We start from the raw sequence: 57,671 nt of genomic DNA, 5'->3' as shown, positions 1-57,671 counted from the left end.
AGTCTCCCATACTAATCTGTGAACAGATCCAAATCCTTCTTCAATTTATTGCGCACACGCACAAGTTTTAATAATGGTATAGAAAATAACACGACTACAAGAATATTAGTGATATTCATTGATAATTTAATCCAGTCTATTGCCTGTGCTGAAAAAATCCCACTCAGACCAATTAGTCCTATAGCCAAATTAAGAAGGATAAGCGATAGTAGCAGCGAAATTCTTTGGGACAGCTTATTCATTTTATTTTTCTTATCAGAGTAAAGTTCAAAAGGTCCATCATTTGCTGGTTTCCTAAAGAAGACGAGATTGCCAGAACGATCTACCCGTTCAATTCCTGAGGACCTCAGAAAATCTAAGTATTCGTCTTCATATGAGGCACCATTTCGCTCCATTTCATCATGCCGATAAATATAACTACCTGGTTCTCCACGTTCGAACGTAAAACGTATCCAAGCGAACTTTTTTAAATGCCAACCTTGGCTTGCCATATCGTTAACCCATTTCTCAATCTCATACGGGTTAACGGCCAATCGATATTTATCCATTTGTTCCATCCTCCTTCGTTATACGGACGCCATTGTCAAAAAGTTCCCTTAATCTCAAAATTTCGTATTCAACCACTCTTTTTCCACTCTCTGTAATGATGTATTCCTTTTTTCGTCCATCACCATCTAGCGCCTCAATCCATCCTCGCTCGAGTAAAGTTTTGATAGCTCCATAAATCGTCCCCGCTCCAAGCCGAACACGACCATCACTCATTTCCTCTACTAGTTGCATGATGCCGTAACCATGTCTTGTGTCAAATAAAGCTAATAAAATATAATAAACGCCTTCTGTTAATGGCGGATGTTCTTGAGTCATACAAATCCCCCTTTTTATATCGTCTAACAATATATCGCCATACGATATACTAAAAATATATCAGCCAACGATATAGTTGTCAATGTTATTTTTTCCATAAAAAGTTATTAAAACTTTTCATACTAGCAGTGTAGCACCATGTTGTTGTTTTGATTCACCTTGAGTGATTTTTGGTTTCATCTGAGATTTCCCTGGCTACTCGAGAGGTTCTTATTCTTCTCTTGGTTATTCGAGCATTTCCTCTTATCATCCAAACATTACTGATTTCCATTGTCTGTTAATATTTTTATTGCACATGGAATTTCTCTATGCTAGCATGTAAGTAATTACTTGCACGAAAGGAAGAATTCTATTGTCTACAAAAGGTACCGCAGAACGAATCATAGATGCAGCTTTACAACTCGTTAGTGAGAAGGGCTATACTGCTGCAACAACTAAAGCAATTGCTGAATTAGCTGGGGTCAATGAAGTAACAATTTTTCGCCATTTTGGCAACAAGCGCGGCATTTTGAAAGCCATTATTGAGCAATTTTCCTATTTCCCTCTTCTACAGCAAGAGATTAATAAAAATGTTACATGGGAATTGGAAACGGATTTACTAAATTTCTCTGTAAAGCATTTCAACTTTTTAATGTCTATTAAAGACTTTGTAATGATTGGTTTTAAGGAAGCGATGCAGTTTCCGGAAATTAATGAAGAGATTGCTAATATCCCTCTTCATATTAAAAATGAGCTAATTCATTATTTTCAGGAAATGTATGAAAGAGGAAAAATTAGAGAGATTGATTTTGAAGCAGCAGCGTTATCTCTTATCGCTATTAATTTTGGTCATTTCATGTCACGGGCACGCTTAGGAACAATTGTTTCTAATATGCCTACTGAAGAATTGTTAAAAACGAGCATTTCAATTTTTTCTAGGGGATTGACTCCCTAGAAAAAATTTTTCCTTACAATGCAAGTAAGTACTTACTTTATAGGAGGTCTTTTATGAAAGGGTTACAAGCTTTATTTAAAATTCGAGAAACTTATATTGGCATTGTCATTACAATTGCATTCCAGGTGATTTTCTTTTCCGTATGGATGACTGCCTATGATGGTGTAAATGACAGAACAGAAAATTTAAAGATCGGACTAATTAGCGAAGATACTGAGATGGGGCAACAAGTAGCAAATGAACTAAAAGGAAAACTACCTTTTACAATAGAAAATTACTCCTCTCTAGACAGAGCTGAGCAAGAATTAAATCAACGTAATATCCATATGATTATTCATATTCCAAGCAACTTTACGAGTCAATTACAAGCAGGTAAAGAGGCTGAAATTATTTACTCTATCAATCAAGCAAATGCAAGCATCGCAAAAAATATGATGGATGGAGTAGCAAAACAAGCAACAGAGGAAATTAACCATAATATTTATCCTTTACAGCAAGGCAAAACCATTGAGGCATTTTCTCAAAAGTTCTCACAGCTTCCAATGGAGCCAAATACAGCACAACAAATTAACGAAGCCGTTGCTACAACAATTATGAGTGTAAAGGATCATGCGATAGATTCTACTATTATTAAAACAAATAATGTTGAAGAGTTTGCTGCGAATTTTGTGCCATTGATGGTTATTATTTCGTCATTCGTTGGTGCAATGGTAATGATTATGCAGCATCAGCAGGCTGCACAACTTGTGCAAGATACAATTTCGAAGTGGCGATTGTTCCTAGCAAGACAGCTTATTAATATTGGTGTCGCCTTTGCCCTTCCGCTATTAACGATTGGCTTAATGCATCTATTTAATATTTCAAGTCAAGTAAATTTTTTAACAGTATACCTTTTTCAAGCATTAATGTTCTGGGCTTTCCTCTGCCTAGCACAAGCCTTTATCATCATTTTTGGTAACTTGGGTATGATTTTTAATATTTGTGCTCTTTCTATGCAGCTTGTTACTTCAGGTGCTCTTGTTCCACAAGCGATGCTATCTGATTTTTACAATAAACTAGCGTCACTTCTCCCAGCTACTTATGGAGCTGACGGCTATTTCATCATTATTTTTGGTGGAAGTACTGATAATTTAATGAGTGATTGTAGCTCGTTAGGAATTATCATAGCTGTAACACTGGGCATTTCTGCGACGGTCGTTGCTTTAAAAAAATCAAAAGTAAAGAGTGAAAGCGAGCAAATTTCCCCTGCCACGGCTCAATAATATTGTCAAAAAAAGCGATGTACTAATGATGAGTTGGTACATCGCTTTTGTAGTAAAATCATAAAACAGTGAAGATACCTTCGCTAAGATGCGGCACTTTAAATAAAGGTGATTTCCGTTCTAGGCTATCGCTTTCCCGTGGGTGAGAGTCGAGCCACCTCCTCCTCTTATATTGTTGCATAGTAAACATTTGTCCTGACGCTATTACTAACTTTCGGTTATATCATTCGACGCCTTTGGGATTAGCGTCACAGATGAGACCCTGCAGCGAAGCGTCAGCAACACAGCGTCCAGTCGGAACGGAAATCACCCCCTCGCTTTGCCGAGGAGTCCTTTAATACTATTTACCAATTCGCAAAATAGCCGCAAGTTGTTTATTCAAGGTACTTACGCTATCCACAAAATCTTGACGATACCATTGAATGATTAGGCCAATGATTGCGTTTGCTTGATAAGCACTATAATACTCAATGGATATCTCATCATGTACTTTATTATGAAGTGTGATATCTCTTTTTAGCAGAGCGAAAATTCCATCAAATAACATGTAATAGTATGTCAGTGGCACATTTTTAGAAAAAACAATACGATAGAACATTTTAAAGCGCTCAATATGATGAAAAATACGAATAGTATTTGGATCTATTTGGTTTTTATCCAATGTTGTTACTGCACGGTACGGTTCCTCATAGGAATTATTTAAATCCTCCATAATTTCCTGAAAGTATTCCTCAAATAGCCCTTCCTTTTGCTCATAGTGCAAGTAGAAGGTACCTCTATTCACCTTTGCCACCCGACAAATTTCTGCGATTGTAATGTTTTCTAAAGGTTTCTCGCTTAATAAAGTTAGTAAAGCATTATGTAATGCTTGCTTCGTTTTGACAACTCTTAAATCGTTAGCGCTCAAATTTTTTCCCCCTTACTAAACAGATTTTTCTAAATGTGTTGATTACTGAACAGTTCTTAGTATTTTGCGCATTGAAATCGCTTACAAAATTATTATATTATTTTAATGAACACATGTTCAATATTTAACATATTATATCCTCGAAATCACTGGGACAAACTCTGGTGAATAAACATAAATTATAGGAGGTTTTTGTGATGAGATTAGAAGGTAAAGTAGCCATCGTAACAGGTGCAGCGTCTGGTATGGGTAAAGCAATTGCAGAAGGCTATGCAAAAGAAGGAGCAAAGGTCGTAGTTTCTGACTTAAATTTAGAAGGTGCACAAGCTGTTGTTGAAGGTATCGAAGCAGCTGGTGGCTCAGCGATCGCTATTCAAACAAATGTTGCATCAACAGAAGACTTACAGCGCTTATTTGATGAAACAAAAAATGCTTATGGTAAATTAGATATTTTAGTGAATAATGCTGGTATTATGGATGGCATGGAGCCAGTAGGTGAAGTGTCTGATGAACGATGGGACAAAGTATTTGCGGTAAATACAACTGCTGTTATGCGTTCAATGCGTATGGCGACAGAGATTTTCCTTGCTCAAGGACATGGTGTCTTTATTAACAACATATCTGCTGGCGGCCTATATGGCGCTCGTGCTGGGGCTGCCTACACTGCTTCTAAGCATGCTGTTGTTGGTCTCACTAAAAACACAGCATTTATGTATGCAGATAAAAATATTCGCTGTAATGGTATCGCTCCAGGTGCAGTGATCACAAACATTGCTTCTTCCATGACAAATGTGAGTCAAACAGGTGCAGCTCGCCAATCACTAGGTTTGTCCATTAACCCACGAGCTGGACAACCTGAAGAAATCGCTCAGCTTGCTATATTCCTTGGTTCAGATGAAGCAAGCTTTGTCAACGGACAAGTAATTGCTGTTGATGGTGGTTGGACAGCTTACTAATTTCGTTTTTAGCACATCTGAAAGAAAATTGTGATCTCAAAAAGTTAGTCAAGTTTATTTCATTAGTTGGTATGTTTAAATGAGTTCGATATTGTATCGAACTCATTTTGTATTTGGTCTTTATCCGTTTCGAATTATAGTATTCAACTATATTTTAAGTTCTCGTTTGAAATGCTCTATATTTTCTAATTCCTTCAGGTAAATAAACACGTATTTCATAAATGCTGAAGAAATTCAACATAACAAAGTATTATTCTTTCATATTTAACATTTCATAAATTGTAGATGATTACAAAATGATACTTGTTTCTAGCTATTAAAAAATAGAACAGCCTTCTTTCATAATTAGTACGATTGTTCCAGAATTGTGTGTTTTAAAGTTCTTCCTTTTTAATGGCGTTCCTACTAATTTCTTCAGGAATAACTAATTTTTTTACATTATTTACATCCGAATAAACGGTATCAGAATTTAAAATCACATTCGAATTTCCAATTTCTTCATATAAATTTATATTCGCAATAATATTAGATGATTTCAATAAAAAGTCTTTATTGAATATTAGTGTATATTTGACTTCATTAATCTTTGTCTTTAGGTGCTTTGTTTCCAATTCCCTTTTCATAGTATTTTCAACATAATCTGTTACAAATGCTAGACTCTTTTTATCTGATGAATCGGTCACTTTGGCAATCAATATGTACTCATCTTCTCTGTACTGAAGTTGAAATATGTCTTCAAATTCCAGCATTCTCTTAATATCGCCTAAAAAATATCCATCTCTTACTAGTTCTTGCTTTTCATCCATATCTAATACAGATATCTTGTACCAGCGTTCGTTATTATTAACATTGTAAAATTCGCTATCAATATCAATATAAGCCTCAGTCACATCTTCAGGATCAACGTAATTATAATAAATAAGAAGAGGCTCCTTCTGAACTACCATATCCATTGTGTGAGTTTGTTCTAATTGTTCATTTTTAAATCCTATAGTTTTAGCTCCGATAGTTGCTTCTGTCTTCATTTTATAGCTTGTAATGGTTTGTTCAAGTACATTGTTAATTACTGTCGCTTTTGAAATACCTTCCGAAACTTCCCCAATCGAATCCTTGGATTCTTCTTTGCTACAGGCTATCAAAAGAAGCACTAGGACTAACATGAAAGATTGCAATAATTTTTTCTTCATAATATCTCTCCTCAAAATTCACTACAATTATAATAACATCCTTATATGGTTAATTTAACCAATTAAATTATATTGTTACCGAAAAAATCATTATCAGTGTTAAAGTTATCAACTATAATTGCTTAAAATGCCTCAATATTTACAAATGGAGCTAAATTGGAGAAAACTGCATTATTACAAGCTTTACGTCAGTACGTGAATAAATCTCAAAACAAAAAGAGGCTGGGACAAATGTGTTTCAGCCAACAAAAATACCGAACTATCCAATGAAACTCTCATGAAGTGTTTCGGAATAGTTCGGTTTTTCTATTTATCGTGTTTTGTTAATTTAGAGATTATTCGGCTTTATGAAGGAACCATTTAGTTATGTCCCAGCCCCTTTTTAATTTTTTAGGCTTTCCTTGCTGGGAATAAGTATCCTATAAAAGCACCAATTAACGCTGGTAATATCCATCCTAAGCCCATGTCGTAAAAAGGTAAAAAGTTCGAATAAGCTTTTGCAATCGCATCAAAAAAACCTAGTTTCGCTGCAGGAATGTTACCCACTAACGCTTTATAACCATCAATGATACTAATAAAAATTGTAAAGATCATTACAATCGCATAGACCGTTTGCTTAATTTTAAATAGTGATGAACATAATGCAAGGACAATTAAGACAATTGCTAACGGATATAAGAACATTAGCACTGGAATGGCAAACTTAATAATATTCGTTAATCCGAAGTTGGCAATTGTAAATGACACAACGCACAATAAGAAAACAAACCATTTATAGCTTATTTTCGGGAACACTTCGTGGAAAAACTCACTACAAGATGTGATTAAGCCAATACTTGTCTTTAAACAAGCAAGGACAATAATAACTGCCAATAAAATAGCCCCGTATGATCCAAAATAGTGATCTGCCACTGCAGCAAATATTAAGCCACCGTTATCAAATGTACCAACAGCATCAATACTCGATGCACCCATATACGTTATTAAACCATATATTAACGTCATTAATGCCATGGCAAAAATACCAGATTTCCACGTGGCTTTAGCAATTTCCTTTCTATCTGATATTCCTGCGCTTTTAATTGCGTTAATAACGACAATACCAAATGCTAATGAGGCTAATGCATCCATTGTGTTATAGCCTTCTTTAAAGCCTGTCATAAATGCTGAATCAATATAATCCCCGATTGGCTGCTGGAAATGTCCCATCGGTTTTACAATACTAATAATAATTAAAATAAATAACACAATCAAAAATGCTGGTGTTAAATATTTTCCGATATAATCCATAATTTTCGCTGGGTTCAATGAGAAATAAAAAACGATGGCAAAAAATACGAAGCTAAATAAAGCAAGTAAAAGTGTTGTATGCTCGGCTTGTATATAAGGTTCAAAGCCAACAACAAACGGAACTGTCGCTGTACGTGGAATCGCAAAAAAAGGACCGATCGTTAAATAGAGGGCTAATGAAAAGATGACACCGAATAATGGGTGAACACGGCTCGCTAAGTCACGCAAACCGTTACTACCTGATAAACCAATAGCTAAAATACCTAGAAACGGTAAACCGATAGCTGTTACTAAAAATCCAATTAGGCCAAACCAAAAGTTGGTCCCTGCTAATTGTCCAAGCTGTATTGGAAAAATAAGATTCCCTGCTCCAAAATACAGTCCGAAAAGCATTGTACCAATGACTGCATATGTTGAAAAAGGTATTTTCTGTTGCATTTTGATGTACTCCTTAGATGTATTTAACTTCTTTCTGCAATTATTTTCTGTAGAGAAAGCAAAGTCAGCTACAAGTGTTTTGGTAGCGAAAGTGAAACGTCAGTTACAAATGTCTTTTGTACCGAAAGCGTAGCGCCAGGTACAGGCGAAATTAATCTATTGCGATAATTTAAATCGAAGTGATTTCTTTCTACAATTCCACTATGGTATCAGGCATTTATTTTAAAAACAATAGTTTTTTCTTTTATAATCGTTAATTGTACAGTTCTTAGCTTTAAGTAGACAAAACTAAAAGAGCTGTCTGTTGACAGCTCCTTAGTTTGCGACAGACCACTCTACATGATCTAAAAACTTAAATACGTCCTCATACACTTTATCGCGCTCTTTATCTAATGTAATAATATGGCCAGAATTTTCATACCAAATAATCTCTTTATCATCAGTTTCCACAGTATTTAAAATGAATGGCGCACTTTCTTGATAAAGCTCATCATCTAATGAACCTTGTAATACTAATGTAGGTGCTTTGATTGTAGATAAGTCATCACGTGTTTCTGTTGTTAAACGTGTCACACCATCTAATGAATCCTTAGGTGTAATACGTAATTCATGTAATTCTGAAATAATTTGATCTTTTGATTTATTTTCAAAATGTTTATATAAACGAGCGTAATGATATAAACGTGTAAATAAGCCTTTTGAGTTATCGCGTGTTATTGGTGCACACATGGCAACACATGCTTTCACAGGAAACGTCTCTGCTACTTTTAACGAAAATACGCCGCCAAGTGAAATTCCTACTACCGCGATTTCTTCATGACCATTACTTTTTAGGAAGTTATAACCTTCCACAACATCGTTCCACCAGTCTTCTGGTCTTGTTTCAAGTAATGCTTCTGGTTCTACACCATGCCCACTATAAATCGGTGCATGAACTGTATAACCACGTTTTGATAAAAATTCACCTAGCTTTTTCACATCTTTTGTGCTACCTGTGAATCCATGCAGTAATAGTACGGCTTTTTTGCCTCCCTCAATTGTTAGAGGTTGTGGCTTTGATAAATTCATTTTATAATATCCCCTTCACGGAAACTTGTAATTGTGTAATTTATGTGTCTATCTTAACACCCTTTATTCATAATGTACAATTTATAGTTTTTATCATATTAATGTCTTTTGTGCATTAATGATGTGAGGTTAATGGCTGTTATATCACACTTTCTGCTACTTTTATTTTTCATTCCTCATTTTACGTGCTTTCATTTTTAAAAAAATTTTTCATCCCGCATTAACAGTCAGTAATTTATCTGTACGGAAAGTGAAGTGACAGGTACAAGAGTACTACCTAAAATTCAGCGAAGTAAAGAGATGAACTGCCCGTAATATCCGATTGATGAAGACTAATAATCAGCGGGAAAATCCCCACTGATTAAAGTTTCATTTGATGTGCCTATACTTCCTACTCTTTTACCGTTATAATGCAGTTAACTCAAAATAACGGGAATTGAGGTGAAAAAATGGAGTGGCAGCAATTAGAATATTTTGTAGCAGTAGCAAAGCTTGAGCATATGACTCGTGCAGCTGAAGCATTAGCAATTTCTCAACCAGCATTAAGTCGTTCGATTTCAAAGCTTGAAGAGGAATTAGGAGTACCCTTGTTCGACCGACAAGGACGTTCGATTATGCTCAACCGATATGGCGAGCTTTTTTTGTATCGTGTCCAACGCATGCGTAAGGAATATGAAAAAGCAGTTCTAGAATTACAGGAGCTCAATAATCCAGAGCTAGGAGATGTATCACTCGGCTTTTTACATACACTTGGGACTAGCATCGTACCTGACCTGATTCGCGCTTTCCGTCAGAACCATCCGCATATACGCTTTCACTTTACACAAAATTACTCACATTCCCAATTGAAGCAATTACTCGCGGGAGAGTTAGACCTTTGTTTACTTGCATCGATCGACACGGAGCCCCCTGTTTGCTGGAAGGAGCTGTGGCGTGATGAGCTTTATATTATGGTGCCGATTGACCATCCCTTCGCTAACCGGACAAGCATTAAAATGAAGGAACTTGAACATGAGAATTTTGTACTGATGAAAAAGGGTTACGCATTGCGCCGTACAGCTGATAAATTATTAAATGCTGCAGGTATCAAACCGAAGATTACTTTTGAAGGTGATGAGGTATCAACCGTAGCTGGTTTTGTAGGTGCTGGCCTCGGCGTGTCGTTACTGCCTGTTGACGAAGACTTGAATCCAAATAAATTAGCTAAAATTCGTGTAGAGGATATGGTTTGTGAACGGATAATAGGTATGGCTTGGATTGAAAATCGATATCTTCCACCTTCAGCACGGCAATTTCAACAATTTGTATTCGATTTTTACGATAAAAATAATTGACAGCCCTATCATTCATTAATAAACGAGCTAAAGCAAAAAAGCGAGTAACAATTTCAGTTCTGCGTATTTGTTACTCGCTTATCTTTAAATATTCAAATGGTTATGCATTTTTACCTGTATATTTACTCTTATGGTATTGTGATAAAACTAATACTAGGCTAGTCACAAGGACGATAAGTAATGCAATAAATTGCGAAGTTGAAAATATACCTACTTGTCCCCTAATTACATCACCTCTGTAAAACTCAATTACAAATCTACCTGCACTATAAAGAAGCAAATACACACAAGAAACTAATCCAGGTTTTTTAGTCTTTCTCGCTAAATAGAAGCAAAAGAATACATAATGTAAAACTAAACACACTCTCCATAATTTGTGTAGGTATTAATTTAATATCATTCGGTGCAATTTCTGAGTTATGAAAAGTAATTCCAAACGGACTATGTGTTTCTTCTCCATAGCAGCAGCCAGCAAGTAGACAGCCAATCCTTCCAAATCCCTGAGCTAGTGCAATTGAGGGGACAAAAAGATCAAGGTGTTGCAAAAATTTAATATTATGTAGTTTACAATAAATGAAACCGGCCAAAATCCCGCCAATAATTCCACCGTAAACAACAAATCCTTCACCGATATTCCAAATAATGCTAGGATTCTTGATGATATTTGGGAATTGAGTAATCCAATACAAAAGCTTTGCCCCAGTAAAACCACCTATCAATCCCCACACTGTCAAAGAATAAACATCTGACTACTCCCACAGCTAAAGCAGTGGGCTTCCTGAAGCTCAATTCTGTGATAATTCAAACTGACGGTTTTTAGCACGATAAACAATGAGTTGGTATGCAAGGAATATGCCCAGTGCAATCAATAATCCATACCCATATATGGTTATCGGTCCTACTTTGAGAAGTTCATTATACATACTCTTCCTCCTTAAACTTAATTTATTTCATATTGTTGGTGATTTTCATTACACCTATTATATCCACAAAGTAAATTTTCTCTAAATAAAAACCAAAATTATCATTTATTTTTTAGCAATAAGGGGTCTATACAATATTCGATTCATAATGCTATCTCTCGCAGCAAGCATAATTATTGGTGTTTCCTTCAGTTTGCCAAGCTTTCTTTCAGTCCCTATTTAAGAGCTCAAAACATGAGTACTTTCTCATTTTATGAGGTACACTACAAGACAATTTTCTTCAACTCAAAAAACCACCTTCTTCATACGAAAGGTGGTTACTGCAAAGCATTTTATTATTACTTTCCTACATATTTTACTTGATACGAATACATATCTGTTGTATTTCCATCGATCTCAAAAAGTCCCTGCTTTGCAAGGGTCATCAAGCGTTTTTCCACAAATTCTTCACTTATATAGTCATCAATTGCACCAATTGTTTCACCGATGATACGCATCGGTATAAGCCATTCTTCATTTAGTTCGGCATGTGCTCTTTCCGCACTTTCCATAATGATAGGATCCAATGCGTCTTCCGCTACATGTACAATTCCATCTTGCCAAATTCGTAGTGTACTAGGGTTTTGTTTTAGCTCTTCCCATTCCTTTGCAAGTTCCTGACACTCATCAATAGAAAACCGCTTAGCCTCAGAACGGAGCTTCATTAGCAAGTCTGACGCAAGTTCACCTGATTGACGAATCTTCATGTTTGGCTGTACACGCTTTAAGCCCTCTGTAGCATCAATTCCATATACCATACTACATTTATTGATCAACTCGCTCATAACAAGTCGCAACCCAATCTCTTCATGAGTACTTTGGCTGTACCAAACCCAGACATCAACATCGCACGGTAAACCTGCAATTTTTTTCTTCCATGCTTGTTGAAGATCCTCGTACAATTCACGTTCTTCATTGTCCCTAAAGATATGAGCTGCTAGCCAGTTTTTTCGTTCTTCTGCGCTGCTTAGTGGACCAATCGAGAAAATCTCATTGACACTAAGCACTGATTCATCTCGTTGTAAATGATGCTGTCGTATCGCGTGTTTTATCGAACCCTGTGTAGATAAGCTAAACGTTATATGTAAAATTGCCATGAAAATCCCCCATTTTACTGTTTACTCAGCGCTATTTGTATCCCAATAAAAGTGAAAAGTATGCCTTGAATCATATTTAATCGTTTAGCAATTGCAGGCTTACCAATAATTACTTTTCTAACTTTACCGGCAAAAATGCTAAATAATGAAAATAGTATAAGCGCTTGTACTAAAAATACAATACCCAAAATTAACATCTGTAAACCTACATGACCATTAGAAGGATTTACAAACTGTGGCAATAGTGCTAAGAAAAATAAAGAAACTTTTGGATTTAAAATATTCATTAAAATACCTTTTCGATATAACGTCATATAGGCTTGTTCATTTTGCTGTTCCAGCGTGAATGGATCACCTTTCGCGCGAAACGATTGCCAAGCTAAATACAATAAATACGCTGCTCCTGCAAACTTAACAATAGAAAAAATAACTGTTGATTGATAAATAATAGCTGAGATTCCTAGAACAGCCGCTCCTATATGAACGAGCAAGCCTGTACAGAGACCAAGTGATGTCGCTATACCCGCCTTTTTATCCTGTGTAATGCTTTGCGCAAGAACAAATAAATTATCTGGTCCTGGCATTAATGTTAAAATAATTGCTGCCCCTAAAAACGCCAATAACATTGAAAACGTCAATACTACCCCTTCTTTCCATATTTTTAATAGGCTCATCAACATAACATACGTTTTTACAAAATGTCACACCCAACTTTCGGTAATGAACAATTACTTTTAGAAAAGAACCATTATAATATGATTTTATTTCCATTATACTACATGGTGATTTGCTTTTTCTAAATTTTTACAAAAAATCTCTAAGCGATTATGCTCGTTTAAGCAACACTTTTCTTCTTTAATACATTATAATAAATATTATCATAACGTAAAAGTCGTATTGTTTTGGAGAAAGAGGTGTTTGTCGATGGCAGTAAGTGATATTGTAAAGCAATATGAAGACGAGCAAGGAAATGTCTATTATAAAATGAAAACACATGATATCGAAGTACAAGCTGCACAAAATTCAGGGTTAGCACCAGTTATTACTTATTTTATGGGTGAAAAAGAGATTACTGATGATATTCGAAGTTTACGTTTTAGCCCTCGCCCTCCCTCAAGCTATATTCAAGATTACGATGAATTTCAAACCATGCTTTATGCTAAAGAACAACGTGCCATCAACGAACTATATGAACAAATGAGTATAAAACCAAAAAATATGTCTTCAGGAAAACAAATATTATGGAGCTTTTTCGTAATTGTTATAGCGATGCTCCCACTATTAGTCGCAATCTGGTGGTACAATTAAAAAAGTTGTGTTTTCCTCTCAACGTACCCTCGATTGTTCAGTATTACCTACTAATTTATTCGAAACTTTTTATTAACATTCCTAATCAGCTTGACAGACTTGCTAAAGTAGTGCATTCTTTATTCAATTACTTTTTGAGGAATGAGACATCATTCAAAAAGATATTCAATTATTAAAATAACAGCGGCGAAGACTAGTACCTAGAAACTGCTTGATCAGAGAGCGATGCCCATCGGCTGTAAGGCATTGTACAAGAAAGACTAAAGAACCTACTTCGTAAAACGTCCTAGCTAAACTAGGCGCAGTCTCAAGCGTTATGAGGTAAAGTGGAATGTCAATGACGTTCAATGTAGGTGGTACCACGGAAAGCGGCCTTTTCGTCCTAATTTATTAGGATGAAAAGGCTTTTTATTTTTAATTTTTAGCGAATCTTAGCAGCTGCTAAAGTTTAAATCATAATGCAAATGTAATGGCGAATTGGAGGTATTGCAATGGAAAGAAAAAGAATCGTCGTCAAAATTGGGAGTAGCTCCTTAACAAATGCAAAAGGTGAAATTGATAAAATACGTTTAATGGACCATGTTCAAGCGATAGCTGAATTAAAAAAAGACGGTCATGAAGTATTGCTTGTTTCATCAGGTGCAGTTGCAGCAGGCTTTAAACAGCTAGGGTACCCTTCCCGACCCGTTACAGTAAAAGGTAAACAAGCTGCAGCGGCAGTTGGGCAAAGTTTACTTATTCAAACCTACAATGCTTTATTTAGTATTTATGATATTGTACCTGCTCAAATTTTATTAACACGTACTGATTTTTCAAAAAAGGAGCGCTATAAAAATGCCTATGCCACTTTTGAAGAATTAATAGAGCGCTCTATACTGCCAATCGTTAACGAAAACGATACGGTATCTGTTAGCGAATTAACCTTTGGAGATAACGACATGTTATCGGCTCTTGTAAGTGGTCTCGTTCATGCCGATCAGCTCATTATCTTAACAGATATCAATGGCTTGTATAACGCCAATCCAAATAAAAACCCAGAGGCCAAACGCATTGATCGATTAACAGAGGTATCTGATGAAATGCTAGGTTTTGCAGATGGTGCAGGCTCGAAGGTCGGTACAGGTGGTATGGAATCTAAATTACTTGCAGCTCGAGCAGCTTTAAATGCAGGCGTCAAAGTTTTTATCGGAACTGGCCACGGTGCTAAAAAGCTTGTAGACATACTAGAAGGCCGTGGTGATGGTACGTATGTTGAGCATGATGCGCTTGCTGTTTTAACAAATAATAAACAGTGGATTGCACTCACGGAAGTATCTGGTAAAATTTTTATAGATAGCGGTGCTGAGCATGCACTATTGGCAAATGGGAAAAGCTTGTTACCCGCTGGTGTATACCGTGTCGAAGGTGACTTCGCAAATGGAGACGTTGTCGAGGTCTACAGTGACAATGGACTGCTTGGTCGTGGTGAGGTCTTATATTCTTCCCTAGAGTTAGCACATGCGATGGGAAAACGTACAGATGAGTTAGCGAACTATCCTATTGAGGTCATTCACCGAGATAAATGGCTAAAAATTCAAACAAATTAAGGAGGAATTCACATGACAAGTGAAGTTCAACAAAAAGGAAAGCTAGCAAAAGCCGCCAGCTATATTTTAAATATTAAAACAACTTGTGAAAAAAATGAGGCTCTCACAAAAATTGCTGAGCAATTAATCATCGACCAAGATACTATTATTGCTGAAAATGCAAAGGATTTAGCTCATGGCAAGCAACAAGGAATGCCCGCTTCTACACTTGATCGCATCATGCTAAACAAAGAACGAGTGGAAGCTATGTCAAGTGCTATTCAGTTACTTGTTGAATTAAATGATCCAGTAGGTAGTCTTTTAGAGCGAATAGAAAAAGATAATGGACTATTGATTGAAAAGCGTCTAGTGCCTATTGGCGTTATCGGGATGATTTACGAGGCGCGACCTAATGTTACAGTGGATGCGGCAACATTATCATTGAAAACAGGTAATGCAGTCATTTTACGTGGTAGCTCTTCTGCCAAATTTTCTAATGTAGCACTTGTGGCAAGTATTCATCGTGCACTTAGCAAAACGTCTATCCCTGTAGGCGCTGTACAATTAATCGAGGATACGAATCGTGAAACTGTCAAAGAATTATTCCATTTAAAAGAATACTTAGATGTATTAATTCCTCGTGGCGGAAAAGCACTTATTGATTTAGTAGTAAATGAAGCCACTGTACCAGTACTAGAGACAGGTGCTGGCAACTGTCATATTTATGTGGACCATACGGCCGATTACATAAAAACAGAAAAAATTTGTATCAATGCGAAAACGCAACGCCCATCGGTTTGTAATGCAGCCGAAAGCTTACTTATTCATCCTGATTGGTTTAAGGAGCACGGCAAACAGCTACTAAGTGCTATGCATCAAGCCGGTGTGACAATTATTGGTGATGAAACCGTTTGTCAAGCTCTTGAATTCGCTCAACTAGCAACAGCTGAAGACTATGCAACTGAATATTTAGATTTAAAGATCAGCGTTAAAATTGTGGAAAACGTTTATGAAGCAATCGAACACATTAATAAATACGGCACGAACCACTCTGAAGCCATCATGACTGAGGATCAGTTAGTAGCAGATACGTTCTTAAATAGCGTGGATGCTGCAGCTGTTTATCACAATGCCTCCACTCGCTTCACAGACGGCTTTGAATTCGGCTACGGTGCAGAAATCGGCATTAGTACGCAAAAATTACACGCTCGGGGACCAATGGGTTTACCAGCATTAACATCAACAAAGTATTACATTCACGGTAACGGCCAAATCCGAGAATAATTGTAGAACTATTAATGAAGAGCCGACAGCGTATGTCAACTGTCGGCTTTCTTTCCTTATTTTTGAACCTTAAGGATTGATAGATTTGTAAAGGTGCTGGGGCGTCTTCTATCTGAGTAGATTCTACTGTTAACTCAGCGGGTTCAGACTATACCTGAACGAATTCTTCTCATCAGCCGAACGGTTCTAGACTATGCTTAGGTGGATTCTTCTCCAAGCTGAGTAGTTCGAGACTATACCTGTGCGAATTCTTCCCTTAGTCGAGCGGTTCATGCCTTTACCTGAGCGATTTCTTCTCTTAGCCGAGCAGTTCCTTACTCTACCTTAGCGGATTCTTCTCTTAGCCGAGCAGTTCCTCACTCTACCTGAGCGATTTCTTCTCTTAGTCGAGCGGTTCATGCCTTTACCTGAGCGATTTCTTCTCTTAGTCGAGCGGTTCCAGCCTTTACCTGAGCGATTTCTTCTCTTTGCCGAGCAGTTTCTTACTCTATCTGAGCGAATAACTTTGAGAACGGGGCGAAATAACGTTAAGTTTCCCCTACTTCCACAAGCGACAAAAATTATAATAATTTTATAGAAAGAAGGTTTTGGATGAACATTTCAGCGATTATCAAACTAACTGTTTCAATGGCCCTTTTTGGCTCTATTGGATTTTTTACCGTTCATACTGGCGTACCTGCTACCGAGCTAGTATTTGTTAGATGTATTTGTGCTACCCTCTTTCTAGGAGGAATGTGGCTGATCACAGGTGGTCACAAAACGGAAATATGGGATAAAAAGGAGATATTACGTACACTTCTATGCGGTGTCTTTATTGTCTTAAACTGGGTATTTTTATTTAAAGCCTTTGAAGAAATGTCCATTTCCATTGCCATTTCTATCTATAATTTAGCACCAATATTCGTATTAATATTTGGCGCGTTGTTTTTAAAAGAAAAGATGACTATTCAAGCATTGCTAGCAACAGTTACTTGCTTTATCGGCAGTATGCTCATTATTGGTTTAAATAATTTTATGACACTCTCTGAATTTATGAAATCAGGTTTTATTTGGGCATTACTGTCTGCATTGTTTTACGCGTTTACGATGCTTACAAGTAAAACAATCACAAAGCTTAGTTCCTATGCCTTAACATATATCCAAACTGCAGTTGGAATTATCATACTATTGCCATTTGTTAATTTTTCGTTATTTGATGGCTTAACGACAACAAACTGGCTATATATTTTAGGAACAGGCTTTATTCATACAGGATTTGTTTATTATTTATTTTTTGATAGTATTCGTAGCCTCTCTACTATTCTAGTTTCAGTATTAGTATTTGTTGACCCAGTAGTGGCTATATTGCTTGATATGCTGTTGCTTGATTTTATGCCAAGCTTCATGCAAACAGTTGGTATTGTATTAATTTTTGGTGGCATTTTTTACACAATTTACGTACCGAAGAAAAAGCGTGTGCCTCAGACTTAATCCTTATTTATCTTCATTCAGCGGATGTTTTTTGTGGCGAAAGCGACGCGTCAGCTACAGAAGACTCCCACCTTTAAAGGTGAAGAGATGAATGTGGGTGTGCTTCCTTTTCAGTGGATATATTCTCACACAGACTGGAATAGAGGAACTCAGTCTAAGAACGCCAAGGGCAAGGTGACGGAAAGGTCGAGAAAAGCGACGGATTGAAATGAAGGCGACGGAACGGACTGGCAGAACGACAGATACAAAGCGCTTTGTGACGGAAAGGTCCAGCAGAGCGACGGATTGAAATGAAGGTGACGGAACGGACTGGCAGAGCGACGGATGTAAAGCGCTTTGTGACGGAAAGATCCAACAGAGCGACGGATGCAAAGCGCTTAGTGATGGAAAGCCCACGTCATGTGGCAATTTTTCTGTGCGAAAGAAAAGCGACAGCAACATTTTATTTAAAGGAGATTATTCCGTGAGTAAACTTTATGCAATTGGTGAATTATTAATTGATTTTACACCTACTGAACAAAATGCTTCCCTTGCTACAGTTGAGCAATTTACTAAAAATGCTGGTGGGGCTCCTGCCAATGTTGCAGCTGTTTGTGCAAAACTCGGGCAACAAGCTGCCCTCATTACACAGGTAGGTCAGGATGCTTTTGGAGATTTTCTCGTAGAAACGTTAAAAAAAGCCGATGTCGATACGAACTATATTGTTCAAACAGATAAGGGTGAAACGAGTCTAGCTTTTGTTTCCCTGACAAGTGATGGAGGCCGAGATTTCTTATTTTATCGTCGCCACGCAGCAGATTTACTTTACAACAAAGAACAACTCCCACCTAATTTATTAACAGATCACGATATTGTTCATTTTTGTTCAGTTAATTTAGTGGAAAGCCCTATGAAACATGCACATATGGCATTGATTGAACAAGCCCATCAGGTAGGTAGTCTTGTTTCTTTTGATCCAAATGTTCGCTTGCCACTATGGAATGATGAGAAGGCATGTCGTCAAACCATTTTGGATTTTTTACCAAAGGCCCATATCGTTAAATTGTCCGAGGAGGAGCTTTTATTTTTAACAGCGATTGAGGATGAGGAAACAGCTGTCCATTCATTATTTCAGGGGAAAGTACAAGTAATTATAATTACTTGTGGCGCAGAAGGTGCAAGTCTTTATACTAAAAAGCTTCATGTAAAGATACCTGCTGACAAAGTTCATGCGGTTGATACTACTGGAGCGGGCGATGCTTTTATTGGTGCATTGTTAGCTATTCTCCTGAGCAAACAGATTACAGTGATCAATCTAGTCGAATTTTGTAAGGAGCAGGCTATTCCCCTTCTTACTTTCGCAAATCGATATGCAGGAGCTTCGACCGAAAAACATGGTGCCATTGCTTCTTACCTGACTAAGCGTGAATTGCCATTTAAAGATAATATGTTTTTTTAAATATTTCGCAACTTATTTCGAGGAGGAGAACTGGTGAACTCTATTTCAAAAAAACGAACAAAAGCATTTCTAATCGATATTGCTATTTCGTCGGCTGTCACAGCTGGCGTGGAGTATATCCTCCGAAAAAAGGTAAAAAACGAGGCGATTCATGCCATCGTTACACCGACAGTCGTTATGTGGTCACTTGAATTAGCACAATTACGTAAAAAAGGGCAAACAGTTGGCTACAAAAAAATGGGACTAGTTCTCGAAAATAAAATTGGGACTAGGGTGACTTCCTCCCAAATTATAAAACGAATAGCTTACCGTGACTCAATTAGCACATTCGATTACTTGAAAAATCCAAAAGCATTCGAACAACAAAATGGACAACTTCTTCCCCACGATAGCTTCTCAGGCACTATTGTTAAGGAAATCTAGCAAAATAAGGCTACTCAAAAATAACTTGGGTAGCCTGTTTTATTAAAAGGAGAGGATACACTTGAAATTAGATCATGTTGTTGAGGTTTTACTTGAAAGTCTAAAGGATGATCAATATATTGAAGCTGTATTTTTAAGAGGATCGATGGCTAGAGAAGAGCATGATGAATTTTCGGATATCGATATTTATTGCGTTGTGAATGAAGAAAACGTCGAAGCTTTTTTGCCCAACCGCAATCAACATATTGAAGCTTATAAGAAAACAATTTTTGTAGATGATATCTATATTATTGCTCCTCAGCTATTAGTCATATATGAAGATATGATTCATATCGATTTATTTACAGTAACTTCCTCTGAAATAAGTGAAAACGATGCGATTAAAATTTTATTTGATCCAAATGGGATCCTTACAGCAAAACAAAAGAATACTACTTTGTCATTAACTCCACTCGAATTTCAAGATGCTGTAGATGATACTGTCTGGTATTTGTATCAATATTATTGGAGTGCTCAACGTGGAAATGAGATTTGGAGTGTTCATTTACTGCGGAATAGTTTAGAACACTTCGCAAAAGTACTACTGCATAAGTATTGTCCTGAGCGGGCTTTACTTGGACTTAAAACGTTGTCTAATTCATTACCCACTGACCCATTACATGAAATAGTAGATATCATGAATTGTATGAGCCTTGTAACTCATGAGATGGCAGTAAAGAAATTAGTGAACGCCTTCAACAATGAATCAGATTGGATTTTTGAAAATGTGCCGAATAAAGAAAAAATTAAGCCATTATGGGGAAAAATAAAAGCGCTATTGCATTAAAATAAAATAGCAAACTAACATTAAACCTAGTTTGCTATTTTTTAAAATGAAAAATAAATACCACTACACCCTATTAAATTGTTTTTTCATTAAAATATGTGGGATGCCACAATCCATAAATTCTTCACCTTCACGCTTATAGCCTAATTTTTCATAAAAGCCTTCTGCATAGGATTGTGCGTTTAATTTATATTTTGTTAAACCTTTTTCAAGTGCTATGTCCTCTAAACTTTGGATAATCACTTTTCCTAAACCAAATTTGCGGAATTCTATTAATATACATATACGCTCTAGTTTGCCATAGCCATCAACAACTCGCAGTCTGCCTGTGCCAACAGGTTGTTCGTTATAGTACACAAGAGTATGATCACATGCTGCATCTAGTGTATCGAATTCATCAAATTCTTCTTCCTCTGGAACCTCTTGTTCCTCTATAAAAACTTTTTGGCGAATAGCAAATGCTGTTTGTAAATCTTGTTCATCTGTAATTTTTTTCGTGTTCATTTTAATATTCCTCCTTGTTTTTCGGAGCGTGCTCTCCGTTGGTAGACTTTGTTTTCCGGCGATAGAACCGTCTACTTCGCCGCTAAATCTGCTTGTTGCGCCGCTAAAGCCGTCCACTCCGCAACTAGAACCGCTTTGCAGAACCTCCACCTGTAGATAAGAAGTGAAATTTCCTTGCATGGATGATAATATATAGTATAGAGCATTTTTTATTGCAAATACAATAATTTTTTCGGAGGCAATCAATGAAGGAAATTTTGCGAGATATTGGTGCGATTGCAAGGGCACTTGATTCCATTAGTAATATTGAGTTTAAAGAACTTGATTTAACAAAGGGACAATATTTGTATGTCACCCGCATCTGTGAAAACCCTGGTATTATTCAGGAAAAGGTAGCTGAACTATTGAAGGTAGATCGCACAACCGCCTCCCGAGCGATTCAAAAGTTGGAGACAAAAGGTTTTATAGAAAAGCGTAATGAAATTGGCAATAAGAAAAACAAACAGCTTTTCCCGACAGAGAAAAGTCTCAAGATTTATCCATTGTTAAAGCGAGAAGGTGACTATTCGAATGCTAGAGCATTAGATGGTTTTTCTTCTAATGAAATTGACAGTATTCACGACTTATTAATTCGTATTCGTCAAAATATTGAAACTGATTGGGAGTATGTAAAGAAAGGTCATACACGAAATTATTAAAGGTGATTCCATACGCTTCTGAGCATTTGGAAACGCCTTTCTTTGCATCAGAATCCCTTTTATATACAGCGATCATAAATAATGTCGAAGTGAGCTCCCTCCCCCTACGTTCAGTGCCTTTAAGTGTAGTATGATCGCTTCACGCCATACATCCGTCCGCCCCCTATCCCCGAGATCCCTTATTCACCGACTTAACTCTTTTATTCTATTAATGTTGAAATTTTCTGATTAATCAAACATAATTATTGTACATTCGAAGGGTAGGTGCTTATTATGTCGAAACATCCTCTACTTGTACGTGATGTATTAAAGCGAAAGCATTTTGAATCTGCCAAGCTAATCGCAGGACAACAAGGCCTAAATCGACAAGTACTATGGACACATATTTTAGAAATAAAAGATTTTGATACTTTAATAAATGGTGGTGAGCTCATTTTAACAACTGGTGTAGGTTTACAGTTAGAGCGTGAAACACAAATTGCTTATTTACAAAATCTTATCCGTAACGGTGCTGCAGGTCTTTGTATTGAAATTGGTGATTATTTTGACTATGTCCCTGTAGAACTGGTTACAATGGCTAATACTCATGATTTTCCTATCATCATTTTTGAAGAGGTTGTAAGATTTATCGATATTACGCAGGATCTACATACGTACATTATTAATCATCACCAACAAGCATTAACACAGCTAGATGCAATATCAAAGACTTTTATGGAATTGTCGTTAATGCCAAATGGTATATTAAAAATTTTACAGGTGCTTCATCAAGATACCGATGCATTATTTTTATTTGTCTCCGAAGATACAAAAAGCTTCTATTATCCAATAGAAGCCAAAAAGTATTTACAAGTTATGGAGGAGCATTGTCAGCAACTAGAATTACAAGAACCCATCCAACGACTATCCATTGACAAAGATCATTTCGTTATCATTCCAGTCAATGGACTAGGACAAGTATGGGGCTATTTATGTATGCATTCTGCACTGCCGAAGCCAAGTGATTATACATTGTTAAATCTTGAACGTGCAACGATGTCGATTGCCCAAATTTTGATGCGTAATCGAATGCTACAGGAGCGGCAGCAAAGTCGTGAGGATGAATTTATCCTCGCCTTAATACAAGGAGAACCTATTGATCTTCAGTATTATCAAAGTTATTTGCCACTGGAAAGTCGCAACCTATTTTATCGCGTAGTCGTGTTTAATATGCTTGATTATGCCAATACCTTTTCAAAGGAAGATTGGCAAGAAATACAGCTACAAAATGTTATGTTTGTTCGTTCCATCCTAAAAAAATTTGGCTTTTTCCCTACCGTTTCTGTACGACAGCATGAAATTATTATCCTTGCATTTTACATTGCAGCAGATAATATGGAGGAAAATCGTGACTCTTTCAACCAAGCTATACAGCAGATTATTGTTCGAAAAACACCACAGCTTTTCGAGCAAATAACCCTTACCTTTGGCATAAGCAATGTTTATCAATCCATAAATAGCGTACAACAAGGCTATAAAGAGGCAAAAACAACCATTCAAATGCAACACAATGAACTTACTTCTTCTATTTACTACAAGGATTTAGGTGTTTACAGATTGTTATTACATCAGGATCATGCTGTCCTTTTGCAATACGTAAAAGATTATTTACAAGAAATACTATTGATTGATCAAAAGAATGGTAACGACCTTTATCAAACGCTCTGTGTTTATTTAGCATGCAATGGTGCCAAAAATGATACTGCTGAACAATTATTCATTGTCCGCCAAACACTCTATAAACGAATTGAACGACTAGAAAATATTTTAGGTGCTGATTTTTTACAGGCCCCACATCGTCTCAATATAGAAATAGCGGTGAAGGCCTTTGAATTATTGAAAAAAACAGCACCTGATATTTTACGCTTTTGAACGCGGATCCATAAAATCGCGTAATGCATTGCTAAGCATATACAAACCTAATACAAGTACTGTAATGGCTCCCCCTGGCGCATAAGTATACCAAGGGGCTCCAACTAAATAAGCTTGTGAGTCTTTTAACATTCGTCCCCAGCTAGGGTTTGGTGGCTGCACGCCAAGCCCTAAATAACTCAGTGCCGCTTCAGCAAGCATCGCAGTCGCAAAAGTTACAGTTGCGGCGACGATAATCTGCGATGAAATATTGGGTAATATATGGCGAAACATAATGCTATAAGGTTTTACGCCGATTAACTTTGCAGCTAAGACATATTCATTGTCACGATGTTGGACGAAACCACTACGTGTAATCCTGGCAATGGCCGGTATGGCTATAATGCCTAATGCAATAGCTGTATTAACAATCCCTGGTCCAAATACCGCTACGAGCATTAAAGCTAATATTATTCCTGGAAAAGCCATTAGTGCATCCATCATGCGCATAAAGATTTCATCGATCCAGCCACCTACATACCCCGCTATACCACCAATTAAAATACCAAAAATTGTTCCGATAGATACCGTTAGTAGACCGACTGCAAAGGCCGTTTGTGTTCCTTTCATCATACGGCTAAAAATATCACGACCAAATTCATCCGTACCAAAAAGATAATCACTACTTGGGCTTTGTAATTTTTGAGGTATATTCATCGAGTTTACATCATGTGGTGTATAAAAAAAGCTGATAATCATTATGATTAGAAAACCGACAATGACTAGTAGACCAATGATTAAATTGATATTTTTCATGTACCTTTGTATATTCTTCATCGTATCCACCTCTCATCGTAATCGGATTCTAGGATCTAACACAGAATATAAAATATCGACCATAAAATTGATCATGACCACTGCTACCGTAATATACATAACGATTCCCTGTACTAATGGAAAGTCACGATTACTAATTGCCGTGATGAGGAGTTGACCGACACCCGGTAGTGAAAATACTTGCTCCACAATAATTGTCCCTGCAACAACTTCAGCCATGATCAATCCAAATACCGTTAATATTGGAATCATCGAATTTTTTAAGACATGCTTATACATAACATTTTGCTCAGACATCCCTTTACTACGAACCGTACGCACATAATCGAGCTGAACTTGCTCTAAAATAGCCGTACGCACATAGCGGAAATTGACCGCAATTTGTGGAATCGCAATTGTTAACGCTGGCAGAACGAGTGTACTTAACGCTCCTGTTACACTTTGCGTCCACGGAATATACCCACTTATTTTAAAGAAGCTGAACTGCATGCCAATATACAAAATGAGTATCATCCCAAGCCAGAAAGAAGGAATGGCCATGCCAACTTGCGTCACTGTCGACAACGACACATCACTAAACTTATTTTGTCTTCTCGCTGCAAACATACCCAGTGGTAAGGAAATGAGTAGCACAATTAAGAGAGTGAGCCCAGCCAATGACATCGTTACAGGTAGTCTATCAAACAGTAATTCTTTTACTGGCATTGAAAAACGAATGGAATTTCCTAATTCCCCTGTCAATAATCCCTTCATCCAATCTGTATATTGCACGTAAAGGGGGCGATTCAAGCCAAGCTCTGATCGCAAATTTTCAATTTGTGTGGGATCCGCTTCAGTGCCTAACATTGTCCGAACCGGATCACCAGGTAAAATTTGAAAAACACCGAATGTAATGATCGACACTAGAAGGATGGTTGTTATTAACAGGATGAATCGACGTAATATATACATCATCTAGCTCTCATCCCTTTCTAGTTAGAAAATTTAACCTCAGACATATCATGGAACCAGAATGGATAGTTCTTTAACCCAGTAACGTTTTTATTAGAACCCCAAACAATTTGATAATCTGCGATGTAAACCGCTACTGCCTGCTCAGCTAAAATTTCCTGTGCACGATGGTAATAGTCAATTTGTTTTGCCTGATCTCTTTCTTTTAAAACATTTGCCATAATTTTGTCGTATTCATTATTTCTAAATTTGAAGAAGTTTTCACTATCATTTGATGAAATGTAATCATTTAAAATATCATAGGCAGAGGCACGACCTGTTAAATCGATCGTTGTCATTTGATAGTCGCGACCAAAGTAAACTCGGTCTAGCCAAATGCCCCACTCTACTACTTCAATTTCCACATCAATACCGATTTCCTTTAAATTAGCCGCTACGATTTGCGCGATATTTGAATACATATCATTATGCGAAGACACTGTAATTTTCGTTTTAAAGCCATTAGGATATCCCGCTTCTGCTAATAATGCTTTGGCTTTTTCCACATCACGCTTATACATATTTTCTAAGCCTTTCTTTTGATAGTCCCCCATCGCCGGACTCATATTTGAACCAAGTGGTACAGCATAGCCTGCAAATACTGAATCGATAATATCGGACTTATTAATAGCGTAGTTAATTGCTTGACGGACCTTTACATTATCAAAAGGAGCTTTCGTTTCATTAAATGTAACGATTAATGATGAGTTATTATTTTGATGAGATAAGTTATAGTTATTTTCTACTTCACTTACGCGCTGCCAAGGTACACTCGTTAAATCGACTTCATTGGCCATTAAACTCATAATCGCCGCTTGATCATCCGATTGGAAGGTAAACGTCACTTTATTCAAGTATGGTAACCCTTCCTTCCAGTAGTGTTCATTTTTCTTCAATTCTAAATTAGAGCCTGGAGAGTATTTTACATAAGCAAATGGTCCAGTACCTATTGGGTTTTCATTATGTTTTCCATCATTGCTTTTTGGTAAGATGGCTGATTGTCGAGCAGTTAATGAATATAAGAAGTTAGAGTTTGGCTCCTTTAGCTTAATCACAAATGTATTGGCATCTGGTGCTTCCGTTGACGCAACATTATCAAAACTGTTTGACATCTTTTCGCCACCGTTTTTCCCCATTAAACGATCAAATGAATACTGAATATCCTCAACAGTTAAATCCTCACCATTATGAAATTTCACACCCGGACGAATTTTGAATGTATATGTTAAACCATCGTCAGATATTGCATAGCTTTCGGCTAACCCTTCTTTTAAAGTACCATCTGTTTCAGGTGCCATTAGTCCTTCAAAAATATTGAGTATCATTTGGTACGAAATAGATGCTGTTGCTTTATGTGGATCTAAAAAATCTGGGTCATCATTTATACGTACCACGATGTCTTGAGGTAAATCTGCTTCGGATTTCTCTTTAGAACTTTCATCTTTTTTGTCATCATTTGAACAGGCACTTACTAGTAAAACTACTATCAATGTCAACAACAGCATCAACCACTTGTTCTTCAGTCTCATGTCCTTTCCTCCTATTCATTATGTGCTCATTATTTGAATGCTTTTATAGCTTTCTACTTCAACTAATTTATCAGCAGCTTTAATGCCAGCAATGATCGCTTCCTCCATAGCTCTTGTAGCCAAATGGCCCAAATAGTCAACTGGATATGTTTTATCTCCTGTACCCAGCACGAAAATCGTATCTCCATCCAGCATTGTGTGAACAGGATAAATCGTCCGTGCGAGGGCATTTTGTGTAAGCTGGGCTATTTTTTTCGCCTCTGCTTTTGTCAGCCTGGCATTCACTGCAATGACACCGATTGTCGTATTCGTACCAGATAACCCTTCTGATTGCACATACTCCTCTAAATAAGTACAGCAATCAATCCATTCCCCTGTTTTCGGATTCCTTGCACCTGCTAGCGTTTCTCTCGTATTTGGATCTTTTACATCCCCAACAGCGTTGACAGCAACGATTGCCCCAACTACAAAACCCTCTTTACCAGCTATAGAGGTACTACCTAGCCCCCCTTTCATACAAAATTGAGGGCCTGCCAATTTCCCTACAGTCGCACCATAACCGGCTCCAGTATTACCATTTGCAAATGGACCAACAACCGCACTCTTAGCCGCTTCATAGCCCATTGGAGCAGTAGGTCTTGTCTTTGGATCACCGATAAATAAATCGAATAGCACAGCACTAGGAACAATTGGAATGGTAGCAATACCTGCATCCACACCAATACCCTGTTCCTCTAAAAATTGCATGACTCCGGTCGCAGCATCCAATCCGAAAGCACTTCCTCCGGACAAGCAAATCCCATGTACATGATCAATTTCGTTAATAGGATCAAGTGCATCCGTCTCTCGAGTGCCTGGTGCTGAGCCTCTTACATCGACACCGCAAACTGCACCATTTTCCACTAAAATCGCTGTACAGCCTGTTATGCCTTCACTATTTTCTGCATGCCCAACTTTAACTCCTGGCACATCTGTAATATTTCCAAACATCAAACACACCTCACTCCACAAAAAAGACTTAATTTTCAGTTTACTCATCATATAAAAAGCATGCTACCCGTTGATGGTTATTTTCTTCCTGAAGCACAGGCCGTTCCTGATGACATCTGTCCATGACATAGGGACAACGTGTATGAAACACACAGCCTACAGGAGGATTCATAGGGCTTGGCAATTCACCCTGTAACGATATTTCTTGTTTCGGTTGATCAAAATTGATAACTGGGATCGCTGATAGCAACGCCTGCGTATATGGATGAAGAGGATTCGCATATAATTCTTTCTTTGTGCCAATTTCCACTACCCTCCCTAAATACAACACAGCCACCCGATCGCTAATATGCTTCACAACACTTAAATCATGTGAAATAAATAAATAGGTCAAATGAAATTCATCCTGTAAATCCATCATTAAGTTTAAGACCTGTGACTGCACCGAAACATCTAGTGCAGATACAGGCTCATCCGCAATAATGAACTCTGGATGAATAGCAAGCGCCCGCGCAATCCCGATTCGTTGTCTTTGACCGCCGGAAAATTCATGAGCGAACTTTTGCATAGCATCTTCTGGGAGACCTACCTTTTGTAAAAGCTCCTTCACACGTTCTTTGCGTTGCTCTTTCGTTAATGTTAATTGCAGCTTCATCGGTTCTTCAATAATGGTACCTATGCGCATACGAGGATTGAGTGATGCAAAAGGATCCTGAAAAATCATTTGCATTTGATTGCGAAAAGTTTGCAACTTATTGCCCTTTAACTGCTGAATGGGCTGTCCTTTATAGAAAATTTCTCCCTCAGTCGGTTCGACGAGTTTTAAAATAGTTCGGCCAAACGTCGATTTTCCGGAGCCGGATTCTCCTACAATGCCAAGCGTCTCGCCACGGAAAATTTCAAGTGAAATATCATCGACTGCTTTAATGACTTTTTTCTCTTCCTTCATCGACTTACGTTTCACAGGAAAGTAGGCTTTTAAATGATTAATTTCAAGCAAAACTTCTTTCTTCGTCATGATCAAGCGCTCCCTTCTCCGTAAATAAATGACAGCGCACTTTATGTTCATCTTGAATATGGATTACCTCTGGTAGCACCTCATGGCATTGTTCCATCGCAAATGGACAGCGCGGTGCAAAGCGACAGCCCTCTGGTAACGCATAAGCTGGTGGAACAGTGCCTGGGATTGACGGCAACCTTTTAACATCTGTGTCTAGATTAGGCATTGTTTTTAAAAGAGCAGTTGTATATGGATGCTTTGGATTCATAAAAAGCTCTCGCACTGGTGCTTCTTCTACGATTTGTCCCGCATACATGACCATAACGCGATCTGCCGTTTCTGCTACAACGCTCATATCATGCGTAATAAATAATATAGCCGAATGATGTTCTTCCTTCATCTTCATCATAAGCTTTAAAATTTGTGCTTGTACGGTTACATCAAGTGCCGTTGTTGGCTCATCCGCAATCAGCAGCTGAGGGTTATTAGACATGGCGATTGCAATCATGACACGCTGGCGCATACCACCTGATAATTGGTGCGGATATTCAGCAATAACCTTTTCCGCATTGGCAATACCAACTTCTTTTAACAACTGTAGAGATTTCTCCCATGCCTCTTTTTTTGAAATCTTTTGGTGTCTACATATTCCTTCCATCATTTGATTACCGATTGTGAAAACTGGATCTAATGACGTCATCGGCTCTTGAAAAATCATACTAATTTCATTGCCTCTTATGTTACTCATCTCTTTATTTTTATAGTCTAAGAGATTTTTACCATTCAATTTAATCGTACCAGCTGAAATTTCTCCTGGTGGTATGGGCAGTAACCGTATAATGGATAGCGATGTAATACTTTTACCACTACCAGATTCACCTACAAGCGCAACCGTTTCTCCCTTACGGATCGTAAAGCTCACATCATCAACAACTTTTGCCTCTTTACCATTTTTTAAATGGAATTTTATTTTTAAATGATTTACCTCTAGTAGCACTTGATTTTCTTTTGGCTGATCCATATGCATCCCTCCGTTTATCACATTTGATTTGGTGGTGCATAGCGTATCGCGATATTTTTCATTTGCGTATAATTTCTCAACGCGACAAAACCTTTTTCTCGACCAATGCCGCTCTTTTTATAGCCACCAAACGGCATTTGAATTCCGCCTGCTGCTCCATAGTTATTAACAAACACTTGTCCAGCTTTTACACGGCTTGCGACATAATGTGCAGTATCTAAATCCTTCGACCAAACCCCTGCAACTAAACCGTAGTCTGTATTATTTGCCAAGGCAATTGCTTCCTCAACGGTCTTAAATGTCAATACCGTCAACACCGGTCCGAAAATTTCCTCCTGTGCAAGTGTATCGTTAGCTTCTACCCCTGCAAGTATTGTTGGTTCAACATAATATCCTTTTTCATAGCCCGCAATCGTCAGTGTCTCACCACCAGTAATCACAAAACCATTTTCCTTCGCCTTTTGCAACAGTGTTGAAATCTTCGTATATTGCCGTTCATTTAGAAGTGGACCCATATCAACGTCTGCTTCACCCGGACCAACTCTTAAAGCTTGAAATTTCTGCACTAATTGAGCAATGAATTTTTCTTTGGCACTTTCTTCAATTAGTAATCTAGCCCCCGCAGAGCATGTTTGCCCGGCATTCTGAATAATGGCACGTACAACACCATCAAGTGCTTGCTCTATGTTGGCGTCCGCAAAAACAATATTTGGTGATTTCCCACCAAGCTCTAACGTTACAGGTACAACATTTTCAGCAGCTGATTTCATCACTGCTATGCCTGTTGGAACAGAGCCTGTAAACGTAATATGATTGATATCAGGATGAGATGTTAAATAGGGTCCTACATCACGACCTAAGCCTGTAATATGCTGGAAAATACCCCTCGGCAATTTATCCGCAAACCATTCCGTTATAGCATGAGTAGTCAATGGCGTATCTTCCGCACTTTTGACAATTACTGCATTGCCAGTAGCAATTGCAGCTGCTACACTTCTCGCTGTGATTTGAATAGGATAATTCCAAGGCACGATATGTACGGTAATTCCAACAGGCTCTAACACTACCGCATTTAAAATGCCGTCTTCAACAGGAATCGTGTCCCCCATTACTTTATCAGCAGCTCCTCCATAAAACTCAAAATAGCGAGCTGCTGCTTCAATATCGGCTCTTGCTTGTGTTAACGGCTTACCTACATCACGACATTCTAATAAACTCCATTCCTCTGCATGCTTGCGTATATAGTGCGCAAGTTCCACAAGTAGCTGTCCCCGTTCATAGGCCTTTATTTTCCGCCACTCTTCACTTTCAAACGCTACACGCGCAGCACATACAGCTTCGTCGACATGCGTTTTACTTGCATTCGTAATTTGGGCAATGACTTCACCAGTAGAGGGGTCCATAACATCTAATAAGGCCTCTTCTATAGCACCGTAAGCCCATTCACCATTTATAAACATCGGAATTTTTTTCACCCTTATCCCTCCTATAGTCCGCGACCACCGTCTACATGTAAGGTCGTTCCTGTAACCACGCTAGCTGCTTCAGAGAGTAAATAACTTACTGCTCCTGCAATGTCCGATGGATTCACTAAACGTCCAAGCGGGACCGATTGAACAAAGACACTTTGCTTTGTTTGCTCGATATCTGCTCCTTGTGCCGTAAATTGACCAAGCATCTGTGTATCAGCAGGCCCTGGGTGAATCGTATTAACACGTATTTGAAACGGTGCTAGTTCAATAGCCAAAGCACGTGTAAAACTCTCCGCAGCCCCTTTAGAAGCAATATAAGCTTGTAACCCTGGGCGTGGACGTACAGCAGAAATGGAAGCGATTGTGACAATTGAACCTGTGCGTCGCTCTTTCATGTATGGAACGACTGCCTTTGTTGTAATAAATAAACTTTTAACATTGACATCCATTAATCGATTCCACTCGTCCATCGTTACTTGCTCAAGCGGTGTTGCTGACTGCGCTATACCTAGTGCATTGACAAGGCCATCAATACGTCCATACTTGTCAAAAACCTGCTTGAACACTTCGTTCACGCGCTCCTCTTGCAAGGCATTAACTTCAAAGCATTGAAAGGTATCCTGCACTAAATCACTTAAAGAAGCTACTGATAAATCGAGCCCAACTGCTATATTGCCCTTCGCAAGCTGTTCCTGAATAATGGCTTTCCCCATACCGCCCCCTGCACCTGTGACGATGACGACCTGTTGCTCTACTGCCATGCTATACACCCCATGTCGCTAAATTCAGTTTTATAATCTCCTGACAAATCGCATCACCCATTTGTGCTGTTGTCGCCTGTCCACCAATATCTGCAGTTTTCACAACACCTTCTCGAAGCACCGTCTCAATCGCATGAACAATTAGCTGTTCTATATCCCGTCTTCCGATATGTCCAAGTAACAAAGCAAGTGACCAAATTTGTGCGATTGGGTTTGCTATGCCCTTTCCTGCGATATTTGGTGCTGACCCATGCACAGGCTCAAACATTGATGGGAATTCTTTTTCCGGATTTAAATTTGCTGATGGAGACAACCCAAGACCACCAACAATAGCTGACCCTAAATCTGATAAAATATCTCCGAATAAATTGGAGGCAACTACAACCTGAAAATCTTGTGGTCGCTCTACGAAATAAGCTACTAAAGCATCGATATAGATAGATTCTAACTCTAGTGCAGGTGAGCTTTGTGCTAGAATTCTCTTAGCATGCTCATCCCAAAACTTCATTGAATGGATAATGGCATTCGATTTTGTCGCACTCGTAATTTTTGTTTTGCCATTTTTATAGGCATAATCACAGGCCGCTTGGACAATTTTTTCAATACCGATCCGTGTCATAATCGTATTTTGAATCGTCATTTCCTGTGGTTGATTATGATAAATTCGCCCACCACTATCGGAATATTCCCCCTCTGCGTTTTCCCGGAAGATCACAAAATCAATATCCCTTCCGTTGGCAAGCGGTGAGGCTATGCCAGGTAGTGATTTAATCGGACGGAAATTAACATATTGCTGGAAGCTTTTTCGTATCGGCATAATTAATTCCCATACTGTCACGTCATCCGGAACACGAGCATCTCCAATAGCCCCGAATAAAATTGCATCGTATTCTTTTAATATGTCTAATGCATTGTCTGGCATCATTTGACCGTGCTTGAGGTAATAATCTGAACTCCAAGGAAAAATTGTTGTTTCTATTTGTAAAGACGAATCGTGTTCCTGAAGAGAACTTAGTACCTTTAGTGCTTCTTCCATAACTTCCTTTCCAATGCCATCACCAGGAATTACTGCGACTTTTGTGTGAGTCATTGTGCATCACCTGCTAAAAACTTTAATGCCGCCAAACGGTAAATGGCTGTTGTTTCTGCTAATTCTTCGATATCGACATATTCATCAATTTGATGGGGAATATCACGATCACCCGCTCCAACGGTAACGATTGGTACTCCATGCACATGAAGGAACGTTCCATCCGTAGCCCCTGGTACACCGTTATATTTCGGCTCTTTTTCCGTTACTTCAGCGACTGCCTCATAAATGGCTTGTACAACAGGATTCTCCTTCGCTGTTGCTGTTGCAGGACGGTTATCAAGCACTGTTAGCTCCACTTTAAAATCTGGATCATCTGCTTGCAGACGTTTAATAATGGCATCAATTTTACCTAGAAGCTCATCATGATCCTGTGCAGGGACTGTACGAATATCAAGCGTTGTCATACAGTGATCAGGAATGACATTAATTTGTGCATCTCCTTTTACAGGCGCTCGTAAAATCGTTGGTGTAATAGATGGCCAATTAAGCATCGGATCACGTCCTAATCGTGCTTGCTCTTCTTTTTCTAATTTTTCAAGCTCTACAATAAAACGTGCCATGCGCCAGTTCGGATTAATGCCACTCCAAGAAATTGCACCGTGCGCCATTTTACCGAAGATATCTACTTTCAAACGTATTGCCCCGCGCTGTGCAATACAGACATTGTTTTCCTCTGGCTCACAGATAATCGCCCCATCCACATCATCTGCCCAGCCATTTTTTATAAAATGTTTAATCCCAAGCATCAATCCTTCTTCATCGCACGGAATACATAAAATAATCTTGCCTGTAAATTCCTCCTGATCCAGTAACAACGACTGACAAGCTGTAATCATACACGCAAGATTTCCTTTTGTATCATTTGTACCTCGGCCATACATTCGACCATCAATAATTTCTGCACCGAATGGATCGTACGTCCATGCTTCACGATTTCCTTCGGTAACGACATCTGTGTGTCCTTCAAAGAGTAGTGTTTTTCCTGGCTTACCCGAATCAATAATACCAATAACATTCGGCCTTCCTGGCACAACCTCCTCTACATGTGTTTCTATCCCGATCTCACGTAAATATTGAGCGACAAAATTCGCGACTTCTTGTTCATTGCCATTTGGATCATCTTCTCGATAAACGCTATCTATTCGTACTAGCTTTTGTGTAAGCTCAATAACTGCTTCTCGGTCGCGCATATAAGATTCCGTTGTCTTTAAATTTGTTACTGTCATTCAAATGCCTCCTTGTTTTATAGAATATTCTAGAGATCATTTATGCCTCCGCATAATTGCGTCCGGAATCGGCTTTGTCTTGGGCCTGCAGATGTTTTTTGCGCGAAAGCGAAGCGACAGCAACACAGCACCGATGCAGGTCAGTTAGCCTTTATCGCATGGATGCGATGGTTTTAGGCTAACATCCTCTAAGAACTCTTTTCCGATTCCATGACATCCGCCGGAGACTTTGGGCCAACAGATGTTTTTTGTGCGAAAGCGTAGTGAAACGAAGCGCAGCAACAACATGATGTTGGTCACTCAGTCGTTGCCACAGGACGTGGCGTTCTTAGACTGAGTTCCTCTATTTTAGCAGGTGTTTGGACATCTGCTAAAAGAAGTTAAATCATTTTAACATTGTCCTATTAGACAAGTATTAGACACTTTGTTAATAATACATAGAATGCTATTAACGTTTTGTTTAGTAGTAAAAAGCTAAAAAACAACAAAATTATCTACCTTATGTTGTTTTTCGATATAAAAAGATCGAACATTTACCATAATGTGGGATTGATTTTCGTTCCGGCTGGGCGCTTTTCTGGAGCGTCCGATTTTCACCACAATCAACTTATTCGCATGGCATAGGTTTTATCAAAATGTCATCTCATTTTTAGGTGATAAAAATATAAATAGCTTTTAGTTTTAAGCTGTTTCCGAAAAGATTGTTGCTATTCAACTGACGGAGCAGGTTAGTGCAGCGAGGAAGTATGATAAAATCAAACATACTATGCATTTAAGGTGGTTAAAATGAAATGAATAAAGTTTTTGTCGTAGATGGGAATAATTTTTCAAGCTTTGAGGAATTTTGTAAGGAGTTTTCGAGAGTTGTTCTTTCTGGAAAGTTTGAGTGGAACGGAACCCTCGCTGCATTTAATGATATTTTGCGTGGTGGCTTTGGTGAAATTGAATTTAATGAAGATTATACAATTATTTGGACAAATTCCGATAAATCTAAAAGTGATTTAGGATATGAAGAAACAATAATTAAACTCAATGAAAATTTGGAAAGATGCCATCCAAGTAATAAAAAATATATACTACAAGAAATAAAGGATGCGAAAATGAACAAGGGTCCAACTATATTTGACTCAATAAAAGAAATAATCCTTGATCACGAAAATGTAACATTGATATTAGAATAATCCTTATTAAATAAACGGTGCTTTAGTACAAGATTGCAGAGCTGTTCAGGCAGCTCTTTTTTCTTATTCTAGTAACGATGCAGGTTAGTTTAACAAGAAAAACTAAGATAAAGGTATTTGTATGCTGCTTATTGAAGTAATATTAAGCTTATCAAAGGAGGCTTCCTTATGACTTATTTGAAAAATAATGGATTTAAATTTCTAAATTTTATTAATATACCAGAAACAGATATAAAAAAATACCAGCCTCTATCGGGTTCTTTTGCCGTAGTAAAGTGCGAAGGAAAGTTTCTCCTTTGCTATAACACTTGGCGTAAACAATGGGAACTACCTTCTGGAGGTAGAGAGAATAACGAAACGTCAAAGGAATGTGCCATTAGAGAACTTTACGAGGAAACTGGACAATTAGTTACAAACTTAGAATTTAAAGGATTAATCAAAGCCGAAAATTCATTAGATGGCAACATAAAATATAATCCTGTGTACTTTACTACAATGGAAAAACTACAACCATTTATAGAGAATGAGGAAACATCAGAAATAAAGCTTTGGGATTTAAATGAGGAAATAGGTTATATTGATTCAGTTGATATAAATATATTTGATTATCTTTAAACAAAGATAGTGAGCAATGGCTTCTTGAACTAACGGAGTAGGTATTTTTTTTAGATACCAATATAACTACAAGAAGAATTAGGATAATTAAGAGGTTTTTTATGCAAAAAATCGGAATTGAAAAAGCAAACTATAAACCAACATTAAAAATTTCAAAAGATTTATATAACTATAATTCTATTTTTGAATAAAAAAGTAAGTCAGAAATTTTTGAAATGTTAACTCCTTATAATAACAAGTTAGTCATTTTTAAAAATAAGACAGAAATTATAAACTGCTTCAACTAACGAGTAGCTTTACTTAAATAAGGGGAAATGAAATTATGAAAAACCATTGTTGTGAGGATATGACTTTTCATGCAAATTTCAAGTGTGAAATACATGAGAATCCGTTTGAATGTCCTGATAAAATAATCATTTTTTATGAACAAAATAATGACTACGGTTTGATAATACATGATGGTGGGATGTCGATTATTAGCATTGATTTTTGTCCTTGGTGTGGTTCGAAACTTTGATTTTTAAATACTTCCTTCTTTAACTATCGAGGTACTATAGTTGAGGAAGAAGATAGCCAAACCAGATGTAACAAACTTTGAGAAAACCGCCTAGTTTTAAAAACATTGTGCTACGGCATTTGAAGATTTAGGACAAATTAGAACTTCCTAAAGAAATGTAGTCTTGCAAGCGACTTATCGACATTTTGCCGGCTGGAAAAGTGAATTTTAGGGGGGATTTTACTTTTCAGAAAAAGCAACAATAAAAGAAAACCAGCGTCTCTGTTGAACTACATTCATAGCAGAGAGCTGGTTTATTTCTTTTATCCACATTATCGGGTCACTGATTAAAGTTTCTCATTATTGCTGGCGAGACTCTGTCATTTGTTTCCAAACAGAACCTTTTGCTTCCTCACCCTGTTCGATGCGGGCAATCGCCATTTTTACTTGTAGCTTTACTTCAAACTCTTTATCTTCTGCAGCAGCCTTTAATGCTGCTAATGAGTTCTCAGTGCCTACCTCATATAAGTACATAGCTGCACGCCAACGAACAAGTTTGTTTTTATCCTGTAATGCTTGTTGCATCGCGTCTTCAAATTCTACGAAGCCGAGGTCACTCATACAATCTCCAGCAGTTCGACGGACCGCTGCACTTTTATCCTGTAATGCCTTTTCCAAATATGGCACGACTGCTACATCTTCAATCATTCCTAAATAAACGGTTGCTAGTCGACGGATAGACATTTGCTCATCTTGTAACGCCAAATCTAAAAGCGGTAAATCATCTAGCTCTGGATCTGCCATTTGGTCAAGCAATTGGAAACGTTTTTCCCATTCTGGTTGCTTAAACTGTTCAACAGTAATTTTTAGTTTAGCTGGCTTCTCAATAGTTTTCTCAGAATCATTAATCGTTGCTACAATCTCCGTTAAACGTTCCTCAGAATATGTCACATCGATTTCTTGTTTTACTGCTTCCGCAATTTCCTCGAGCTCTCCATAACGTACGCCATAGTCGATCCATTTACGTTGGAAAATATAATTTTCATCAACTGCTGTCTCAATAATTTTATTGAAAGCTTTCACAAAGCGATCACCACAGCTTACACGGTGCTCACGTTGGTTATCAAATACCTTTACTTGAAGAGGTACTTGCTTATAAAATTGCACATGAACGTACACTTCACCATAAAATTCATTGGCTACTTGTTCTTTGTTTACTTCCTGTACGTCTTCACCTAACACTTGGCGAATGCTTGCTAAAATACCTTCCCATGCATACTTTGCGTTACGCTCAACAGCGAAGAAGTCTGCTACATGATAAACACCTTTAACACCTTCGATTGCTAAAATCGCTGCTGCTTCACCAGTTGCTTCGTCTTTATTATCTTTTGTAAAATTATAGCTCTTGCCAAAAGGTAACTCTGTATCAACGACAATCTTCATAGAATTAGGACTTGGTGTCGGTTCAATTGTAATAATCTTCATGTCTATCGCTCCTTATCCATTTACGATTTCATCTAAATATGACCATCTTTCAATAAGGTGTTCATATTGTGCATTTAACTCATCTAGCTTCGCCGTTAATTCCTGTAGCTTTGTAAAATCAGCACCAGCGTTGGCGATACCTTCTTCTGTCACCATAATCGCTGTTTCCGTCTTTTCAATTTCTTCAGCAATCGTTTCCCATTCTTTTTGCTCTTTAAAGGATAATTTTTTCTTGTCCGATTTAGGCTTTTCAGTCTTAGGTTTTTCGACTTTTGGCGACTCTACCTTTACAGCGGCTTCCTGTTCACGCTTTTGTAAATATTCACTGTAAATATCAAGCGTCTCATTAACATGCCCAAGACCATCTAAAATCCACAGCTTTTTCGCAATTCGATCTAAGAAAAAGCGATCGTGGGATATAGTAATAACGACTCCAGGGAAATGCTCAATGAAATCCTCTAGTACACCTAATGTTTCAATATCCAAATCATTTGTAGGCTCATCTAGTAACAGTACGTTTGGTTGCTCCATTAATAATCGTAATAAATGCAGACGTTTACGCTCGCCACCCGATAATTTACCGATAGGTGTACCGTGTGCATGAAGTGGGAATAAGAAACGCTCCAACATTTGAGCAGCCGAATAGCGTACACCCTCTGCATCTGTAATATCATTGGAAGCTTCGCGGATATATTCAATCATGCGCTCATTTTCATTCATTTTTGGTAAAGTTTGTTTAAAATGCGCTAACTTCACTGTCGAGCCAACAAGAATTTCACCAACATCAGGTGTAAGCTCTCCTGATAACATGTTCAATAATGTTGATTTTCCTACACCATTGGCTCCGATAATTCCAATACGATCGCCCTGCTGCAGTAAAAATGAAAAGTTTTCGAGGATTTTTTGATCACCAAAAGCCTTTGAAATATTTTCAGCCTCTAAAACCTTCCGGCCAAGACGAGTTGTTGCTAAGCCAATTTCAAGAGAAATATCCTCAGATTTACGCTCTAAGTTATCCTCTAACTGCTCAAAGCGCTGGATACGTGCCTTTTGCTTCGTAGAACGCGCTTTCGCTCCACGACGAATCCATTTTAATTCTGAGCGATAGCGGTTGCGGTCTTTTTGTGCGGAGGCTGCTTTCATTTCTTCACGAATAGCACGTGCTTCTAAATAATCCCCATAATTCCCAGTATGTCGGTATAGTGTTTGATCAGCTAGCTCGTAAATATGAGTAGACAGCTCATCTAAAAAATAACGATCATGGGTAATAAATATCACTGCTCCCTTTAATCGTAACACCATTTCCTGCAGCCACTCTGTTGACTGCACATCTAAATGGTTGGTAGGCTCGTCTAATAAATAAAGATCTGCCGGCTCAATTAAAACTTTAGCTAAAGCAACGCGCTTTTGTTGACCGCCTGACAGTGTTAATACTTCTTTATCAAACATTTCAATTCCAAGCTTCGTAAGGGCTGTCTTAGCAAGTGCATTGACATCCCATGCCTGCTCTTCATCCATACGATGTTGCAAGCTAAATAACGTTTTTTGTAAACTTTCTGAAGTCGGATTTAATGCAAGTGCAGCAACCGTTTCCTCATATTCACGATTCAGTTTTAAAATAGGTGAATCCCCTGCAAACACTGCCTGTAACACAGTTTCACCACCATTAAAAGTAGGCTCCTGTGGTAAATATGCAACACGATATTTATTTGGGCGGTCAACTTCCATTGAATCCGCTTCGATTTCATTTGCTAAAATAGAAAGCAATGTGGATTTACCAGTACCATTAATACCAATTAGCCCAGCTCGCTCCCCTTCATAAATTGTAAATTCAATATTTTGAAAGAGCGTTTTATCGCCCACTGTTTTCGTTAAATTTTGTACAATTAAATGACTCATTACACTTGTCCATCTCTTTCATTTAGGTGTTGTTTAGTGTCCATACTACTTTTATATGTAGTTTATTATTGATATCCATTTTTATCATAACACCAAATGACAGGTAAACAAAGGACAACAAACTCTTCTTACCTATCTAAAAAACGCCTCTCCATTAAATCCAAATGAAGAAGCGTTAAAAATCTCAAAAAAATATCCGGATAGAATATTTTCTATCCGGATACAGAAGCTAACTCACCAATAACCAAGAAGCTTCCACCATAGTCCTCCTACTATAACAAAAATCAGGATAGTAACTACGGAAACTACAAATCCAACTGTCCACCATTTCTTTTGGTCAATATAGCCTGCACCAAAGAAGACCGGTGCTGGACCAGAACCATAATGAGTAGTGGCGCCAAATAAATTACTAAATGCCGCTAATAATATAGCTGCCAACATAGCAGGTGCTCCCGCTTGCAACATAACAGATAAAAATGCTGCATACATCGCACTAATATGCGCAGTGGAACTCGCAAAGAAATAATGAGAATAGAAATAGACTAAAGCTAATATGACAACCGCCCATATCCAGCTATATCCAGATACAAGTCCACCAACTTCATTACTAAACCACGGAATCAACCCTAGTTTGTTCATAAAAGATGCCATCATAAATAGCGTTGCAAACCAAATTAGTGTGTCCCATGCTCCTTCTTCCTTTTTAATATCTGCCCATGTTAATACATCTAACAATAACAGCAATGAAAGTCCTATAAGAGCTGCTGTAGTAGCACTAATGCCTAAGTAGTCTCCGCCAATCCATAACGATAACACAGCAACAAATACTACGATCATTCGTTTTTCGGAACTTTTCAGAGGACCGAATTCTTCCAGCTTCTTTTTAGCGATAGCTGCTGCCTCTGGTGTTTCCTTGATTTCAGGCGGATAAATTTTATAAATAACATAAGGAACAACGATTAAAGCGGTTAGCCCCGGGACAATCATGGCTACTGCCCAACCAAACCAAGTAATAGTTACTCCAGCTGAATCACTTGCTAGCTTAACAATTAAAGGATTCGCTGCCATGGCTGTCATAAACATAGCAGATGTTATTAAATTCCCTTGAAAACCTACCTTCAAAAGAAAGGCACCCATCTTACGCTCTGTCCCATCTTCTGGTTTAGATCCGAAGGTATGAGATAATGACTGGATGATTGGGAATATAACACCACCAGCACGAGCTGTATTACTAGGAATAGCAGGTGCTAATATTAAGTCACTTGCTAGTAATGAGTAGGACAGACTCAAAGTTTTTTTCCCAAAAAGACGAACAAATACATAGGCAATTCGTTCCCCTAGTCCCGTTTTAATAAATCCTCGAGAAATAAAGAAGGCAATAACGATTAGCCAAATCGTTGAATTACCAAAACCACTTAATGTCTCTTCAATAGTTAATGTATTTGTTATGGCAATCATAGCCATAGCAATAAATGATATTGCTCCCATTGGCAACGGTTTCGTTATAAATCCTATAATGGTCGCAACAAAAATAGCGAACAGATGCCACGCTTTTTCATCTACTCCTGAAGGCGCTGGACAAAACCAGATAGCCACGCCAACAGCAAGGGAAATGAGGAAAGGAATCCATTTGACTGCGCTTTTTGCTTCTTTCATGATGTTAAAACTCCTTTGACGATTACCCCAATGTATTTAAAAGGAGATTTCTCCCACGATCTAATATTCGAAAGAAAAATAGACCTAATTCAAGATCCCCATTGTCGAAAAAACATAAGTAATTATATATGTTTTATATAATGAATGAAAAGATTTTTAACTCATTACTAAGAAAAAAATGATCTCGGTTCAGAAATATTTCCCTTTTCGTTAATATTATTGGAAAAAAGTTACTTTAAGATTAGCATGTGCAATATCCATTGATAAGATACACGAAGTCTTTAGGTTTTACCCAAGTCGCTCCTTCAAGTTCATGCTTGGGAACCCTTCCTATGGCTACCCACCATATGATTATCCTTCAAACCGCTTCCCTCCATACAAACTTCCTGGGCTAGGTAAAACTTTTTAAACTGTATGAGAATAGCTGGATCAATCCAAACTGATAGTAACAGTTACTGCGTTAAAACCCCATTAATTGAAAGGAGAATTCATAGATGCCACTTGTCACCGTATTTGGAGGAAAAACCTTTGAAGTAGAGGAAGGAAAAAAATTAGTATTAGCTCTTGAAGATAATAATATAAACATTTTTCATCAGTGTGGCGGAATAGCAAAATGCACAACTTGTAGAGTGGAGGTATTAGCTGGTGAATATAAGGATATTTCAAAAATAGAAAAACACGCCTTCTCTATTAAAAATATTGATGAGAATTTATATGAAGACTGTTTGCGGCTATCTTGTCAAATTCGAGTAATAGAAGACATTACAGTTCGGCCTATTTTAACCTTGGAAAATACACAGGGCGAAAGAGGTCCAAGACCAGCAGATTAACCAAATATCGATTATTAATTCAAACTTAAAAAAGATGCGTTAACAAAATGTGATAATTTAAGTTACTTTAATTTATCCAATATAGGAAATTCGATAACGCTGTCTTAATTTTTTATTCAGTATATGTAAAATAAAGAAAGGCATTGGAAGAGGGTTAAATGTCTGTTAGGTTCCAATGCCAGTTTTTATTTATGCTATTTTTTATTAAATCAACAAACGCAACAATGAAGTATTATAAGAATTTAACCACTTTGAATAGGGCAGATAACCCCATTTCCATTTTCCGTTACTTACCCACGACCTGCTTGAAAAGAAGGGTATAAGGTCATTCCACCATCAGCAAATAGAGTGATTCCTGTTACGTAACTAGCTTGGGATGAAGCAAGCCATGCTGCTGTTGCTGCAATCTCCTCTGGTTTTCCGATATACCCCATTGGAACCATACTTTCCACATCTGCACGTTTTTCGGGATCGGCAAATTTCTCAGCATTAATAGGTGTATTAATCGCACCAGGCCCGATATTATTGATACGAATTCCTTTTGGGGCATATTCTAATGCTAATGTTTGTGACATCAGTTTAATGCCTCCTTTACTAGCCGCATAGTGAACAAACAAAGGCCATGGAATAACTTCGTGAACACTGGACATATTGATCACTGTCCCTTTAATATCATGTTCGACGAAGTACTTAATCGCTTCTCTACTTCCTAAAAATGCACCTGTTAAATTCGTATTGATTACTTTATTCCAATCTTCAAGCGGCATTTCATGTGAGGGTACTGGATTTTCTATTCCAGCGTTATTAATCATTACATCGAGGGTTCCAAACTTATTCACAGCAGTCTGGACGAGGTTGATGACATCCCCTTCAACTGACACATCTCCTTTTACAGCTATCGCTTCCCCACCTGCTTTTTTCACTCCTTCAACAACAGCATTTGCCTCTTTTTCATTTGAGCGAAAATTCACGATAACTTTTGCTTTTTCCTCGCCAAAACGTAATGCCATTGCTTTTCCTAATCCTGTTGAAGCACCTGTAATAACAATAACTTTCCCTTCTAAATCTGGATACATTTAAGGTCCTCCTCGTTATACTTTCGCCATCCCTAACATAATTCCAACAGTAAATTGCTGTAAGCTGTCGTTTTGCTTTTTCTCACCTATGATAAAAAACTCGGCCCATACGGGTTTCCACCTGCTTAAAACATAATAGTAATATGGAACGAAGCAAAAACTTTTATACCATTGATATATAAAAGGTTACTTTAAAATAAGGCTGTTTTCTAAAAGATTGTTGCTGTTAAAGCATAAAAAAAGAGTTAATCTACAAAATGTGTAGAATCAACTCTGTATTTATGTTTGATATTTCGTAAATCGAATATTTAACTAAAGCCCCCGTTTATTCAACAAGGTTTTAGTATTTTTTCAAGTACAATAGGACCCGTTTTCTTTGTCTTTGTATTGACTGTCCGAACTTTGATACGAGTAGGTCGCATTATAGGAGAAACTTCATCCAAATTCCCAGCCCAAGTAGTTTCTCCATATTTAGTTAAAGGAGACAATGAGAAAATCCAACTTATTTCTTTCGGAATATATGCTAATACTTCATAACCATCATAATCCCCAAAACTAGATGGCTTTGGTAAATGAAGTGCGTGAACACTGAGACTTGTTCGTTCATCATTAAACTTTCTTTCAATATTATAAATCAGTGCTACTCCTCTGGCATTTTTAGGTACGTTTTTTGTTGGTTCAAGTATTGCTGAACAAGGTGGCAACTCTTCAATTTTATTCTCAGAGTGTGTTTGTGAAGGAAGAATTACTAAAACGAAGATAAGGCTAAAAAGCAATTTTTTCATTTCTGATTCTCCTTAAATTTGTTTAGTATCATTATTCCCAAAACTCCATATTTATTGTATTTCAATCGCTCCTTGTTGAACTATCCTGCACCGTTAGTTGAAGAGCAACAATCTTTACGAAAACAGCTAAAATAAAGAAGAATCCATTTGAACATTTGTTCAAAATGGACTCTTCTTACATTTTGTAGATTGTATTTTAACGTAATTGCAAAATGATGCATATAGAGGTACCGTCAAAAAAATGCGGATTTACAACGCTCAGAAATCCGGATTAAAAGCCGAAATTAAACAACAACCAGTCGTTGGTTCAATACCTTCAACTGGCTGTAAAAAGGTTACTGTCTCAAAAATGACACTCAGTGCCGTACTGCTTGGTATATCATATACATAGCAGATAATTATTTGTGAAATTTTATTCGATCTTCAAGTGGTTGAAATTCTTTTTCGCCTGGTGTTACCGTTGGATTGCCAAAGGGCATTTGCGCAATAAGCTTCCAATTATTAGGGATATTCCATTCTTTTTTCACTTCATCATCAATTAGTGGATTATAATGTTGTAAAGAAGCTCCTAATCCCTCTGCTTCCAATCCTGCCCACAAAACTAATTGGTGCATACCTGATGCTTGATTTGACCAAATCGGAAAGTTTTCAGCATAGGCGGCAAATTGCTCTTGAAGTGATTTAACTACCGCTTCATCTTCTAAGAATAATACTGTACCATAACCTGCTTTAAAAGAATCCATTTTTTGTTGAGTGCCTGAAAAATCTCTATCTCCAACTACTTTTCTTAATACTTCAGTTGTGATATCCCACAATTTATTATGTGCCTCACCTGATAATACAACAATACGTGCAGTTTGAGAATTGAATGCTGACGGGGTATATTTCACAGCAAATTCTACAATTTCTTTAATTCTTTCATCAGATATTTTTACCTCTTTATTAATTCCGTAGTAAGTACGTCTTTCTTTAAGTGTAGTGTAAAAATCTTTTGTCATCATTTTCTTCCTCCAAATTTATTGAAATTGTTTTTACCCACATTGCATCTGTCGCCTAGAGATTTTTAGTTTTATTTCCTAAGACCTCGCCTAATTACAACAGGAACACCTGTCCATAATGAGCAATTTCCTTAATCCTTTCGACTATGTTCACTACTTTTACTATTTTAAATTAAACTAATTATAATATTATGATAAAAATATGTTATCCAAACAAACGAAAGAGTATTCAAAAATAAAAAATGTCTTATATAAAAAAAATCCCAAGCTTATTTGCACAACGCTATCTCACTTACTATTTTCAGAGCTATAGGATGATGCAACGGTTTTTTATGTAATATAGGTAACCTTATTTTCACACAATAATATTTGAGTAGATTTTACGTAAAAAAATTGAATCAAAAAATACTCCTTCCGAAGCAAATGAATGAATCAACATTATTTAACCCTAAAAATCCGTTGTCTATTGAAATAGACAACGGATTTTTTTAGTAGCGTGAGGTATTACTCACCTATTTCATTTTGTAATTGCTCTAAAAACTGTACCATAAATTGATGGCGTTCTTCAGCCATTTGCTTGCCCTTGTCAGTAATCATTAAATCCTTCAGCAATAATAGCTTCTCATAAAAATGGGTAACTGAGGATGTATTTTTATTGCGGTACTCCTCTTCTGTCATATCCGTACGTGCATTCTCTTCCTTGTCGTAAAGCTTTCGACCCTTAGCTCCACCAAAAGCAAATGTGCGCGCAATACCGATTGCTCCAATCGCATCTAAACGATCTGCATCTCGTACTATTTTTGCTTCGAGAGAAGTTGCTTCTAGCTCATTGCCACCATTATACGATACTTGTGCGATGCAATCTTGAATATGTTGCTTCTTCTCCTCGCTTAAAGACAGCTCGGCAATTAGCTTATTCTCTTGCTCCTTGCTATCGGTATACTTTTTATCACTAACATCATGCAACAGCACAGCAATTTCCACGACCTCTGCATCGGCTTCCGGTTCTGTTTGTAATATCGTTAACGCATTTTGATAAACACGTTCAATATGTTGAAAATCATGACTAGCATCAAATTGCTCGTAAATCCCTCGTACTTTGTCCATTAAATTGTTCATATTCTTAGTTCAGTCCCTTCATCCTTTATTATACGGTATTGCTTAGAATTGTTGGTAATTAAGTAACCTCTAGATTTAACAAAAAAATCAATTTGGGAAGTTAATTTCAATTGACTAATTTTTCTGAATATTGTATGATAAATGTACAGAACAACTATTTTTGTTCTGTAGGCTCACTTTTTCAGTGATGTACAAGAACTATGTTTTAACAGATTAAACAACTTCAGCGGGATTTAAAATTGAATACTGTGTTGCAAGATGACGTGCGTATAGTGAAAACCAATCATCTAAACAAATAAAAGTGAACACTTTCCCTTAGAAATTCTTTGTTTTAACCCGCATAGTGAATGTACATTTCGAGATAAGTGAACAAACAAGCTTTTCACGACCTAGAAAGCTTTGAGCATATGTCGCAAGCGTGTGATATTTTTATCATTAATCGATGTTACCTTCTTCTATTCATTATCTTGAATATGTATGAACGTAACTCCTCCCATTAATGGCAAATAGCATACCAATTTCTTGCCATTTTGCGAAAAGTCTAATCATCCAGAGTCGTGCTAACAAAACTAGAGAATTTTTTTAGGCAACAATTTTTCCGAATTTTATTTAAGCCGTAATTGAAGTATTAAGTTATGAAGGAAGTAGGAAACGATAGTTATGTTATGTAATACCAACCCGCTGAAGAAACAATAAAAGCTGCCCATCTTATTTATTGTAGATGATGGCAGCTTTTATTGTTTCTTCAATTTCCATTTTAAAGACATATATCTCCTATCTCCCTTTTCCTTGCTACTTGTTATCCCTTATTCCCCTTCTAAAATATTCCTATGGAAGAAATTCTGAACACGTGAGATTTTAGGGTCATGACGAGCTTTGTTAACCTTTCCGCTATTTGTCTTCACGTCTTTGAATTAGCCTTTCTTTGATTTCTTCAATACGCTCCACAGATAAATCTGTTATTTTATGAATAAAATCAATATCCATGCCATTCGCTAAAAGTTTGTTAGCCGTTTCTTCTTTTTCTTTTTCGATTCCCTGTTGCTCTGCCATATGCTTTACATCCTCCAACTTTGCCTCTTCATCAAGGATATACTTTAAGCGAGATTGATAAGCTATAACATCTTCCTGTGATAAACTTAGCTCTTCCCAAACATTAAATGCCTGTAATAAATGTTCGTCCTTCATCGCTAGTTCCTCCATTTCACGATATATTTTTTTATAGACCTTTTTCTTTCGTGCATCGACCATTCCTAATAACAATAACCAACGTGCTAAAATATCATCCAGTGGCTTAAGAAATCCCCTATGCCATTGTTCAAGGAATTTATTCTTTTCAATAAAGTGCACTTCCAAAGCATCATCCTGTATAACTAATCGCTTTAATGTTTTATCCTCATATAAATGGAAGGTACTGTGATAATATGCACTTTGAGGAAACAATGTGAAATTACATATATTAATAGTAATCGTCGGTAGCAGTTTATGATACCCCATACCCTTTTGTAATTGTGATGTATAAAGTTGAGCCCAGTAAAATAATGTACGCTTAAACATATCGTGTTGATTAGACAATTGAATTTCAATATTAATCATTTGCTGATCCTGCGTTTTCACAACAATATCTAATCTTGACTGCTTATCATCTTTGTATTCGCCACCAATTTCTTGTTTACCTACATCAAAGCCATTTTCCTTTGCTAATAAGTAATCAGTCACTAGACCCGATACAATGCGCACCCCATTCAACTGATGAATGACATTTCCCAATTTTTCTTCGTAATCAACTAAAGTATCAGCATACTAAAACAAGACAACTCATACGTTCTAGTATGAAAGGATGATCTTGCTGAAAAGCCTATTAGAAAATGTAAACCTGTTAGAAAACATATATCAAATATCTATAGCATTCCTTCTCTTATGTTCAATTTTTTCTGTGAGACTTTTAAAAAATTTAAAACGTGAAAGAAAACTTTCTTTTTTTGAATATACAATGTATATAATCATTCGAATTGCAATTTTTTTATGGTTAGCCAGTTTTCTCCTTCGTGAATATAGGGGCTATTAATTTTCTTCCCCTTTTTTCACAATAACTAATATGCTACGGCATTGTTCAGTTACATCCGATAACAAAAGTTAAAAAAGCTGCCCTTTATAACTTAAAGGAACAGCTTTTGCATTTATATATTCTTTTGTACTTCTTACTCTAGAACAACCCTACCGCATGTCCTTCATTATCAACATTCATACGCAAAGCGGCTGGTGCTTTTGGTAAACCTGGCATTGTCATAATATCCCCAGTTAAGCAAACTAGGAAGCCAGCGCCAAGTTTAGGAATGACTTCGCGAATAGTGATTGTAAAGCCTTCTGGACGTCCTAAAAGACTTGGTTGGTCTGATAAAGAATATTGCGTTTTCGCCATACAAATCGGTAGTGAATCCCAACCGAATTTTTCAATTTGGGCAATTTGTTTTTTCGCTTGATCGGTAAATTGCACATCTTTCCCACCATAAACTTTTTGCACAATTGTACGTACTTTTTCCTCAATAGATTCTGTTATGTCATATAATGGAGAAAAATTGTTTTCTTCATCAAGAACAGCTAGCACTTGTTCAGCTAAGCCTAGACCACCTTTTCCGCCTTCCTCCCAGACATTAGTACGTGCGATACGAACATGATTTTCTTGACACCAATTCAGGACTGCTTCTAACTCAGCCTCTGTGTCCGTAATAAAACGATTTAAAGCAATAATCGGCTCAACGCCAAATGTACGAATCGTCTCAACATGTTTGGCTAAATTTTCGATTCCTTGTAAAAGGGCATCAACGTTTTCCCCAACTAGTGACGTTTTCGCTACACCGCCATGCATTTTTAATGCACGAATTGTAGCTACGATTACAACTGCACTTGGTTTAAAGCCTGCTTTACGCGCTTTAATATTCATAAATTTTTCAGCGCCTAAATCTGAACCAAAGCCCGCTTCTGTCACAACGATATCTGCCAGCTTACGAGCTGTTTGTGTCGCCATAATCGAGTTACAGCCGTGTGCGATGTTGGCAAATGGTCCACCGTGAATAATGGCCGGTGTCCCCTCAAGCGTTTGCACTAAGTTTGGTTTGAAAGCATCTTTTAATAATAATGTTAATGCCCCTTCCACTTGAAGATCACGCACGAATACAGGCTCACGGTCAAATGTATAACCGATTACGATACTTGCTAAACGTTCACGTAAATCTTCAATACTTGTAGCTAAACAGAAAACTGCCATTATTTCTGATGCAACAGTAATGTCAAAGCCGTCCTCACGTGGCATCCCTTGAACAGGACCACCGAGACCCACAACAACTTTACGAAGGGCGCGATCATTTAAATCCATTACACGCTTCCAAATTATACGGCGAGGGTCAATGTTTAAAGCATTTCCTTGATGGATATGATTATCAATAAAGGCTGATAATGCATTATTCGCAGTCGTAATCGCGTGAAGGTCACCAGTGAAATGCAAGTTAATATCTTCCATCGGCACAACCTGTGCATATCCACCACCTGTTGCTCCACCTTTTACACCCATTACAGGGCCGAGTGATGGCTCACGTAAAGCAACAACAACATTTTTATTTAATTGATGAAGTGCATCAGCAAGCCCAACCGTTACAGTTGATTTCCCTTCACCCGCTGGAGTTGGACTAATAGCTGTTACCAATACAACCTTTGCATCCTCACCATGTGCTGTTATTTTTAATGGATCAATTTTTGCTTTGTAGCGACCATACTGTTCAAGTGCATCCTCTGGAATACCTGCAGCTTTCGCTATTTGAGTAATAGGTTGCATAACCGCTTGATTCGCGATTTCTAGATCTGTTAGAGGTTGTTTTTTCGTTGTCATTTGGCATCCTACTTTCTATGTCGATCAATTATGCCTCGGCATAATTGCGTCTGGAATCGGCTTTGTGCGTACACAAAGAATTCCTTTCCGATTCTGTGACATCCGCCGGAGGCCTTAACTTCTTGCTGAAAGAAGTTAATTCCATTATAGACTTTATTGTGAAAAAAATCATAGTAAGTTATTCAAGTATTTCGACAATCAATTGACAACATTGCTCAATTCATGTATGTTCTAAATGAAAATGCATTTTTTCACATTTTCACAATTTATGTCACGACTTAATTGATTTTATTCTACATTCAAGCGCATGGGAGGCGAATGCTTATGCAACAGGGAATCGTAAAGTGGTTCAATAATGAAAAAGGTTATGGCTTTATAGAATGTGATGATGGAGAAGATGTATTTGTACATTTTACGGGAATCCAAGAGGAAGGCTTCCGTACACTTGAAGAAGGTCAAAAGGTATCATTTGAAGTGGTGGAAGGCAATCGAGGGCCACAGGCGTCAAATGTTGTAAAAGTATAAACTCAAAGGAGCTGTTCGATGGATGAACGGCTCCTTTTTTCAAATGCTCTTAAATGTACTATCGCTATAAACACTATAACTTCAGCGATTGATCCAATAAAAAGCTCCGGGAAAAACTAGCGTTTCCTTCGTTCTGTCAGTATCCATAAGTGTTACCCCAAACGCCCCTTCATTTAAATGACCTAGTGTCATAGTAGCTGCAGCGACTTTGTCATAAAAATCCAGGCGAATATTTGGTAAATGTAAGGAGATAAACTGTTCTTGTTGTTCAGGCTCTGGTAGTTGTAATACTTTCCTCCATAAATTCACTGTTGCTTGCACATCTTTCACATAAAATTGGACAGATTCCATCGATATAGTTTGATTCGTATCAATGGCTCCATTTGCTTTTAATTGTGCAATACGTTCCTCATCTGTATCAGTCCACTCAATCAAAAATGGAAAATCAATTGCCTGCTCTGTCTTCCCAAAATGCAATAGCTTCCATTCTACTACAGAGCCATCTGGTCTTGTACGACTACAAGCATCTGGTCCATATACTTCAAATCCAAGTGAACGTAAACGTTGTGCCTCTTCTTCAATATTTTTTGTACGCAATGCAATTCTTGAAAAACCATAGCGCTCGTTAGCACGTTTAAACGTATAATGTAAGGAATAAGGTAATTTCACTGCATTTTCAAATAAATTACGATCATAAATTGCTATTTGCTCAATATAGTTTAATCCAAAATAGCTTAACGTATTGTATGTCCCCCACATTGTATGTTGACCACCGTTAACTGTATGGATATTACGTTTATTTAAGAAAATCTTTGTATTTTCTGGTGATTGAACTTGATGAACTAGATGGTCAAAATATAAAGTCATGACTGAACCCCCTTTTTTCTCTATTATATACTTTACCTGTTAGTTTTGTTGGTTTAAAATAAAATTTAGAATATTATAATTATTAGAACTTACTATATTTTATGATATCTTTTTTAAAATGCTCGGCAACAAAAGGATTTCGATGCTAGTAGTTCATCAAAAAAGATTTTTTATTTTCATAAATCAATGAAGAGGTGATTAGAATGACAGACAAAGTAGCTGCTTTTAAACTAGCATTAGGTAATTATCCAACAGGTGTTACAGTTGTCACTGCTTGTAATGACATAGGTGAACCTATTGGCTTAACTGTCAATTCCTTTGCGTCAGTTTCCATAGATCCACTCCTTATTTTATGGTCGCTCGATAAAAAATCACAGCTACATCCATATTTTACAGTGGCTCAAAAGTTTGCTGTAAATATTTTAGCGAGCAATCAAGAACACTTATGTACGTTATTTTCAAGTAAAATTCCAGATCGTTTCGCCCAGGCTAAATGGTCAAACTCTGATTTAGGTCTACCGGTTTTACATGATACTGCGGCCATTTTACAATGCAAAACATCTCAGCAAATCGATGCTGGAGATCATACGATATTTATCGGGCAGGTCCTAGAAATTGAGAATGCACAGAAGGAACCCTTACTTTACCATCGCAGACATATTGGTGAAATCCCAAATAGTTTTTATGATTAGGCTTTGGCAAGAAATATATACGCAAAAAACAGGATGATTGGTCGTAATCATCCTGTTTTTTTGACGTATCTTTCAGCTCTTTATCGAAATAATAAGTTTGATTGATGAAAAAGTAAGAGATGAGGTGTATTACAAATGTTTAAAAAAATCCTTTTCATGATATCTATTATTTTTTTATTTTCTACAAATGAATGGGTAACTGCAAATTTCGAAAACCCTCCTCCTTCCTTTGAGGAAAAATTCGCTGAAGGTGGATATAAATCCGTAGAAGAGTCCGTTAAGGAATTTGAAAATCATTGTAAATGTGCGGTAAAGTTACCCCAAATTATGCCACCGATTTCCTTCACACATCAATTTGGGAAATTTTACGAAGATAAAAAATATAATATGAATGATGCATTGAGTCTTATGTTTGTTAATAAAGAAATAAAAGAAAATATTTATAAAATTGAAATTCGATCAATAGAGAATAAAATAAACTTCAAAGACAAATTGAACTTTAAAGGTAAAGAATATACTCTTCAAGGTGATACAAAAGCGATTTATTTTGAAGACCAACTATTTAACTTTTTTGTCTTTGAAAAAAACAATTCGCAATATTTACTAGGTATTTATAAAGAGGTAACTAACACTGATACACCTCACATATTCGTTAAAATAGCTAACTCTATAAAATAACCTATGCTGTTGCGAAAATGGCCACATAAAACGAAGGAAATAATTTTTGTGGCCTCCTATACAGTTTACTTTTTCTGTGGAAATCTTTGCTTTTCAAGTCTGTTAATTTGCACAATGACACCATCTTGAATCGTAATGTGTACTTCTCCAAACTCCAAATTTTGAATCGCCTTTGCAATTGCCTCTAGTTTTTTGTCATCTACCTTTACCTGTTGAGTCATCCGATACACCCCTTCTTTTAACATATTTTGAGGCCAACTCGTCAATCATAGCCCACTTATCCCTTAGATAGCTTTGTTGGATTTGACCTACAATATTTGTTATCAAAGCTTCTTTTTAGGCCAAGTTGCCGGTATTTCGTTTCTTGCAAATAATTCTATAATTCAGAAAACCCATTGTCAATATAAATATTACAAAACTTAGTTGTTTACTAAGAAATAAAGGAATATGAAGTATGTCTATAGTTATGCCAGTAAGTATCACTATAGACTTTACGGGGGAAAAAAATAAAAACTGCGCAGATCAATTTGCCTCTACACAGTTTTTGTTTTAATCATTTTATAAAAGATCCATTAATGCTTTCGCTGTCTTTTGCTTGCCCATAACCTTTATCGGTTCGCCTTTAGCCGGTACAATCCAGTGTGGCTCATCTCCACCATATAAAGACTGTGAGCTATTTGCTACCATAAACTGAGCGTTGGCCGATTCCATTCGTAGGCGTGCACGGGACAGTAAAAATTCCTCGTCATCTGTTGCCTCAAGTTTAAAGCCCACTAATGTAACTTTTGGCTGCCACCCTTTAATTTGACCTAATACTTTAGGTGCCTTTTTAAAGTGAATGATAGGTGGCTCATCAGATGGCATTTTACCTGCTTCCTCCATTAAATTCCCAGATTGATCATACACTTTGTCAATGAGCCAATCAGAACCTGCAGCTGCCATAATAACGATATCTACTTGTTCTTCCTGAACAGCATGTCGAACTTTCTCACCTAAATCTTCAATACCTTCAAATCGAATGGTACGCATTTTATCTTTGTTCTCAGGAAGCTGTGCAAAATAACCATGCATATACAATACGTTTGCCCCAGCCTCTAGTGCTGCTTCAGCTAAATAACAGCCCATCGACCCTTTCGATAAATTCGTATGCCCACGCACACGATCCCATTTTTCAAGTGTTCCCCCACTTGTAATGAGTACGGTCTTACCTCGTAATGTCCCCATACACTCACCTTTTTTCTAATCAATTTCACCTTGGCGTAATTGTAGCTGTCGCTTTGCTTTCGCTACAGATAAACAATGCGACCGGATTTTGAATTGTGCCTAGGCCTGCACGAGGACCGACACGATGTCGGTCATTTCGGTAATGCCACAGGACGTGGCGTTTTTACCGATGCAGGTCAGTTAGCCGTTTTCGCAGGATGCGAAGATTTTAGGCTAATATCCTTATATTCATTCCTTTGAAAATCCGTGACATCCGCCGGAGGCTTTGGGCCAACAAATGTTTTCTGTGCGAAAGCGCAGTGCTAACGCAGCGTCAGCAGCATGATGTTGGTCACTCAGTCGTGTGTTGTTGCTGACGCTGCGCTTTCGCACAGATAAATTGCCACAGGACGTGGCTTTCTTAGGCTGAGTTCCTCTATTTCAGTAGGTGTTTGGACACCCACTGAAAAAGTAATCAAAATTGCATTCATCTCACCTCCTTTAGAGGTGGGAATCTTCTGTACCTGTCGCTACGCTTTCGGTACAAAAAAGATCTGCTGAATGAAGATAAATATACAAATACTATTTTAACGTAATGCTATGTTATGCTTCAATGTTGTTTTTATAAGGTTGGAGTTAAATTAATACTATTTCATATTTTGCTCTTTTAACCAGGAACTTAATATCTCAGCAAATTTCTTGGTCACTGGTGATGCCTGATTTTTCATAGCTATTCCTATTGTGCGATAGCCACCTTGTTTTAAAGGTATAGCTTTTATCGTAGTAGGCAAGTTATACGTCACTAATTTCGGTAAAATACTAATTCCAAGCTGGTGAGCAATCATCGAAATGATCCCTACCTCTTCTGATAGTTCAAAGCGAATATTTGGCTTTACGTGATATTGCTCTAACAGTTCTTTTACATCATTAGTGCCTTTATATGAAGTCATGATAAATGGCATGTCTTCTAGTTCAACAATATCAATTTCGGCTTTATTATAAAGTGGACTTTTATCGGAGACAATACACAGCAATGGATCCTGCTGAAGTTCGGTAAACTGAAACTGCTTAGATTTTTGACCATTTAAAAATCCCGCATCAACCTCTCCACTCAATAGCCATTGTTCAATTTCATAATAATCTCCCTCGCGCAATTCGACTTGGATACCAGGAAATTGATTGTCCATAATACGAACAATTTCCGGCATCCAGTTTGAAGAAATACTTGAAATTACACCAATTCTCACTTTCCCTCGAGTAACGCCAAGTATATGTGCAGCTTCTTGCTGTAACAGTTCTTGTGCATCGAGGACATGTCTCATTGCCCTTAGCATTACATTACCTTCACTTGTTAACGTAACACCTGCTCGACTTCTGTGAATGAGTGCAAAGCCGAACTCCTTTTCTAAGCTTGAAACAGCATGACTTACAGCAGATTGGGTTAATCCCAATGCTTCCGCTGCTTTTGTAAAGCTAGCTACCTCAGCCACTTTATTTAAAATCTCATATTTGACTAAACTCATCGCCTTGTCCTCTATATACATGAATTTTTTTAATACTAACCATTATAAACATTCGTTTTACTAATCACAATACAAGATATATAGTAAATTTTAGTATAAAAACTGTTTTAGTACACAGATAGTAGGTGAGCATAATGAGTATCCAAGGAAAAGCAAATTTATTGATGGTTATAGTGACAATGTTCTGGGGCTTATCTTATACTTTTATGGTAATGGGGCTTGAAACATTGGCTGTTTATAATGTGGTGGCATTGCGTTGTATCATCGCATTTTTCGTAGCAGGTATTATCTTTTATAAACGCATGATTAAAGTCAATGTTAAAACATTAAAATATGCAGCTATACAAGGGTTTCTATTATTCATTGTGTTCGTTCTAAGCTTATTCGGACTAGAAACCACATCGGTATCAAATGCTGGTTTTATTTTAAGTCTAACAGTTATCTTAGTGCCTATTTTCAGCAGTTTTATTGAAAAGAAACTACCTTCAAGAGCAGTTAGCTTTGCGATTATTTGTACAATGATTGGGATTACAGTTTTAACGGCACATGGTTCATTTGCCTTTCAAAAAGGGGATATTTTAATAGCCATCGCTGCACTATGTTATTCGTTTTATTTACTGTTAAACAGTTCATTTACACGGAGCGTTGAATCAATTTCTTATGGCATTTACCAGCTTGGTTTTGCTGGACTTTATGCACTTGTATTAACATTCATTTTCGAAACGCCAACACTTCCAAATACAACGACTTCTTGGATTGCTATTATAGGACTTGGTGTCATTTGTAGTGCATTTTGCTTCGTAGGTCAAACTGTTGCACAACAGTTTACCTCTGCTACACATACAGGACTAATATTTTCCTTAGAGCCAATTTTCGCAGCGATGTTTGCCATGATGTTTATTGGTGAAGGAATAACGGTAAAAATAGTAATTGGTGGTAGCTTTATTCTAATTGGTAATCTTGTTGCCCAATTAGAGCATCTCCATGTTTTACGCTTTATTAAAAAACATGAACATGAAAAAGCTATAAATTAATTCTTACAACACAAATAAACAGAGTGGTGCATGTGCACTCACTCTGTTTATTTTATAACTTACTTATTGTTCAAAAGGAAACTCTCCCTGTCACACGTGAATCAAGACGAATAACAATCATCTTACTATACATTATGTCGTCATAGGTTCAGTTGAATGCTCAGCAAATAATACGATGACACCCTGTTCAACGAGATGAGCATAGTAAGCTGTTTGACCTTCCGTAAGATCAAATCGCTTAAATCCTTCTTTTACAGCCGATTCACCGGTAAACCAAGACTTAATTTGATCAACCCAATTCCCAACCTCATGTGTTTTAACATTAGCATCCCATTTCACACCTTCAAATTTACTTGGATCCTTTGCAATAACGTAAATATCCTCTATTTGATATGCATCTAATTGCATACTTTCTAAAATATGAAGCATTTCTTCCCTTGTATGGGCCACTTCAATTTTTTGGTTTTGTTCATTTATCATGCTCAATTCCTCCTAATTT

The 57,671-nt window shown here is 37.3% G+C and carries 56 protein-coding genes and 1 pseudogene; 22 read left to right on the top strand and 35 right to left on the bottom strand.

Going from position 1 to position 57,671, the window contains the following annotated elements:
• Positions 1–11: 11 nt before the first annotated feature.
• Both ACIQ7T_RS05485 and ACIQ7T_RS05480 read right to left on the bottom strand, forming a co-directional pair.
• On the bottom strand, positions 12–548 hold the full coding sequence (locus tag ACIQ7T_RS05485; RefSeq protein ID WP_402869050.1) for a DUF2812 domain-containing protein: 537 nt from the start codon (positions 546–548) through the stop codon (positions 12–14).
• Complete coding sequence (locus ACIQ7T_RS05480) at positions 541–864, bottom strand: PadR family transcriptional regulator (protein ID WP_402869048.1); 324 nt, start codon at positions 862–864, stop codon at positions 541–543. Before ACIQ7T_RS05480 ends, ACIQ7T_RS05485 begins: the two co-directional genes overlap by 8 nt.
• A gap of 352 nt (positions 865–1,216) precedes the next feature.
• On the opposite strand from ACIQ7T_RS05480, the gene ACIQ7T_RS05475 reads away from it, so the two are divergent.
• Together ACIQ7T_RS05475 and ACIQ7T_RS05470 are read left to right on the top strand one after the other, a co-directional pair.
• Positions 1,217–1,798: a TetR/AcrR family transcriptional regulator gene (locus ACIQ7T_RS05475; protein WP_402869046.1), complete on the top strand. Its 582-nt coding sequence runs from the start codon at positions 1,217–1,219 to the stop codon at positions 1,796–1,798.
• Positions 1,799–1,851: 53 nt separating this feature from the next.
• A complete protein-coding gene (locus ACIQ7T_RS05470) occupies positions 1,852–3,060 on the top strand; it encodes a YhgE/Pip domain-containing protein (protein ID WP_402869044.1) in 1,209 nt (402 codons plus the stop codon).
• Between the two features lie 340 nt (positions 3,061–3,400).
• On the opposite strand, the gene ACIQ7T_RS05465 is transcribed toward ACIQ7T_RS05470, so the two are convergent.
• A complete protein-coding gene (locus ACIQ7T_RS05465) occupies positions 3,401–3,967 on the bottom strand; it encodes a TetR/AcrR family transcriptional regulator (RefSeq protein WP_370077487.1) in 567 nt (188 codons plus the stop codon).
• A gap of 197 nt (positions 3,968–4,164) precedes the next feature.
• Here ACIQ7T_RS05465 and ACIQ7T_RS05460 point away from each other — a divergent pair, with 197 nt between their 5' ends.
• Positions 4,165–4,923: an SDR family oxidoreductase gene (locus ACIQ7T_RS05460; RefSeq protein ID WP_370077485.1), complete on the top strand. Its 759-nt coding sequence runs from the start codon at positions 4,165–4,167 to the stop codon at positions 4,921–4,923.
• A gap of 374 nt (positions 4,924–5,297) precedes the next feature.
• On the opposite strand, the gene ACIQ7T_RS05455 is transcribed toward ACIQ7T_RS05460, so the two are convergent.
• The 3 genes from ACIQ7T_RS05455 to ACIQ7T_RS05445 form a co-directional block, all read right to left on the bottom strand.
• On the bottom strand, positions 5,298–6,110 hold the full coding sequence (locus ACIQ7T_RS05455; RefSeq protein WP_370077483.1) for a DUF6612 family protein: 813 nt from the start codon (positions 6,108–6,110) through the stop codon (positions 5,298–5,300).
• A 390-nt stretch (positions 6,111–6,500) separates the two neighbouring features.
• Complete coding sequence (brnQ, locus tag ACIQ7T_RS05450; protein WP_402869041.1) at positions 6,501–7,838, bottom strand: branched-chain amino acid transport system II carrier protein; 1,338 nt, start codon at positions 7,836–7,838, stop codon at positions 6,501–6,503.
• Positions 7,839–8,153: 315 nt separating this feature from the next.
• A complete protein-coding gene (locus ACIQ7T_RS05445) occupies positions 8,154–8,906 on the bottom strand; it encodes an alpha/beta hydrolase (protein WP_370077479.1) in 753 nt (250 codons plus the stop codon).
• A gap of 449 nt (positions 8,907–9,355) precedes the next feature.
• Between ACIQ7T_RS05445 and ACIQ7T_RS05440 the strand changes: the two genes are divergently transcribed.
• Positions 9,356–10,240: a LysR family transcriptional regulator gene (locus ACIQ7T_RS05440; protein WP_370077477.1), complete on the top strand. Its 885-nt coding sequence runs from the start codon at positions 9,356–9,358 to the stop codon at positions 10,238–10,240.
• Between the two features lie 100 nt (positions 10,241–10,340).
• Here ACIQ7T_RS05440 and ACIQ7T_RS27975 read toward each other — a convergent pair whose 3' ends face one another.
• The 4 genes and pseudogenes from ACIQ7T_RS27975 to ACIQ7T_RS05425 all read right to left on the bottom strand — a co-directional run bounded on the left by ACIQ7T_RS27975 (position 10,341) and on the right by ACIQ7T_RS05425 (position 12,937).
• Complete coding sequence (locus tag ACIQ7T_RS27975) at positions 10,341–10,604, bottom strand: prolipoprotein diacylglyceryl transferase family protein (protein WP_483869829.1); 264 nt, start codon at positions 10,602–10,604, stop codon at positions 10,341–10,343.
• Positions 10,549–11,163 (bottom strand): annotated as a pseudogene (locus ACIQ7T_RS05435) (prolipoprotein diacylglyceryl transferase). Before ACIQ7T_RS05435 ends, ACIQ7T_RS27975 begins: the two are co-directional and overlap by 56 nt.
• Positions 11,164–11,501: 338 nt before the next feature.
• Positions 11,502–12,299 (bottom strand): DUF1835 domain-containing protein, encoded by a 798-nt coding sequence (locus tag ACIQ7T_RS05430; protein ID WP_370077475.1) that lies wholly within the window; start codon positions 12,297–12,299, stop codon positions 11,502–11,504.
• Positions 12,300–12,313: 14 nt separating this feature from the next.
• Entirely contained in the window at positions 12,314–12,937 is a 624-nt protein-coding gene (locus tag ACIQ7T_RS05425; protein ID WP_370077473.1) for a LysE family translocator, read from the bottom strand.
• 286 nt (positions 12,938–13,223) lie between these two features.
• On the opposite strand from ACIQ7T_RS05425, the gene ACIQ7T_RS05420 reads away from it, so the two are divergent.
• From ACIQ7T_RS05420 to ACIQ7T_RS05390, 7 genes are all read left to right on the top strand, one after another.
• Positions 13,224–13,607, top strand: coding sequence for a sodium:proton antiporter (locus ACIQ7T_RS05420; RefSeq protein WP_370077471.1), 384 nt, complete (start codon positions 13,224–13,226; stop codon positions 13,605–13,607).
• 491 nt (positions 13,608–14,098) lie between these two features.
• Positions 14,099–15,193, top strand: a complete 1,095-nt coding sequence (gene proB / locus ACIQ7T_RS05415; protein ID WP_370077467.1) for a glutamate 5-kinase — start codon at positions 14,099–14,101, stop codon at positions 15,191–15,193.
• 12 nt (positions 15,194–15,205) lie between these two features.
• Positions 15,206–16,456, top strand: coding sequence for a glutamate-5-semialdehyde dehydrogenase (locus tag ACIQ7T_RS05410; protein WP_370077465.1), 1,251 nt, complete (start codon positions 15,206–15,208; stop codon positions 16,454–16,456).
• Positions 16,457–17,047: 591 nt separating this feature from the next.
• Entirely contained in the window at positions 17,048–17,926 is an 879-nt protein-coding gene (locus ACIQ7T_RS05405) for a DMT family transporter (RefSeq protein WP_370077463.1), read from the top strand.
• Between the two features lie 463 nt (positions 17,927–18,389).
• Positions 18,390–19,364, top strand: a complete 975-nt coding sequence (locus ACIQ7T_RS05400; RefSeq protein ID WP_370077460.1) for a carbohydrate kinase family protein — start codon at positions 18,390–18,392, stop codon at positions 19,362–19,364.
• Positions 19,365–19,397: 33 nt separating this feature from the next.
• Positions 19,398–19,787 carry an RDD family protein gene (locus ACIQ7T_RS05395; RefSeq protein WP_370077458.1) on the top strand — a complete coding sequence of 130 codons (390 nt, stop codon included), beginning with the start codon at positions 19,398–19,400 and terminating at the stop codon, positions 19,785–19,787.
• A 61-nt stretch (positions 19,788–19,848) separates the two neighbouring features.
• A complete protein-coding gene (locus tag ACIQ7T_RS05390) occupies positions 19,849–20,613 on the top strand; it encodes an aminoglycoside 6-adenylyltransferase (protein ID WP_402869036.1) in 765 nt (254 codons plus the stop codon).
• 63 nt (positions 20,614–20,676) lie between these two features.
• Here the strand turns inward: ACIQ7T_RS05390 and ACIQ7T_RS05385 are convergent, their stop codons facing one another.
• Positions 20,677–21,117 (bottom strand): GNAT family N-acetyltransferase, encoded by a 441-nt coding sequence (locus ACIQ7T_RS05385; RefSeq protein ID WP_370077454.1) that lies wholly within the window; start codon positions 21,115–21,117, stop codon positions 20,677–20,679.
• Between the two features lie 245 nt (positions 21,118–21,362).
• Here ACIQ7T_RS05385 and ACIQ7T_RS05380 point away from each other — a divergent pair, with 245 nt between their 5' ends.
• A complete protein-coding gene (locus tag ACIQ7T_RS05380; RefSeq protein WP_370077452.1) occupies positions 21,363–21,815 on the top strand; it encodes a MarR family winged helix-turn-helix transcriptional regulator in 453 nt (150 codons plus the stop codon).
• Positions 21,816–22,088: 273 nt separating this feature from the next.
• Positions 22,089–23,726, top strand: coding sequence for a PucR family transcriptional regulator (locus ACIQ7T_RS05375; protein ID WP_402869034.1), 1,638 nt, complete (start codon positions 22,089–22,091; stop codon positions 23,724–23,726).
• On the opposite strand, the gene ACIQ7T_RS05370 is transcribed toward ACIQ7T_RS05375, so the two are convergent.
• The 10 genes from ACIQ7T_RS05370 to ACIQ7T_RS05325 are packed head-to-tail and all read right to left on the bottom strand — an operon-like array spanning position 23,715 to position 34,624.
• The gene (locus ACIQ7T_RS05370) at positions 23,715–24,542 is read right to left on the bottom strand and encodes an ABC transporter permease (protein ID WP_370077449.1); all 828 of its coding nucleotides are present in this window, start codon (positions 24,540–24,542) and stop codon (positions 23,715–23,717) included. The two genes, ACIQ7T_RS05375 and ACIQ7T_RS05370, sit on opposite strands and share 12 nt — an antisense overlap.
• A gap of 12 nt (positions 24,543–24,554) precedes the next feature.
• Positions 24,555–25,496 (bottom strand): ABC transporter permease, encoded by a 942-nt coding sequence (locus ACIQ7T_RS05365; protein ID WP_370077447.1) that lies wholly within the window; start codon positions 25,494–25,496, stop codon positions 24,555–24,557.
• A gap of 17 nt (positions 25,497–25,513) precedes the next feature.
• Positions 25,514–27,061 carry an ABC transporter substrate-binding protein gene (locus tag ACIQ7T_RS05360; RefSeq protein WP_370077445.1) on the bottom strand — a complete coding sequence of 516 codons (1,548 nt, stop codon included), beginning with the start codon at positions 27,059–27,061 and terminating at the stop codon, positions 25,514–25,516.
• An 18-nt stretch (positions 27,062–27,079) separates the two neighbouring features.
• Positions 27,080–28,051 carry a P1 family peptidase gene (locus ACIQ7T_RS05355; RefSeq protein WP_402869225.1) on the bottom strand — a complete coding sequence of 324 codons (972 nt, stop codon included), beginning with the start codon at positions 28,049–28,051 and terminating at the stop codon, positions 27,080–27,082.
• Between the two features lie 40 nt (positions 28,052–28,091).
• On the bottom strand, positions 28,092–29,069 hold the full coding sequence (locus ACIQ7T_RS05350; RefSeq protein WP_402869031.1) for an ABC transporter ATP-binding protein: 978 nt from the start codon (positions 29,067–29,069) through the stop codon (positions 28,092–28,094).
• On the bottom strand, positions 29,044–30,072 hold the full coding sequence (locus ACIQ7T_RS05345; protein ID WP_370077440.1) for an ABC transporter ATP-binding protein: 1,029 nt from the start codon (positions 30,070–30,072) through the stop codon (positions 29,044–29,046). The genes ACIQ7T_RS05350 and ACIQ7T_RS05345 overlap by 26 nt, the downstream gene beginning before the upstream one ends.
• 17 nt (positions 30,073–30,089) lie before the next feature.
• Complete coding sequence (locus ACIQ7T_RS05340) at positions 30,090–31,547, bottom strand: aldehyde dehydrogenase family protein (protein ID WP_402869029.1); 1,458 nt, start codon at positions 31,545–31,547, stop codon at positions 30,090–30,092.
• 11 nt (positions 31,548–31,558) lie between these two features.
• Positions 31,559–32,305, bottom strand: a complete 747-nt coding sequence (locus ACIQ7T_RS05335) for an SDR family NAD(P)-dependent oxidoreductase (protein ID WP_402869027.1) — start codon at positions 32,303–32,305, stop codon at positions 31,559–31,561.
• Position 32,306: 1 nt separating this feature from the next.
• Positions 32,307–33,395 (bottom strand): tartrate dehydrogenase, encoded by a 1,089-nt coding sequence (locus ACIQ7T_RS05330; RefSeq protein WP_402869025.1) that lies wholly within the window; start codon positions 33,393–33,395, stop codon positions 32,307–32,309.
• Positions 33,392–34,624, bottom strand: coding sequence for a M20 family metallopeptidase (locus tag ACIQ7T_RS05325; protein WP_402869023.1), 1,233 nt, complete (start codon positions 34,622–34,624; stop codon positions 33,392–33,394). Before ACIQ7T_RS05325 ends, ACIQ7T_RS05330 begins: the two co-directional genes overlap by 4 nt.
• 791 nt (positions 34,625–35,415) lie before the next feature.
• Between ACIQ7T_RS05325 and ACIQ7T_RS05320 the strand changes: the two genes are divergently transcribed.
• From ACIQ7T_RS05320 to ACIQ7T_RS05310, 3 genes are all read left to right on the top strand, one after another.
• Positions 35,416–35,805 carry a barstar family protein gene (locus ACIQ7T_RS05320; protein WP_402869021.1) on the top strand — a complete coding sequence of 130 codons (390 nt, stop codon included), beginning with the start codon at positions 35,416–35,418 and terminating at the stop codon, positions 35,803–35,805.
• A 168-nt stretch (positions 35,806–35,973) separates the two neighbouring features.
• A complete protein-coding gene (locus ACIQ7T_RS05315) occupies positions 35,974–36,420 on the top strand; it encodes an NUDIX domain-containing protein (RefSeq protein ID WP_402869019.1) in 447 nt (148 codons plus the stop codon).
• A gap of 322 nt (positions 36,421–36,742) precedes the next feature.
• The gene (locus ACIQ7T_RS05310; RefSeq protein ID WP_402869017.1) at positions 36,743–36,937 is read left to right on the top strand and encodes a DUF6980 family protein; all 195 of its coding nucleotides are present in this window, start codon (positions 36,743–36,745) and stop codon (positions 36,935–36,937) included.
• 339 nt (positions 36,938–37,276) lie between these two features.
• On the opposite strand, the gene ACIQ7T_RS05305 is transcribed toward ACIQ7T_RS05310, so the two are convergent.
• The 3 genes from ACIQ7T_RS05305 to ACIQ7T_RS05295 all read right to left on the bottom strand — a co-directional run bounded on the left by ACIQ7T_RS05305 (position 37,277) and on the right by ACIQ7T_RS05295 (position 41,956).
• Positions 37,277–38,401, bottom strand: a complete 1,125-nt coding sequence (locus tag ACIQ7T_RS05305) for a conserved virulence factor C family protein (protein ID WP_402869015.1) — start codon at positions 38,399–38,401, stop codon at positions 37,277–37,279.
• 12 nt (positions 38,402–38,413) lie between these two features.
• The gene (locus tag ACIQ7T_RS05300; protein WP_402869013.1) at positions 38,414–40,300 is read right to left on the bottom strand and encodes an ABC-F family ATP-binding cassette domain-containing protein; all 1,887 of its coding nucleotides are present in this window, start codon (positions 40,298–40,300) and stop codon (positions 38,414–38,416) included.
• 234 nt (positions 40,301–40,534) lie between these two features.
• On the bottom strand, positions 40,535–41,956 hold the full coding sequence (locus ACIQ7T_RS05295) for an anion permease (RefSeq protein WP_370077424.1): 1,422 nt from the start codon (positions 41,954–41,956) through the stop codon (positions 40,535–40,537).
• 494 nt (positions 41,957–42,450) lie between these two features.
• Here ACIQ7T_RS05295 and ACIQ7T_RS05290 point away from each other — a divergent pair, with 494 nt between their 5' ends.
• Positions 42,451–42,786 carry a 2Fe-2S iron-sulfur cluster-binding protein gene (locus tag ACIQ7T_RS05290; RefSeq protein WP_370077423.1) on the top strand — a complete coding sequence of 112 codons (336 nt, stop codon included), beginning with the start codon at positions 42,451–42,453 and terminating at the stop codon, positions 42,784–42,786.
• Positions 42,787–43,076: 290 nt separating this feature from the next.
• Here ACIQ7T_RS05290 and gdh read toward each other — a convergent pair whose 3' ends face one another.
• The 5 genes from gdh to ACIQ7T_RS05265 form a co-directional block, all read right to left on the bottom strand.
• Complete coding sequence (gene gdh, locus ACIQ7T_RS05285) at positions 43,077–43,862, bottom strand: glucose 1-dehydrogenase (protein WP_402869011.1); 786 nt, start codon at positions 43,860–43,862, stop codon at positions 43,077–43,079.
• Between the two features lie 329 nt (positions 43,863–44,191).
• Positions 44,192–44,647 carry a YoqH family protein gene (locus tag ACIQ7T_RS05280; protein WP_402869009.1) on the bottom strand — a complete coding sequence of 152 codons (456 nt, stop codon included), beginning with the start codon at positions 44,645–44,647 and terminating at the stop codon, positions 44,192–44,194.
• Between the two features lie 398 nt (positions 44,648–45,045).
• On the bottom strand, positions 45,046–45,645 hold the full coding sequence (locus ACIQ7T_RS05275) for a nitroreductase family protein (RefSeq protein WP_370077678.1): 600 nt from the start codon (positions 45,643–45,645) through the stop codon (positions 45,046–45,048).
• A gap of 504 nt (positions 45,646–46,149) precedes the next feature.
• The gene (locus ACIQ7T_RS05270; protein WP_370077420.1) at positions 46,150–46,764 is read right to left on the bottom strand and encodes an HD domain-containing protein; all 615 of its coding nucleotides are present in this window, start codon (positions 46,762–46,764) and stop codon (positions 46,150–46,152) included.
• A gap of 891 nt (positions 46,765–47,655) precedes the next feature.
• The gene (locus ACIQ7T_RS05265) at positions 47,656–48,534 is read right to left on the bottom strand and encodes an Rpn family recombination-promoting nuclease/putative transposase (protein ID WP_402869006.1); all 879 of its coding nucleotides are present in this window, start codon (positions 48,532–48,534) and stop codon (positions 47,656–47,658) included.
• Between the two features lie 76 nt (positions 48,535–48,610).
• On the opposite strand from ACIQ7T_RS05265, the gene ACIQ7T_RS05260 reads away from it, so the two are divergent.
• Positions 48,611–48,832, top strand: a complete 222-nt coding sequence (locus ACIQ7T_RS05260) for a hypothetical protein (protein WP_402869004.1) — start codon at positions 48,611–48,613, stop codon at positions 48,830–48,832.
• Positions 48,833–48,970: 138 nt separating this feature from the next.
• Here ACIQ7T_RS05260 and ACIQ7T_RS05255 read toward each other — a convergent pair whose 3' ends face one another.
• Positions 48,971–50,650: a formate--tetrahydrofolate ligase gene (locus ACIQ7T_RS05255; RefSeq protein ID WP_402869002.1), complete on the bottom strand. Its 1,680-nt coding sequence runs from the start codon at positions 50,648–50,650 to the stop codon at positions 48,971–48,973.
• Between the two features lie 324 nt (positions 50,651–50,974).
• On the opposite strand from ACIQ7T_RS05255, the gene ACIQ7T_RS05250 reads away from it, so the two are divergent.
• Positions 50,975–51,175, top strand: a complete 201-nt coding sequence (locus ACIQ7T_RS05250) for a cold-shock protein (protein WP_132358884.1) — start codon at positions 50,975–50,977, stop codon at positions 51,173–51,175.
• 81 nt (positions 51,176–51,256) lie between these two features.
• On the opposite strand, the gene ACIQ7T_RS05245 is transcribed toward ACIQ7T_RS05250, so the two are convergent.
• Positions 51,257–52,042, bottom strand: coding sequence for a VOC family protein (locus ACIQ7T_RS05245; RefSeq protein WP_402869000.1), 786 nt, complete (start codon positions 52,040–52,042; stop codon positions 51,257–51,259).
• Between the two features lie 203 nt (positions 52,043–52,245).
• Between ACIQ7T_RS05245 and ACIQ7T_RS05240 the strand changes: the two genes are divergently transcribed.
• Both ACIQ7T_RS05240 and ACIQ7T_RS05235 read left to right on the top strand, forming a co-directional pair.
• Positions 52,246–52,734: a flavin reductase family protein gene (locus tag ACIQ7T_RS05240; RefSeq protein WP_402868998.1), complete on the top strand. Its 489-nt coding sequence runs from the start codon at positions 52,246–52,248 to the stop codon at positions 52,732–52,734.
• A 135-nt stretch (positions 52,735–52,869) separates the two neighbouring features.
• Positions 52,870–53,412: a carbon monoxide dehydrogenase gene (locus tag ACIQ7T_RS05235; protein ID WP_402868996.1), complete on the top strand. Its 543-nt coding sequence runs from the start codon at positions 52,870–52,872 to the stop codon at positions 53,410–53,412.
• Positions 53,413–53,477: 65 nt separating this feature from the next.
• Here the strand turns inward: ACIQ7T_RS05235 and ACIQ7T_RS05230 are convergent, their stop codons facing one another.
• From ACIQ7T_RS05230 to ACIQ7T_RS05220, 3 genes are all read right to left on the bottom strand, one after another.
• Positions 53,478–53,633 carry a YezD family protein gene (locus ACIQ7T_RS05230; RefSeq protein ID WP_370077414.1) on the bottom strand — a complete coding sequence of 52 codons (156 nt, stop codon included), beginning with the start codon at positions 53,631–53,633 and terminating at the stop codon, positions 53,478–53,480.
• A gap of 337 nt (positions 53,634–53,970) precedes the next feature.
• Positions 53,971–54,636 carry a phosphopantothenoylcysteine decarboxylase domain-containing protein gene (locus tag ACIQ7T_RS05225; RefSeq protein ID WP_402868994.1) on the bottom strand — a complete coding sequence of 222 codons (666 nt, stop codon included), beginning with the start codon at positions 54,634–54,636 and terminating at the stop codon, positions 53,971–53,973.
• Positions 54,637–55,262: 626 nt separating this feature from the next.
• Positions 55,263–56,138, bottom strand: a complete 876-nt coding sequence (locus ACIQ7T_RS05220; RefSeq protein ID WP_402868992.1) for a LysR family transcriptional regulator — start codon at positions 56,136–56,138, stop codon at positions 55,263–55,265.
• A 134-nt stretch (positions 56,139–56,272) separates the two neighbouring features.
• Between ACIQ7T_RS05220 and ACIQ7T_RS05215 the strand changes: the two genes are divergently transcribed.
• Positions 56,273–57,172 carry a DMT family transporter gene (locus ACIQ7T_RS05215; RefSeq protein ID WP_402868990.1) on the top strand — a complete coding sequence of 300 codons (900 nt, stop codon included), beginning with the start codon at positions 56,273–56,275 and terminating at the stop codon, positions 57,170–57,172.
• A 132-nt stretch (positions 57,173–57,304) separates the two neighbouring features.
• Here ACIQ7T_RS05215 and ACIQ7T_RS05210 read toward each other — a convergent pair whose 3' ends face one another.
• On the bottom strand, positions 57,305–57,652 hold the full coding sequence (locus tag ACIQ7T_RS05210) for a general stress protein (protein ID WP_370077410.1): 348 nt from the start codon (positions 57,650–57,652) through the stop codon (positions 57,305–57,307).
• Positions 57,653–57,671 lie beyond the last annotated feature (19 nt).

It is taken from the genome of Lysinibacillus sp. NPDC096212 (assembly GCF_044763105.1).
Lineage (GTDB): Bacteria > Bacillota > Bacilli > Bacillales_A > Planococcaceae > Lysinibacillus.
The sequence above is the reverse complement of the archived record's forward strand: the minus strand, read 5'-3'. Positions and strand labels throughout refer to the sequence as shown.

Excerpts from the sequence above, each read along its gene's own strand:
- ACIQ7T_RS05250 (WP_132358884.1), top strand. The coding sequence starts at position 50,975 with ATGCAACAGGGAATCGTAAAGTGGTTCAATAATGAAAAAGGTTATGGC.
- ACIQ7T_RS05290 (WP_370077423.1), top strand. The coding sequence starts at position 42,451 with ATGCCACTTGTCACCGTATTTGGAGGAAAAACCTTTGAAGTAGAGGAA.
- ACIQ7T_RS05405 (WP_370077463.1), top strand. The coding sequence starts at position 17,048 with ATGAACATTTCAGCGATTATCAAACTAACTGTTTCAATGGCCCTTTTT.
- ACIQ7T_RS05355 (WP_402869225.1), bottom strand. The coding sequence starts at position 28,051 with ATGTTTGGAAATATTACAGATGTGCCAGGAGTTAAAGTTGGGCATGCA.
- ACIQ7T_RS05240 (WP_402868998.1), top strand. The coding sequence starts at position 52,246 with ATGACAGACAAAGTAGCTGCTTTTAAACTAGCATTAGGTAATTATCCA.
- ACIQ7T_RS05455 (WP_370077483.1), bottom strand. The coding sequence starts at position 6,110 with ATGAAGAAAAAATTATTGCAATCTTTCATGTTAGTCCTAGTGCTTCTT.
- ACIQ7T_RS05330 (WP_402869025.1), bottom strand. The coding sequence starts at position 33,395 with ATGACTCACACAAAAGTCGCAGTAATTCCTGGTGATGGCATTGGAAAG.
- ACIQ7T_RS05305 (WP_402869015.1), bottom strand. The coding sequence starts at position 38,401 with ATGAAGATTATTACAATTGAACCGACACCAAGTCCTAATTCTATGAAG.
- ACIQ7T_RS05480 (WP_402869048.1), bottom strand. The coding sequence starts at position 864 with ATGACTCAAGAACATCCGCCATTAACAGAAGGCGTTTATTATATTTTA.
- ACIQ7T_RS05225 (WP_402868994.1), bottom strand. The coding sequence starts at position 54,636 with ATGGGGACATTACGAGGTAAGACCGTACTCATTACAAGTGGGGGAACA.
- ACIQ7T_RS05485 (WP_402869050.1), bottom strand. The coding sequence starts at position 548 with ATGGATAAATATCGATTGGCCGTTAACCCGTATGAGATTGAGAAATGG.
- ACIQ7T_RS05350 (WP_402869031.1), bottom strand. The coding sequence starts at position 29,069 with ATGACGAAGAAAGAAGTTTTGCTTGAAATTAATCATTTAAAAGCCTAC.
- ACIQ7T_RS05270 (WP_370077420.1), bottom strand. The coding sequence starts at position 46,764 with ATGAACAATTTAATGGACAAAGTACGAGGGATTTACGAGCAATTTGAT.
- ACIQ7T_RS05335 (WP_402869027.1), bottom strand. The coding sequence starts at position 32,305 with ATGGCAGTAGAGCAACAGGTCGTCATCGTCACAGGTGCAGGGGGCGGT.
- brnQ (WP_402869041.1), bottom strand. The coding sequence starts at position 7,838 with ATGCAACAGAAAATACCTTTTTCAACATATGCAGTCATTGGTACAATG.
- ACIQ7T_RS05300 (WP_402869013.1), bottom strand. The coding sequence starts at position 40,300 with ATGAGTCATTTAATTGTACAAAATTTAACGAAAACAGTGGGCGATAAA.
- ACIQ7T_RS05210 (WP_370077410.1), bottom strand. The coding sequence starts at position 57,652 with ATGATAAATGAACAAAACCAAAAAATTGAAGTGGCCCATACAAGGGAA.
- ACIQ7T_RS05235 (WP_402868996.1), top strand. The coding sequence starts at position 52,870 with ATGTTTAAAAAAATCCTTTTCATGATATCTATTATTTTTTTATTTTCT.
- gdh (WP_402869011.1), bottom strand. The coding sequence starts at position 43,862 with ATGTATCCAGATTTAGAAGGGAAAGTTATTGTTATTACAGGTGCTTCA.
- proB (WP_370077467.1), top strand. The coding sequence starts at position 14,099 with ATGGAAAGAAAAAGAATCGTCGTCAAAATTGGGAGTAGCTCCTTAACA.
- ACIQ7T_RS05315 (WP_402869019.1), top strand. The coding sequence starts at position 35,974 with ATGACTTATTTGAAAAATAATGGATTTAAATTTCTAAATTTTATTAAT.
- ACIQ7T_RS05445 (WP_370077479.1), bottom strand. The coding sequence starts at position 8,906 with ATGAATTTATCAAAGCCACAACCTCTAACAATTGAGGGAGGCAAAAAA.
- ACIQ7T_RS05410 (WP_370077465.1), top strand. The coding sequence starts at position 15,206 with ATGACAAGTGAAGTTCAACAAAAAGGAAAGCTAGCAAAAGCCGCCAGC.
- ACIQ7T_RS05320 (WP_402869021.1), top strand. The coding sequence starts at position 35,416 with ATGAATAAAGTTTTTGTCGTAGATGGGAATAATTTTTCAAGCTTTGAG.
- ACIQ7T_RS05345 (WP_370077440.1), bottom strand. The coding sequence starts at position 30,072 with ATGGATCAGCCAAAAGAAAATCAAGTGCTACTAGAGGTAAATCATTTA.
- ACIQ7T_RS05215 (WP_402868990.1), top strand. The coding sequence starts at position 56,273 with ATGAGTATCCAAGGAAAAGCAAATTTATTGATGGTTATAGTGACAATG.
- ACIQ7T_RS05295 (WP_370077424.1), bottom strand. The coding sequence starts at position 41,956 with ATGAAAGAAGCAAAAAGCGCAGTCAAATGGATTCCTTTCCTCATTTCC.
- ACIQ7T_RS05220 (WP_402868992.1), bottom strand. The coding sequence starts at position 56,138 with ATGAGTTTAGTCAAATATGAGATTTTAAATAAAGTGGCTGAGGTAGCT.
- ACIQ7T_RS05385 (WP_370077454.1), bottom strand. The coding sequence starts at position 21,117 with ATGAACACGAAAAAAATTACAGATGAACAAGATTTACAAACAGCATTT.
- ACIQ7T_RS05380 (WP_370077452.1), top strand. The coding sequence starts at position 21,363 with ATGAAGGAAATTTTGCGAGATATTGGTGCGATTGCAAGGGCACTTGAT.
- ACIQ7T_RS05440 (WP_370077477.1), top strand. The coding sequence starts at position 9,356 with ATGGAGTGGCAGCAATTAGAATATTTTGTAGCAGTAGCAAAGCTTGAG.
- ACIQ7T_RS05280 (WP_402869009.1), bottom strand. The coding sequence starts at position 44,647 with ATGAAAAAATTGCTTTTTAGCCTTATCTTCGTTTTAGTAATTCTTCCT.
- ACIQ7T_RS05460 (WP_370077485.1), top strand. The coding sequence starts at position 4,165 with ATGAGATTAGAAGGTAAAGTAGCCATCGTAACAGGTGCAGCGTCTGGT.
- ACIQ7T_RS05420 (WP_370077471.1), top strand. The coding sequence starts at position 13,224 with ATGGCAGTAAGTGATATTGTAAAGCAATATGAAGACGAGCAAGGAAAT.
- ACIQ7T_RS05230 (WP_370077414.1), bottom strand. The coding sequence starts at position 53,633 with ATGACTCAACAGGTAAAGGTAGATGACAAAAAACTAGAGGCAATTGCA.
- ACIQ7T_RS05325 (WP_402869023.1), bottom strand. The coding sequence starts at position 34,624 with ATGACAGTAACAAATTTAAAGACAACGGAATCTTATATGCGCGACCGA.
- ACIQ7T_RS05255 (WP_402869002.1), bottom strand. The coding sequence starts at position 50,650 with ATGACAACGAAAAAACAACCTCTAACAGATCTAGAAATCGCGAATCAA.
- ACIQ7T_RS05310 (WP_402869017.1), top strand. The coding sequence starts at position 36,743 with ATGAAAAACCATTGTTGTGAGGATATGACTTTTCATGCAAATTTCAAG.
- ACIQ7T_RS05370 (WP_370077449.1), bottom strand. The coding sequence starts at position 24,542 with ATGAAGAATATACAAAGGTACATGAAAAATATCAATTTAATCATTGGT.
- ACIQ7T_RS05275 (WP_370077678.1), bottom strand. The coding sequence starts at position 45,645 with ATGACAAAAGATTTTTACACTACACTTAAAGAAAGACGTACTTACTAC.
- ACIQ7T_RS05245 (WP_402869000.1), bottom strand. The coding sequence starts at position 52,042 with ATGACTTTATATTTTGACCATCTAGTTCATCAAGTTCAATCACCAGAA.
- ACIQ7T_RS05470 (WP_402869044.1), top strand. The coding sequence starts at position 1,852 with ATGAAAGGGTTACAAGCTTTATTTAAAATTCGAGAAACTTATATTGGC.
- ACIQ7T_RS05375 (WP_402869034.1), top strand. The coding sequence starts at position 22,089 with ATGTCGAAACATCCTCTACTTGTACGTGATGTATTAAAGCGAAAGCAT.
- ACIQ7T_RS05360 (WP_370077445.1), bottom strand. The coding sequence starts at position 27,061 with ATGAGACTGAAGAACAAGTGGTTGATGCTGTTGTTGACATTGATAGTA.
- ACIQ7T_RS05365 (WP_370077447.1), bottom strand. The coding sequence starts at position 25,496 with ATGATGTATATATTACGTCGATTCATCCTGTTAATAACAACCATCCTT.
- ACIQ7T_RS05430 (WP_370077475.1), bottom strand. The coding sequence starts at position 12,299 with ATGGCAATTTTACATATAACGTTTAGCTTATCTACACAGGGTTCGATA.